Origin of the sequence: Paenibacillus sp. 11B (assembly GCF_030487755.1) — a bacterium.
Taxonomy (GTDB): Bacteria; Bacillota; Bacilli; order Paenibacillales; family Paenibacillaceae; genus Paenibacillus; species Paenibacillus vandeheii.
On sequence record NZ_JAUKNS010000011.1, the window covers coordinates 1 to 57,671 of the forward strand.

Annotated in this window: 54 protein-coding genes, 1 pseudogene and 1 riboswitch; of the genes and pseudogenes, 15 read left to right on the plus strand and 40 right to left on the minus strand. The window is 47.1% G+C overall.

The window, feature by feature from the left end; genetic code table 11:
• Positions 1-134: 134 nt before the first annotated feature.
• The 4 genes and pseudogenes from Q0V21_RS31310 to Q0V21_RS31325 form a co-directional block, all read right to left on the minus strand.
• Positions 135-686 carry a VanZ family protein gene (locus Q0V21_RS31310; RefSeq protein ID WP_079348885.1) on the minus strand — a complete coding sequence of 184 codons (552 nt, stop codon included), beginning with the start codon at positions 684-686 and terminating at the stop codon, positions 135-137.
• 230 nt (positions 687-916) lie between these two features.
• Positions 917-1,577, minus strand: a pseudogene (locus Q0V21_RS31315) (M15 family metallopeptidase); the annotation flags it as partial.
• A gap of 99 nt (positions 1,578-1,676) precedes the next feature.
• On the minus strand, positions 1,677-2,765 hold the full coding sequence (locus tag Q0V21_RS31320; RefSeq protein WP_301882369.1) for a HAMP domain-containing sensor histidine kinase: 1,089 nt from the start codon (positions 2,763-2,765) through the stop codon (positions 1,677-1,679).
• A complete protein-coding gene (locus Q0V21_RS31325) occupies positions 2,758-3,453 on the minus strand; it encodes a response regulator transcription factor (protein WP_024633012.1) in 696 nt (231 codons plus the stop codon). Before Q0V21_RS31325 ends, Q0V21_RS31320 begins: the two co-directional genes overlap by 8 nt.
• Positions 3,454-3,536: 83 nt before the next feature.
• Between Q0V21_RS31325 and Q0V21_RS31330 the strand changes: the two genes are divergently transcribed.
• The 5 genes from Q0V21_RS31330 (at position 3,537) to Q0V21_RS32960 (ending at position 7,443) form a co-directional block, all read left to right on the plus strand.
• Positions 3,537-4,487, plus strand: a complete 951-nt coding sequence (locus Q0V21_RS31330; RefSeq protein ID WP_301882370.1) for a helix-turn-helix transcriptional regulator — start codon at positions 3,537-3,539, stop codon at positions 4,485-4,487.
• A 72-nt stretch (positions 4,488-4,559) separates the two neighbouring features.
• On the plus strand, positions 4,560-5,378 hold the full coding sequence (locus Q0V21_RS31335; RefSeq protein ID WP_301882371.1) for a zinc ribbon domain-containing protein: 819 nt from the start codon (positions 4,560-4,562) through the stop codon (positions 5,376-5,378).
• Positions 5,379-5,928: 550 nt separating this feature from the next.
• On the plus strand, positions 5,929-6,096 hold the full coding sequence (locus Q0V21_RS31340; protein ID WP_179132768.1) for a hypothetical protein: 168 nt from the start codon (positions 5,929-5,931) through the stop codon (positions 6,094-6,096).
• A gap of 201 nt (positions 6,097-6,297) precedes the next feature.
• Positions 6,298-6,990, plus strand: coding sequence for an aspartate/glutamate racemase family protein (locus Q0V21_RS31345; RefSeq protein ID WP_301882373.1), 693 nt, complete (start codon positions 6,298-6,300; stop codon positions 6,988-6,990).
• A gap of 393 nt (positions 6,991-7,383) precedes the next feature.
• The gene (locus tag Q0V21_RS32960; RefSeq protein WP_367620559.1) at positions 7,384-7,443 is read left to right on the plus strand and encodes a putative holin-like toxin; all 60 of its coding nucleotides are present in this window, start codon (positions 7,384-7,386) and stop codon (positions 7,441-7,443) included.
• A gap of 212 nt (positions 7,444-7,655) precedes the next feature.
• On the opposite strand, the gene thiC is transcribed toward Q0V21_RS32960, so the two are convergent.
• Both thiC and Q0V21_RS31355 read right to left on the minus strand, forming a co-directional pair.
• On the minus strand, positions 7,656-9,440 hold the full coding sequence (thiC, locus tag Q0V21_RS31350) for a phosphomethylpyrimidine synthase ThiC (protein ID WP_301882490.1): 1,785 nt from the start codon (positions 9,438-9,440) through the stop codon (positions 7,656-7,658).
• A gap of 367 nt (positions 9,441-9,807) precedes the next feature.
• Positions 9,808-9,921: riboswitch (TPP riboswitch) on the minus strand.
• A gap of 118 nt (positions 9,922-10,039) precedes the next feature.
• A complete protein-coding gene (locus Q0V21_RS31355; protein ID WP_024633007.1) occupies positions 10,040-10,783 on the minus strand; it encodes an IclR family transcriptional regulator in 744 nt (247 codons plus the stop codon).
• 358 nt (positions 10,784-11,141) lie between these two features.
• On the opposite strand from Q0V21_RS31355, the gene Q0V21_RS31360 reads away from it, so the two are divergent.
• The gene (locus Q0V21_RS31360; protein ID WP_079348878.1) at positions 11,142-12,170 is read left to right on the plus strand and encodes an alpha/beta hydrolase; all 1,029 of its coding nucleotides are present in this window, start codon (positions 11,142-11,144) and stop codon (positions 12,168-12,170) included.
• 201 nt (positions 12,171-12,371) lie between these two features.
• Positions 12,372-13,694 (plus strand): Fe-Mn family superoxide dismutase, encoded by a 1,323-nt coding sequence (locus Q0V21_RS31365; protein ID WP_301882374.1) that lies wholly within the window; start codon positions 12,372-12,374, stop codon positions 13,692-13,694.
• 190 nt (positions 13,695-13,884) lie between these two features.
• Here the strand turns inward: Q0V21_RS31365 and Q0V21_RS31370 are convergent, their stop codons facing one another.
• The 8 genes from Q0V21_RS31370 to Q0V21_RS31405 all read right to left on the minus strand — a co-directional run bounded on the left by Q0V21_RS31370 (position 13,885) and on the right by Q0V21_RS31405 (position 21,116).
• Complete coding sequence (locus tag Q0V21_RS31370) at positions 13,885-14,109, minus strand: hypothetical protein (RefSeq protein ID WP_024633003.1); 225 nt, start codon at positions 14,107-14,109, stop codon at positions 13,885-13,887.
• Between the two features lie 70 nt (positions 14,110-14,179).
• Positions 14,180-15,034, minus strand: a complete 855-nt coding sequence (locus Q0V21_RS31375) for a lipoate--protein ligase family protein (RefSeq protein ID WP_301882376.1) — start codon at positions 15,032-15,034, stop codon at positions 14,180-14,182.
• 259 nt (positions 15,035-15,293) lie between these two features.
• A complete protein-coding gene (gene folE, locus Q0V21_RS31380) occupies positions 15,294-15,887 on the minus strand; it encodes a GTP cyclohydrolase I FolE (RefSeq protein WP_024633001.1) in 594 nt (197 codons plus the stop codon).
• A gap of 176 nt (positions 15,888-16,063) precedes the next feature.
• Complete coding sequence (locus Q0V21_RS31385) at positions 16,064-16,327, minus strand: YneF family protein (protein ID WP_024633000.1); 264 nt, start codon at positions 16,325-16,327, stop codon at positions 16,064-16,066.
• Positions 16,328-16,550: 223 nt separating this feature from the next.
• Positions 16,551-17,582 carry an HD-GYP domain-containing protein gene (locus Q0V21_RS31390; RefSeq protein WP_301882377.1) on the minus strand — a complete coding sequence of 344 codons (1,032 nt, stop codon included), beginning with the start codon at positions 17,580-17,582 and terminating at the stop codon, positions 16,551-16,553.
• Between the two features lie 15 nt (positions 17,583-17,597).
• A complete protein-coding gene (gene queG / locus Q0V21_RS31395) occupies positions 17,598-19,487 on the minus strand; it encodes a tRNA epoxyqueuosine(34) reductase QueG (protein ID WP_079348874.1) in 1,890 nt (629 codons plus the stop codon).
• 178 nt (positions 19,488-19,665) lie between these two features.
• Complete coding sequence (lepB, locus tag Q0V21_RS31400; RefSeq protein ID WP_024632997.1) at positions 19,666-20,271, minus strand: signal peptidase I; 606 nt, start codon at positions 20,269-20,271, stop codon at positions 19,666-19,668.
• A gap of 419 nt (positions 20,272-20,690) precedes the next feature.
• The gene (locus Q0V21_RS31405; RefSeq protein WP_024632996.1) at positions 20,691-21,116 is read right to left on the minus strand and encodes a GNAT family N-acetyltransferase; all 426 of its coding nucleotides are present in this window, start codon (positions 21,114-21,116) and stop codon (positions 20,691-20,693) included.
• A 538-nt stretch (positions 21,117-21,654) separates the two neighbouring features.
• Between Q0V21_RS31405 and Q0V21_RS31410 the strand changes: the two genes are divergently transcribed.
• Positions 21,655-22,266: a superoxide dismutase gene (locus Q0V21_RS31410; RefSeq protein ID WP_024632995.1), complete on the plus strand. Its 612-nt coding sequence runs from the start codon at positions 21,655-21,657 to the stop codon at positions 22,264-22,266.
• Between the two features lie 116 nt (positions 22,267-22,382).
• On the opposite strand, the gene mutY is transcribed toward Q0V21_RS31410, so the two are convergent.
• Positions 22,383-23,735 (minus strand): A/G-specific adenine glycosylase, encoded by a 1,353-nt coding sequence (gene mutY / locus Q0V21_RS31415; RefSeq protein WP_301882383.1) that lies wholly within the window; start codon positions 23,733-23,735, stop codon positions 22,383-22,385.
• Positions 23,736-23,795: 60 nt separating this feature from the next.
• The gene (gene acpS, locus Q0V21_RS31420; protein ID WP_285080317.1) at positions 23,796-24,215 is read right to left on the minus strand and encodes a holo-ACP synthase; all 420 of its coding nucleotides are present in this window, start codon (positions 24,213-24,215) and stop codon (positions 23,796-23,798) included.
• 187 nt (positions 24,216-24,402) lie between these two features.
• Here acpS and Q0V21_RS31425 point away from each other — a divergent pair, with 187 nt between their 5' ends.
• Complete coding sequence (locus tag Q0V21_RS31425; RefSeq protein WP_301882386.1) at positions 24,403-25,218, plus strand: alpha/beta hydrolase family protein; 816 nt, start codon at positions 24,403-24,405, stop codon at positions 25,216-25,218.
• Positions 25,219-25,313: 95 nt separating this feature from the next.
• On the opposite strand, the gene nadE is transcribed toward Q0V21_RS31425, so the two are convergent.
• The 3 genes from nadE to Q0V21_RS31440 form a co-directional block, all read right to left on the minus strand.
• Positions 25,314-26,123 (minus strand): ammonia-dependent NAD(+) synthetase, encoded by an 810-nt coding sequence (gene nadE / locus Q0V21_RS31430; RefSeq protein ID WP_024632991.1) that lies wholly within the window; start codon positions 26,121-26,123, stop codon positions 25,314-25,316.
• Positions 26,124-26,261: 138 nt separating this feature from the next.
• Positions 26,262-26,696, minus strand: coding sequence for a BrxA/BrxB family bacilliredoxin (locus Q0V21_RS31435; RefSeq protein WP_053779648.1), 435 nt, complete (start codon positions 26,694-26,696; stop codon positions 26,262-26,264).
• A 169-nt stretch (positions 26,697-26,865) separates the two neighbouring features.
• The gene (locus Q0V21_RS31440; RefSeq protein WP_301882387.1) at positions 26,866-28,551 is read right to left on the minus strand and encodes a two-component system sensor histidine kinase NtrB; all 1,686 of its coding nucleotides are present in this window, start codon (positions 28,549-28,551) and stop codon (positions 26,866-26,868) included.
• A gap of 196 nt (positions 28,552-28,747) precedes the next feature.
• Here Q0V21_RS31440 and Q0V21_RS31445 point away from each other — a divergent pair, with 196 nt between their 5' ends.
• Entirely contained in the window at positions 28,748-30,016 is a 1,269-nt protein-coding gene (locus Q0V21_RS31445; RefSeq protein WP_079348868.1) for a BaiN/RdsA family NAD(P)/FAD-dependent oxidoreductase, read from the plus strand.
• Positions 30,017-30,204: 188 nt separating this feature from the next.
• Here Q0V21_RS31445 and Q0V21_RS31450 read toward each other — a convergent pair whose 3' ends face one another.
• The 6 genes from Q0V21_RS31450 to Q0V21_RS31475 all read right to left on the minus strand — a co-directional run bounded on the left by Q0V21_RS31450 (position 30,205) and on the right by Q0V21_RS31475 (position 35,431).
• Positions 30,205-30,588 (minus strand): hypothetical protein, encoded by a 384-nt coding sequence (locus Q0V21_RS31450; RefSeq protein ID WP_079348867.1) that lies wholly within the window; start codon positions 30,586-30,588, stop codon positions 30,205-30,207.
• Positions 30,589-30,702: 114 nt separating this feature from the next.
• Positions 30,703-31,953 carry an ABC transporter permease gene (locus Q0V21_RS31455; protein ID WP_301882390.1) on the minus strand — a complete coding sequence of 417 codons (1,251 nt, stop codon included), beginning with the start codon at positions 31,951-31,953 and terminating at the stop codon, positions 30,703-30,705.
• 18 nt (positions 31,954-31,971) lie between these two features.
• Positions 31,972-32,703 (minus strand): ABC transporter ATP-binding protein, encoded by a 732-nt coding sequence (locus tag Q0V21_RS31460; RefSeq protein ID WP_079348865.1) that lies wholly within the window; start codon positions 32,701-32,703, stop codon positions 31,972-31,974.
• 356 nt (positions 32,704-33,059) lie between these two features.
• On the minus strand, positions 33,060-33,476 hold the full coding sequence (locus Q0V21_RS31465) for a type II toxin-antitoxin system death-on-curing family toxin (protein ID WP_301882392.1): 417 nt from the start codon (positions 33,474-33,476) through the stop codon (positions 33,060-33,062).
• On the minus strand, positions 33,473-33,736 hold the full coding sequence (locus tag Q0V21_RS31470) for an AbrB/MazE/SpoVT family DNA-binding domain-containing protein (RefSeq protein WP_079348863.1): 264 nt from the start codon (positions 33,734-33,736) through the stop codon (positions 33,473-33,475). The genes Q0V21_RS31465 and Q0V21_RS31470 overlap by 4 nt, the downstream gene beginning before the upstream one ends.
• Positions 33,737-34,111: 375 nt before the next feature.
• Positions 34,112-35,431 (minus strand): MFS transporter, encoded by a 1,320-nt coding sequence (locus Q0V21_RS31475; protein WP_301882394.1) that lies wholly within the window; start codon positions 35,429-35,431, stop codon positions 34,112-34,114.
• Positions 35,432-35,901: 470 nt separating this feature from the next.
• On the opposite strand from Q0V21_RS31475, the gene Q0V21_RS31480 reads away from it, so the two are divergent.
• Complete coding sequence (locus tag Q0V21_RS31480; RefSeq protein WP_024632985.1) at positions 35,902-36,363, plus strand: MarR family winged helix-turn-helix transcriptional regulator; 462 nt, start codon at positions 35,902-35,904, stop codon at positions 36,361-36,363.
• Positions 36,364-36,443: 80 nt separating this feature from the next.
• Here Q0V21_RS31480 and Q0V21_RS31485 read toward each other — a convergent pair whose 3' ends face one another.
• From Q0V21_RS31485 to ltrA, 5 genes are all read right to left on the minus strand, one after another.
• Positions 36,444-36,629, minus strand: coding sequence for a hypothetical protein (locus Q0V21_RS31485; protein ID WP_024632984.1), 186 nt, complete (start codon positions 36,627-36,629; stop codon positions 36,444-36,446).
• Between the two features lie 31 nt (positions 36,630-36,660).
• The gene (locus tag Q0V21_RS31490; protein WP_079348861.1) at positions 36,661-37,146 is read right to left on the minus strand and encodes a hypothetical protein; all 486 of its coding nucleotides are present in this window, start codon (positions 37,144-37,146) and stop codon (positions 36,661-36,663) included.
• A 119-nt stretch (positions 37,147-37,265) separates the two neighbouring features.
• Positions 37,266-38,774 carry an MDR family MFS transporter gene (locus Q0V21_RS31495; RefSeq protein ID WP_301882491.1) on the minus strand — a complete coding sequence of 503 codons (1,509 nt, stop codon included), beginning with the start codon at positions 38,772-38,774 and terminating at the stop codon, positions 37,266-37,268.
• A 34-nt stretch (positions 38,775-38,808) separates the two neighbouring features.
• Positions 38,809-39,381 carry a GNAT family N-acetyltransferase gene (locus Q0V21_RS31500; RefSeq protein WP_301882396.1) on the minus strand — a complete coding sequence of 191 codons (573 nt, stop codon included), beginning with the start codon at positions 39,379-39,381 and terminating at the stop codon, positions 38,809-38,811.
• Between the two features lie 200 nt (positions 39,382-39,581).
• The gene (gene ltrA / locus Q0V21_RS31505; protein WP_301882399.1) at positions 39,582-40,874 is read right to left on the minus strand and encodes a group II intron reverse transcriptase/maturase; all 1,293 of its coding nucleotides are present in this window, start codon (positions 40,872-40,874) and stop codon (positions 39,582-39,584) included.
• Between the two features lie 366 nt (positions 40,875-41,240).
• Between ltrA and Q0V21_RS31510 the strand changes: the two genes are divergently transcribed.
• Positions 41,241-41,462, plus strand: a complete 222-nt coding sequence (locus Q0V21_RS31510) for a hypothetical protein (RefSeq protein ID WP_301882400.1) — start codon at positions 41,241-41,243, stop codon at positions 41,460-41,462.
• A gap of 45 nt (positions 41,463-41,507) precedes the next feature.
• Here the strand turns inward: Q0V21_RS31510 and Q0V21_RS31515 are convergent, their stop codons facing one another.
• Positions 41,508-41,804 carry a hypothetical protein gene (locus Q0V21_RS31515; RefSeq protein ID WP_024632980.1) on the minus strand — a complete coding sequence of 99 codons (297 nt, stop codon included), beginning with the start codon at positions 41,802-41,804 and terminating at the stop codon, positions 41,508-41,510.
• A gap of 186 nt (positions 41,805-41,990) precedes the next feature.
• Here Q0V21_RS31515 and Q0V21_RS31520 point away from each other — a divergent pair, with 186 nt between their 5' ends.
• Complete coding sequence (locus tag Q0V21_RS31520) at positions 41,991-42,479, plus strand: GAF domain-containing protein (RefSeq protein ID WP_079348860.1); 489 nt, start codon at positions 41,991-41,993, stop codon at positions 42,477-42,479.
• A 159-nt stretch (positions 42,480-42,638) separates the two neighbouring features.
• Here Q0V21_RS31520 and Q0V21_RS31525 read toward each other — a convergent pair whose 3' ends face one another.
• The 7 genes from Q0V21_RS31525 to Q0V21_RS31555 all read right to left on the minus strand — a co-directional run bounded on the left by Q0V21_RS31525 (position 42,639) and on the right by Q0V21_RS31555 (position 50,655).
• Positions 42,639-43,454 (minus strand): MerR family transcriptional regulator, encoded by an 816-nt coding sequence (locus Q0V21_RS31525; protein WP_301882404.1) that lies wholly within the window; start codon positions 43,452-43,454, stop codon positions 42,639-42,641.
• Between the two features lie 360 nt (positions 43,455-43,814).
• Positions 43,815-45,239 (minus strand): aldehyde dehydrogenase family protein, encoded by a 1,425-nt coding sequence (locus Q0V21_RS31530; RefSeq protein WP_301882406.1) that lies wholly within the window; start codon positions 45,237-45,239, stop codon positions 43,815-43,817.
• An 86-nt stretch (positions 45,240-45,325) separates the two neighbouring features.
• Complete coding sequence (locus tag Q0V21_RS31535; RefSeq protein ID WP_079348857.1) at positions 45,326-45,748, minus strand: universal stress protein; 423 nt, start codon at positions 45,746-45,748, stop codon at positions 45,326-45,328.
• An 18-nt stretch (positions 45,749-45,766) separates the two neighbouring features.
• Positions 45,767-46,987, minus strand: a complete 1,221-nt coding sequence (locus Q0V21_RS31540; protein ID WP_024632975.1) for an MFS transporter — start codon at positions 46,985-46,987, stop codon at positions 45,767-45,769.
• Between the two features lie 141 nt (positions 46,988-47,128).
• Positions 47,129-47,569, minus strand: a complete 441-nt coding sequence (locus Q0V21_RS31545) for a helix-turn-helix domain-containing protein (protein ID WP_301882409.1) — start codon at positions 47,567-47,569, stop codon at positions 47,129-47,131.
• 244 nt (positions 47,570-47,813) lie between these two features.
• Positions 47,814-48,173 (minus strand): SdpI family protein, encoded by a 360-nt coding sequence (locus tag Q0V21_RS31550; RefSeq protein ID WP_285080285.1) that lies wholly within the window; start codon positions 48,171-48,173, stop codon positions 47,814-47,816.
• Between the two features lie 100 nt (positions 48,174-48,273).
• Positions 48,274-50,655 (minus strand): heavy metal translocating P-type ATPase, encoded by a 2,382-nt coding sequence (locus tag Q0V21_RS31555; RefSeq protein ID WP_301882410.1) that lies wholly within the window; start codon positions 50,653-50,655, stop codon positions 48,274-48,276.
• Between the two features lie 259 nt (positions 50,656-50,914).
• Between Q0V21_RS31555 and Q0V21_RS31560 the strand changes: the two genes are divergently transcribed.
• Positions 50,915-51,286, plus strand: coding sequence for an ArsR/SmtB family transcription factor (locus tag Q0V21_RS31560; protein ID WP_024632971.1), 372 nt, complete (start codon positions 50,915-50,917; stop codon positions 51,284-51,286).
• 142 nt (positions 51,287-51,428) lie between these two features.
• On the opposite strand, the gene Q0V21_RS31565 is transcribed toward Q0V21_RS31560, so the two are convergent.
• Together Q0V21_RS31565 and Q0V21_RS31570 are read right to left on the minus strand one after the other, a co-directional pair.
• Positions 51,429-52,589: an AI-2E family transporter gene (locus Q0V21_RS31565; protein WP_301882412.1), complete on the minus strand. Its 1,161-nt coding sequence runs from the start codon at positions 52,587-52,589 to the stop codon at positions 51,429-51,431.
• Positions 52,590-54,148: 1,559 nt separating this feature from the next.
• Entirely contained in the window at positions 54,149-55,006 is an 858-nt protein-coding gene (locus tag Q0V21_RS31570; RefSeq protein WP_301882414.1) for a hypothetical protein, read from the minus strand.
• Positions 55,007-56,153: 1,147 nt separating this feature from the next.
• Here Q0V21_RS31570 and Q0V21_RS31575 point away from each other — a divergent pair.
• The gene (locus Q0V21_RS31575; protein WP_301882416.1) at positions 56,154-56,723 is read left to right on the plus strand and encodes a hypothetical protein; all 570 of its coding nucleotides are present in this window, start codon (positions 56,154-56,156) and stop codon (positions 56,721-56,723) included.
• Positions 56,724-57,671: the final 948 nt, after the last annotated feature.

Consider the following 57,671-nt stretch of genomic DNA (forward strand, 5'->3'; position numbering starts at 1 on the left):
CGTGCGTTCTGCACGGTGACGGGGAGCTTTTTTTTATAGAATGAATAGGGGCATGCTCATGCTTGATGCCAACTTGCCTTTAATGTCCAATGTAATGTGAAGCTTGATCCAGGGATTGCGTGTACGCCCCCTCCTTACACGCGACTCTGATTGGAATTATACTCTTTTCTCGCGGTGCCAGCCGCTCCACCTACAATTATGCGTTTCAGACCGATAAGCATCGTATACAGGACATAACCAATCACCCCACCAAAGGTATTCAGCATAAGATCATCCACGTCGAATATGCCCATACCCGTCAATAGCTGTGTCACTTCAAAAGCAAAACTTAAGAGCAAGGAAAGTACAAGCACCTTTGCCCCTGACAACAGCTTGTTACCCATCAGCACTGGAATGAAGATACCCAGCGGGATAAAGGCCATGATATTACCGAGCAGGTGAATTGCCGTACCCGGACGATGTAACGATAAGCTATGCCAGTCTCTTGAAATTTCCTGAAATGGCGTCAGGTTAACGGTACGCGTATGAATCAGATCCGGCTGTTGCGCGAACGTCATAAGTTGAACTCTAACGACGTTCCAATCCATCGTATGTCCCTTGAAAAGAATCAGCTTGGTCAACAGATACAGATAGATGATGAATGCCGCCACCCAAACGATCTTCATATTGAACTCTTTAGGTTTCATAATGAACCTCCGTGTATATCTTGTTGTTTATTCCTCTACTGTCACGACAACTCCGTTCATGTTGTCTCCCGATATCTCATATTGACCGTGTTCAGGTACGTTAATGCTCTTCTCTTTGGATGCATCGTAATAACGCACATGATAGTGCTTGTCCCCGACTTCAGCGGAAATGCTCTTTTTCTGTTGCAGCAGCTCCAAATACTGCTCCAGCACCAGGTGATTATGATACATGATGGCACTGTGCGGCAGTCCCACATACCTAAAATGCCAAGGTTCATATTGAATGCCAGTGATGTGCACTTTATCCTTCGGGTAACGTAAAATGAATCCGTATTGCCATGCATTCTTCTCCAGCCAAGCTCCTTCTGGCGCTTCACTCATGGCAGCCAGGGTAGAGCCGATATCCATGGACAAGCCCAGATTATGTTCACTGTGACCCGCAGGAAGCGCATAGTCCGAACCCTTTTCCTCGTAAAGCTGCTCCTGTTTCGTAAAGTCTCGATAACCACTGCTGATGATGAAGTAACGCACGTCATCTTTCGAGGCAGCTTCAATCATCTTCTCGAACGCTTGCGCTACGTACTTTGACAACATGATATTGTGATCCAGCAAGCCGTATCCACGAACCAGATCTTGTTGTTCAGCCAAATTCACAATGTCCGTTCTAATACCCTCCGCATGAACAGGATACTCCGAATTGACGAGCAGTAAATTCCCTTTATGTACTTGATTCTTCATATCCACGTTAATGGTTTTGGTATATCCCGCCCGATTTTCAGCCGTATTCTGAATTTGCAGATTCGCTTCTTCCTTCTGCTCAAACAATGCAGGTGACTTGGAAAAAATATATCCCAGTACAATGATACATATCAAAAATCCCCACTTCTTCATCCCTTGTTCCTCCTTTACCTCGTATTATCAAGGATAGAGAAAACTAGTTAAAAAAAAGCAGGGCAATTCTAAAGTTTTTCTTAAATTCGGCATATAACTTCAATCCAGCGCAGGTAACCGAACTTCAAATACGGTCCGTACGACATCACTTTGGGCTGAAATGTTCCCATCATGCTGCTCCACAATATTTTTGGCGATAAAAAGTCCTAGACCTGTTCCACCTTCCTGAGGTGTCCGCGCCCGATCCCCGGTATAGTACATATCGAAAATATGAGGCAGATCATCTGGATGTATATGACCACCATAGTTCATGATCTGAATGATAACCTGTCCTGCATCACGATGCCCATGAATATCCACATAAAGACCATCCGTACCGTGACGTGCCGCATTGATTAACAGGTTCTCAAACACGCGTGCAAGCACCTCACCATCGCCGGAGATGGTTAATTCGGAATCGATGTGCAGTCGGGTGACCAGGTGGTTCTTTTCAAAAACGGGGTACAGCTCTTCGTTCATCTGCCTCAGCAGCTCGCTAAGATCAAGTCTCTTTTTCTCAATTGGCAACATGCCATAGTTCATTCGTGTAATCTCAAACAAATCATCAATCAGTTTCTCAAGCCGCTGGGATTTGGTAAAAGCAATCGCTGTAAAGTGTCTGACCTGCTCTTCCGTCAGCTGATCATCCTTCATCAACAGATCCAGATAACCCAATACTGACGTTAGGGGCGTACGCAAATCATGCGCCAGGTTTACTACCAGTTGGTCCCTGCTGCTCTCCGCAAAATCTCCCCGTTCTACCGCTTCCTTCAGCTTCAGATTTGCCAGATTGATATCCTCTGCAATTGCCCCCAGCTCGTCCTTCGTCGAAATCTGCACACGGTGCTGGAAATCTCCACTCGCGAGTTGCCGGATACCTGTGGAGATATTTTTGAAATAGGTAACGTATGGCTTCGTAAACCAGAAGAAAAATAGTATAGCAAGCGGTATGAACAGGATAAGGAAAAAGTAAATATCCCCTATGCTTTTCATAAAGTGACGAAATTCGGCTAACTGATCTTCCGCACGCACTCCGGTGTAATAGTATTGCATCAGTTTATATACCCCAAAGGTAATCGCGCCAGATGCCAGCATGCTTAGACCAAGCAACAGAATCATGGTTGTTCGAAAACTTCTGCGTTTATTCATTGAATGTGTACCCCACACCCCAGATCGTTTTGATAAACTTGTTCTTGTCTACATCTTCCCCCAGCTTCTTGCGCAGGGTCCGAATATGAACCATCACGGTATTGCCGCTCTCATAATAAGCCTCTCCCCACACTTGTTCAAAGATGCTCTCTGCACTGAACACCTGTTTGGGATGATTTGCGAGCAGATACAGAATGTCAAACTCCTTCGGTGTTAATTCGATGGGCTTGCCATAAAGGGTGACGCTATGCTGATCTGGCGAGATAATGAGGCCGCCTTTCTCCAGAATGGAACGCTGGATCGGTACAGACTGGCTGAATTGAAGTGAACGACGCAGCTGGGAATTGACCCGGGCGACCAGTTCCATCGGGTTAAATGGCTTGGTCATGTAATCGTCTGCGCCCATCACGAGCCCAGTGATTTTATCCATATCCGAGGTTTTGGCGCTTAGAAAAATAATAGGCAGGTGATACTGCTCTCGAATTTTGCGGGTTACCTCATATCCATCCATACCAGGCATCATAATATCCAAAATAGCCAAATCGATCGTTTGTGTCTGAACGGCTTGAACCGCCGCTTTCCCATCGAATGCCTTGATGATGTGATATCCTTCTTTTTGCAAGTGCAATGCAACCAGATCAGCGATCTCAACTTCATCATCTGCGATCAAAATCGTAATACGTTTCATTGCTTATTCCACTCCTATATGTGATGCTCAACAATATAACATATCTGAATCCAACTTATAAATGATTGAAGGGAATCCAATATATGAAACTGGACCGTTTATTAGCCATTGTCGTGCTGTTGATCAATCGTGGCCGGGTGCAGGCCAAGGATTTGGCGGATACGTTTGAGGTGTCCATTCGTACCATCTACCGGGATATAGATACGCTGGGTCAGGCGGGTATTCCTGTCGTCACCTATCAGGGTGCAAGCGGTGGTATTGGCCTTGCAGAAGGTTACCGGCTTGACCGAAATGTGCTGACCGACAAAGATCTGGCCTCCATTGTCACTGCGCTGCGCAGTGTCTCCACCTCCCATACGAATGTGGCACGAGACCTGTTGATGGAGAAACTCAGCAGTATCGTGCCTGAAGCAAAAAATGAAGATTTCCAGGCCAATACCAGCCGCTTTATTGTAGATTATTCGATGTGGACGCATCCCGAAGCGCTGCAAATCAAGCTCCAGCTCATTGAACAGGGCATGGATCAACTGCGGCCCATTACATTTACCTATTGCAGTGCCGAAGGTACCCAGACCCATAGAACGACCGATCCGCATACCCTTGTGCTCAAAAAGCATTCCTGGTACCTCTATGCGTTCTGTCACGAACGCAACGAGTTCCGTATGTTCAAGCTGGTCCGCATGCGAGACGTCGCTCTTGCCCAAGGAAACTTCGAACGCAAGCCGGTTAACCTGCAGGACAGACCCTGGCAGCAGGATTGGGCAACCCCGGATAACAAGGTGCCTCTGACCCTCAGATTCCATGCGCGTATCCGTCACATCGCAGTGGAATGGTTTGGCATAGAGAGCGTCATCCCGGATGATGAGGGCTATTATATCAGCCAGGTCGCATTTCCGGAGGACAACTGGCTGTACGGGTTCATTCTTGGATTTGGCGCAGATGTCGAAGTACTGGAGCCACTGCATATTCGAGAAGAGATTCGTAGAATTGCCGAACAAATTGTGCAAAATTATAATGCCCCGCCTCGAACCTGACAGACAGGTGTCCAGTTCCTCCCGTTATACTTCTATTATATTCAAGCTTTACATAACGAGGAGGAATCGATTATGAACGTCACCGTATGCCAGAGCTGTGGAATGCCACTCACTACGCCTGCCCAATTCGGAACAGAAACGGATAGTACTACAACCCGCGAATACTGTATTTATTGTTATAAAGAAGGCAAGTTTGAGCAGCCCGATATTACGCTGGAAGGCATGATTGAAATGTGCACCGCCATCCTGAGCCAAGAAGGTATGGACGAGGAGTCAGCAAGGTCAATGCTGCGCAACCAACTTCCTTTTTTGAAAAGATGGCATGCAGCTGGTATTGAACGGAACGTGGCATTTCCAGCAGAACATTCGAATGGGTCCGATGGGCTTAATCAAGTAACGCGCGACAATATGCTCTCCACAGAGCCCATTCGGTATGTCACACTGCCAGGAAAACGCCTTGCGGGTGTGTCCGCCAGAACAACCAACGCCATTGAGATGAGTGGCAAAGGCTGCATTCAGGGACTTTGGAACAGCTACTTCGCTTCAGATCATCAACCCGCCCCTGAAGCGGCACGCTATGGCTGTTACGCTGACTATACGGATGGCATACATGGAGAATACACCATACTGGTGGGACATGAAGTGGGCCCGGATGAATCGTTGCCTGAGGGAGTGGATACCGTTGAGCTGCCGCCTGCAACATATGCGGTGTTCACCTCCAGAAAGGGCCCGATGGCCGAAGTCGTGGGTGAAGCCTGGGGTGCGGTGTGGGCCTGGAAGAAACAGGGGGAACGCACGTTTACCGGAGATTTCGAATTGTATGATGAGCGAAGTCTCGATCCTGAGAACGTACAAGTAGACCTGTATATTGCTGTTCGCCGCGAAAAATAAGAAGAAAAGTGATCATGATCATTTCTTAATCCGAATTGGACTGTTTATATCTGTATCTGTATCTCAGCAATGAAATTCCGCTCATGGATTTATGCAAAATGCTGTTAGGCTGCCAGGTTTTCCTGGCGGCTTTTTGAATTTTCCCTTTTGTCTATCCGTCGAAAATTGCCCTAATATGCACCCGACAACCGACCATGGTACCAAGTTAGCTAGCTTATGTCGTACCTATACAACCAGACTATATGTCTTAATTTCGACACAATTGGCAATCCCAAAACTGGGTCTATTCACTTAACAATCGCTTCTATCCTCCCATACGAAACCTCACATATTCGGTCCTTTCCTCCTGAATTTCTTTAAAAACGTTTACATCTCCTCAATACGGGGTAAAATCACTACAACCCAATTGGAATTACACCTTAATTTGCCTGTTTCGTCTAACAAGTCACATATACCTATTTGCGTAACAGAGACGATAACCTGTTGGAATACATAAGCTATTTAATAATCACATATGCATATTCGAAAATGCATTAAAGGAGGAACCAAGATGATCCGCATGCCTATTCAGCAAATGATCCCGTACCACCACCAATATCCGCGCAACACGGCGACCGTTGCTCCTAAAAAGGAGAATGAGAACACTCAAGGTCTATCCTTTCATGAAATTTTGCAGCAAAAAATGGCTAAAAAGAACGCCTCCCCTTCTTTGCGATAAATGAAATGATGAGCAAAATGAAAATTGCTTGCTTGGCTGCACCGTTCTCTGCGAAGTTGTGGATGAACGGTTATTCGCGTTTTCGCTTTAATTTGTTGTTACATCAGCATTTTACATATGTACAGTCTATGGTCACATCCCTATAATGGGTTAAATATCTACGGCAGTTTAGTGAGACAACATCCATTTCAGGGGGCAAATATGATGATGACTATCGGCTGTTTTCACGCTCACTATTCCAACATTGCACTGATTGAAGAAGCACTCGCTCCTTATGAAGTTGAACTAGTTCATTATGTCGATCCGGGTCTGGATCGCCTCAAACATGATGCTGATTTCACCGAGGCAGTTACGCGTGAGAAAGTATCAAAGACGCTGCAATGGATCGCGCACTGCCATGCAGATGCCATCCTCGTCACCTGTACCCTGTTTGCAGCCGTACTTGAGCAAGAGGCACAGCATGTTCCTGTCCCAGTGGTTGGTATTGATGATCCATTACTTCAGGAATTGAAGCGAGTACCGGGGAGATACATATTGGCGTTTACCAACCCTGCGACGATTGAAGGAACGATGGCACGGGTGAATCAGGCTTTGCAGCAGGATGATGAGAATGGACAGCGAAAAGGGATTGATGCTGTAGAGACTGAATCGGTATTGATACCGGGTACATTCGAGTTAATCATGCGAGGCGATAAGGAAGGTTATCTTGCAGCGGTGAGTGCTGGATTGCAGCAGATTGCTGAGCAGTCCCCGGGAAGCAAGGTAGTAGCCTCTCAACTGTCCATGGCTCCCGCAGCAGCGCGAGTTACAGCAGATACAGGTTTGGCGATCTATAGCCCGTTGGCTTCGCTAGCGGCTTATTTGGAGAAGAAGTTGAGCATAGTTCGGCGTTAATGTTGAGCGGTGAGCGGTAAGTGTTTTTTGAGCGGTGCGTCGATATTTGAAACTGATTTTCCAGCTCTGCTTATATCGGTAACGCCACGCCTAAGATGAATCAGTGATGCGACATCTCATCTGAAGAACTTGTTCCAGAAGTTCTCTTGCTCTAGATTGGAGCAAAAGCTCTAACGAACCCAGCGCGTCTTATTATCAGAATTATCGTGATCTGCTAAGTTTAACGAACCTGAGCCACCTTAATGGGGTCAAGACATGCGATTTCCAGTACAGCAGGACTTGCATTTCAAGAAATAACGTCTCTATGATTCGTTAAATCGCAGACCTGTGGAAATTACGGCAAATAGCGTGTGCTCGGTTCGTTAGGGGCTGAGCTACTCTTTCAACGATGTAATCGTGTTCGCAATGTTAATTATTGCGCTCCTCACATACATCGACCGTAAAAAGAAGTGACCCGCCACAGGTTGACGGCCTGACGGGTCACTTCGTCTGAACTATGCAGCACTTGGAGGAAGCCATGGAGGAATACCCACCGCAAATGCTGTGCAGGAGCAGCCATTGGCCTGCGAACACCACATACCGGGTTAAAGCCGCTCTTCTCCACGATCACGGAGAGGAACGGCATTTCACTATATCAGGCTGCCCAGATTGCGTTGTAACAACGCTTAGGAGCGTGTCCGGTATTCCTCTGCCTTTTCCTGCATGCCCGCAGCCACAGCCTCATTCTCGGACAATCCTTTGTCCGCGGCAAAAGCACGAATATCCTGCGTAATCCGCATGCTGCAAAATTTCGGCCCGCACATGGAGCAGAAATGGGCTTCCTTGGCCCCTTCGGCCGGCAGCGTCTCATCATGGTAGGATAGCGCACGTTCCGGGTCCAGCGACAGGTTGAACTGATCCCGCCAGCGGAACTCGAACCGTGCTTTGGATAACGCATCGTCCCGTCGCTGGGCACGCGGATGACCTTTCGCCAGATCGGCAGCATGTGCAGCAATCTTGTAGGCGATAACCCCTTCCCGCACGTCATCCTTATTGGGCAGGCCCAGATGTTCTTTTGGCGTAACATAACAGAGCATCGACGTACCGAACCAACCGATCATCGCTGCCCCAATCGCCGAGGTAATATGGTCATATCCCGGTGCAATATCGGTCGTCAGCGGTCCCAAAGTATAGAACGGCGCTTCCTTGCAAATCTCCATTTGCAGATCGACATTCTCCTTGATCTTGTGCATCGGCACATGTCCCGGACCTTCGATCATCACCTGCACATCATGCTTCCAGGCGATTTGTGTCAGTTCACCAAGCGTAGCCAGTTCCGCCATCTGGGCTTCGTCATTAGCATCGTAGATGCTTCCTGGGCGCAGCCCGTCTCCAAGAGAGAACGCCACGTCATACCTTTTCATAATCTCGCAGATTTCTTCAAAATGGGTATACAGAAAATTCTCCTGATGATGCGCAAGGCACCATGCTGCCATGATGGACCCGCCCCGTGACACAATGCCTGTCATGCGCTTGGCGGTCATCGGGATATAACGCAGCAGCACGCCTGCATGGATCGTAAAGTAATCCACGCCCTGCTCTGCCTGCTCAATGAGCGTGTCACGATACAACTCCCAGGTCAGTGCTTCGGCTTCACCATTGACCTTCTCCAGCGCCTGATAGAGCGGCACCGTTCCGATCGGTACCGGAGAATTGCGGATGATCCATTCCCGAGTCGTATGAATGTCCTTGCCTGTGGAAAGATCCATCACCGTATCTGACCCCCAGCGTACCGCCCAAGTCATCTTCTCCACCTCTTCCTCGATAGAGGACGATACGGCAGAGTTTCCGATGTTCGCATTAATCTTCACATGAAAATGACGCCCGATCAGCATCGGCTCACTCTCCGGGTGATTGATGTTCGACGGAAGGATCGCCCTGCCACTCGCCAGCTCCTGTCGAACAAACTCCGGCTCCACGCCTTCACGAATGGCTGCGAACTCCATCTCCGGCGTGATGATTCCCTGTCGTGCATAATGCATCTGGGTCACGCTGCGCCCAGCTATTCCTCGCAAGGGTTGACCACGCAACCCTGGATACTCCTCGGCTCCAGCTCGCTTCCATCCTGGCTTCAGACCGTTATCTTCCGGCTTTACCGTCCGTCCCCGGTAAGCTTCAACATCTTCACGCTCCGTAATCCATCGCGTACGCAGCGCTGGCAGACCTGCGCGGATATCGGCATGAAATCCGGGATCGGTCATCGGCCCGCTCGTATCATAGACACGCAGCGGTTCGTTATGCTCCACTCCTTGGGGAGTATTCGTGTCATGAAGGGCAATTTCACGCTCCGGTACAGCAATGTCCGGTCGAGAGCCATAAATGTAAACTTTGCGGCTGCCCGGGAAGGGCTGAACCCGTCCGGTCGCCCCTTTTTCTTTTGCCAACTGCTGATCCTGCTCGTCCTGTCCCATCGTTCTGTTCCCTTTACTCATCGCTCTTGTCTCCTCCTCATTGGTGATCGTCTGGATTAAAATGCTTGCGCACTTGTCCCGAATCATCCACAACATAGATAAAGAAAGAGCGACCATACGACAGAAAGCAGGGACATCACATTTAGTAATACGTAGGCAGTGAATGCAAATGAACTCTATCCCAGAAGCTTGGCAGATGCTCCCCGGTACTTTGCCCAAAAGCAGTTCTGGCAGCTTCTTCCGCCTGTTTACTATATAAAAAAAGCCGGTTCCCAAGGGAACCGGCTTATGTCCATCACCAATAACGCACCTTATAAAGGCTCCATAGCGGAGCCCATCCATAGGTCACATCATGTGGTGTTCGTGGTCGTATCGCCGATTACTTCCCTACGCTGGTATGATCCAGATCAGGTGCAAAGGGTCCGGAATCTCATGCGATTCCGTCTCAGTCCGGACAATTCGGACTCCCCCAGTAACGTTAACAAGTTGCAGCATTTAAGCCGCAAATGCATATTCAATTATGCTGGCCCCGTTAGGCCGTCCATTACAGAGTAGCGCAACCGAATCATAAAAACAACCTTTATATTCAGAAAATAAAATCAGGATAACATGAGTCCCATCTGTGTAGCAGCCTCCTTCAGCACAGGTGCGTATTCATGCAACGTCTCCTGGGAAAGGCGACTAACAGGCCCGGATACCGACAAGGCAGCAGCGATGTTGCCTTTCCGATCCAGGATGGGGACAGATACTGCCGCAGCTCCCGGTTCACGTTCCTCATAACTTGTTGCGTAGCCATATTCCAGAATGTCTTTCATCTGTGCCAAATATACTTTGGGATCGATAAATACCGGCCATTCCGGTCCATTCATCAGATCTTCACGGTCTTCCTCGGTGGCAAAAGCCATGAGCACTTTGCTGGACGCTCCAACGGATAGCGGAAGTCTGACTCCCACCGGAGCCACCCGGCGAATCGCCTGATCACTCTGCACAGCTTGAATCCGAATCCGCTCACTGCCATCACGCAGATATAAGCTTACGGTTTCGCCCAGTCGATCCCTCAGCCGCTCCATCGCAGGAAGGAGCAGAATGGCAGGATCATCGCTGCGAGACATATGGGCAGACAGCTCCCAGATGCGTATGCCGAGTCGATACTTCTCGGTGGCTGCATCCCGGATCACGAACCCTTTCTCCTCCAAAGTAGCCATCAGACGATGGACTGTACTTTTGTGCAGACCGATCTGAGTGGCAATTTCCGTGAGTCCCAGATCACTGCGCGTTGTAAAACACAATAATATATCCAGCGCCCGCTCTACAGCCCGGACGGTTAACTTTCGGTCTTCCATGGCATATTGCCCTCCTCATGTTTCATCACATGAAACTTGGTTACATAAATTATATGAGAAACGGTCTCATCTGTAAACTAAAAAGCGCCAATTGGAAGAGAGATAATTGTAAATATTTTCTTTTTATAAATCAAAATCCCCTGCAATTTGCACCCTAAGGAAATGTTAACCATATATCTTCAGAACTATATAACAATTGCGTAACAAATGGCTCCAATCAATTGACTTTGACTATATTGGAACATACGATAAAGATATATTAAATTAAGATTTTGCTTCATACGTAGTCAGAAAAATCGTTTATCCGCTCTGTTCGTCTCGTTGTTATCTTCATTTGATTTTTAAAGGAGGGGCAATCATGTATCCGACATCCCAGAGCGAAGCCCCGCTGCAAACGAAAGTGTCAGATCTGCCTTCTTCGTTATCACCGAGGCTGATCCGGTTCAAACATATTGTCGTGGCGCTGTTGCTCTCCGTTGTATTTTTTCTGCTCTTTTGTTTCATTGCACTACACGGTTATATTGCTTGGGTATTATCCAATCCAACGGTAGCGCCTGTCTTCTCCAATCCCATGCAGGCCAAGAACATGAAGTATCAAGACATCACGTTTCCGGCAGCAGACGGCAGTCGAACAATGCAGGGTTGGTATATTCCGGCTGACGATAATGCAAACAAAACCATCATATTCAGCCATGGATATGGTGCGAATCGTGAAGAAACCTGGGTACCAATGTATGACCTTGCCCATTATGCCCATCAACTTGGCTTCAATGTGGTGATGTTCGATTACGGTTTCGCTTCCCAGGTGAACAAAGCTGTCGCTACAGGCGGCAAAGCCGAATCCCAGCAGCTGCTTGGCGCAATCCAGTTTGCGAAGCAGCGCGGAGCTCAGGAGCTTGTTGTATGGGGCTTCTCCATGGGTGCAGGTACAGCCCTCCAGACTGGGCTGATTACCAAAGATGTGGATGCGATGATTCTGGACAGCACGTTCCTGCTTGAGCCGGATACACTGTACCATAACATCCATAATCAGATTGATCTGCCGCGTCAACCTACGCTGCAGATTATGAATCTGCTGTTCCCCATTCTGAACGGGACCGGATTGCAGCAGATTCCGTATCAGGAAGTGAAAAAGGAAGATTATCCGTTCCCTATTTTCTTCATCCATGGTACCGAGGATGAGAAAGCTCCTTACCCGATTGCGGAGCTGCTCGCTGCCAACCAGACCAATCCGTATTCCGATGAATGGATTGTGGATGGTGCGCATCATGAGCTGATCTTCCGGGAGCATCCGAAGGAATACCTGCGTCGTGTCTCCACATTCCTGAGTCATGTAACGAAGACGAGCAGCGATGATGTGGAAAATACCAATGCCGGAGAATCGTGAAGATCCGGTAATTCAAGAGCTCCTATACGGGGCTCTTTTTTTTGTGTACATAGGACAACATGACTGGAGAATATACTTTTGGGACGTAATTAAAGACAGCTCTAGCTTGTATATTACAAAATTGAGCGAACCGGGGGGATCCAATTTTATTTTTACTGCTGGATCTAGATTTGAATCCATTTGAACGGAGGTTTACCACTTATGAATTGGTATGGATATGGACATCTGCTGCCTCTGCGGGTACTTGAAGAAGTTCGTTTCTGGAAAGAGCAAGAAAAGGAACATACGATTGTCATCAGTGCATTGATTCCTGATCTTGAACCCGCATATGTCCAATGGTTTGCAGAATGGGAAGCCATCTTTGAGAACAGCGAAAGAGTCGCGAATCAGCTGTTGAAGCAAATACTGCCGGGAACCCAGCCTCCTGCCCCCTACATCATTCGCTGTATTGAACAGCTCGTGGCTGCGGCCTGCGCACAATCGCGAGAGTTCATTAGACAGCTATATGTCCTCCTGGAGCAAAGCACTGTTGTTCAGTCTGTCCCACTTGCCAAATTGGTTATTTTACATTTCATTCGCGAATCCGAGTATTTCCTGGGGGTACTCGAAACGCTGAAACAACATGGAGCTATGCGAGATTCGGTGTCTGAATCAACTTTTTCACTGGAACATATCCTTCAAACCTCGGGGCAACCGGCTGATTCCAACGTACACATTGCATCAACGTCCGTATCTGGACAGTCCAATCGTGAAGCTGTAGAAAATCCGTCTTCGGCTGTGGGAAAAGTCAACACCCCTCATCCATCCGTACAGGCGCAGGCTTCAGCTGCTGTTCAGTCTCCCAATGCAAACGAAGAGGGCACACCCAACGCTAACACAGCGGTGGTCAAGGAGAAACCTGTGCCGATTGGCGGACACACACTGCCTCCCCTACCTTATGCCTACAATGCGCTGGAGCCGCATATTGACGAGATGACCATGCGCATACATCATGACAAGCACCATCAATCCTACGTCGATGGACTGAACACCGCAGAGAAAAAGCTGGCAGAATCGCGTAAAAAGAACAATTTCGAACTCATCAAACATTGGGAACGTGAACTCGCGTTTAATGGTGCAGGCCATTACCTGCATACGATCTTCTGGACGATCATGAATCCCAAAGGTGGAGGTAAGCCTTCCGGCATGCTCGCAGAACAGATCAAGCGGGATTTCGGCAGCTATGAGGCGTTCAAAAATCAATTCACCGAGGCTGCCAACAAGGTGGAGGGCAGCGGGTGGGCCATGCTGGTCTGGAGCCCACGGGCGCACAGATTGGAAATTTTGCAGGCGGAGAAACACCAGAATTTATCTCAGTCCGACATCGTGCCTCTCCTACCGCTGGATGTATGGGAACACGCCTACTATCTGAAACACCAGAATGAACGCAAAAAATATATCGAGGACTGGTGGCAGGTTGTTTATTGGCCAGCTGTGGCGGAACGCTACGAAACTGCGCGCAAGCTGTTATGGCCGCCGTATTAGGATTGTCGGGCTAAGCATAGTATCGGGGAGTGCTCTGGAGCGCATTGAATCCATGGTGCAATATGTTGATGTAAAAAAGAGATATCTCCAGCTTAAAGACTGAAAGATATCTCTTGGATCGCAAAAAAAAGCAAGCCTCTTGATTCAAGAAGACTTGCTTGTATTAGAATAATCTAGGAACCTCACGCCATTAAGAGGCGCAACCCTCACAGGCAACATAATTGTCGCCAACCTGTTTGCTAATCGCGATCAGATCGCCCAGCTTGATATCTTCCTCACCTGTAAATTCAAGATCAGCGATACGTGCAATGATCAGAGCAGCAGCTTCTTCTTTGCTTGTTGCCATTTGACTGAACTCAGACTTTTCGCCTGTGGAAATGACCTCATATAAATACGTATATCTTAATGTTTCCATGTAGACACTCTCCTTCCGAAATCACATCATATCATCTCTATTACCCAATTCCAAGTCCAAGCTTCTGAACCTAATCATAACGCAGCTTCATCTGCTCAGCCGTCCGTCTGACAGCTTCCTGATCCACGGTCAACACTCGGCTTGTCTCCGCCAGGGGAAAACGCTGACGCAGTGTGCGTACCAGCGAGGCTGTATACGCCGCAGTAGAAGGGACACCCGCCAGTTCCTGCAAACTCGCCATCGTTCCGGGCCGAACATCCGGATACCCTTCGTTGGCACCGTCTGCTGCGTCCTGATAGAACTGACGCACATCTGCTGCCAGTTGATCTCCTTGTCCCTCCACGATGATAAAGGCAGTAATAATATAAGCCTTGGCCTGTCTGCGCTGGGCAATACCACAGAATTTCAGTCCACCCACACTGACATCATAATCGCCAGGACAGAAAGCACCCTCGATCTCCCCCGTACGTGCCTGACTCGACCATGGTGTTAGCGATTCAGCGATCAATGAGGCCATCTCCCGGAAATCGTCGTGAATATTGATGGCACGTCCCGGGTTGGGCAGAATCAAAGACACGTTAACGACCCCTGGATTCAGGGGAACTGCTGCACCACCGGATGGACGAACACAGACCGCTGTGCCTTGGCTTCTCATGCGTTCCATAGCTTCTACGGCCTGTGGCAATCTCCTGTCTCGCAGTCCCGCTACAAAGGCATCTGGATGCCGCCAAATGTGAGCAACAGGCAACTGACCTTCTCCCACTCGGCGGCACATGACTTCTTCCCAGGCAAATGCTTCTAGTACACTGCTCCCGGGCCGCAGGAGCGGTGTCTCCCAAATTTGCAGACGCAATGATTGATCCAGTTGCAAATGCTGCTCTGCTCCCCGCGATCCGGGTTGATCTGAATTGGACGGTATACTCATATAAGATAGCCTCCGACTAAACTAATCTGGATGAACTGAAATAATTGGGTGATCCTTATGTATCTCCTTGTGTGAATGCAAAAGTAATATATAAATAAGCCGGTTCCCCAGGGAACACGGCTTATTTATGAAAGCTTCCATTGGCACAAGCATCTATTCTTCCATTTCAGTTCCAGCAAAATTGCCGAATGGAAACAACATAATTACACCAAAGGATTCAAATGCTTCTGGCTTGTCCAACGCGTGGAATGAGCCAATCTTAATCTTTCACCAGTGACAGGAACTCTGCACGCTGTGCCGGATTGTCACGGAAAGAACCTCGCACAGCAGACGTTACCGTCTTGCTGCCCGGCTTCTTCACGCCGCGGGAACACATGCACAAGTGCTCGCCTTCCACGACGACCATGACACCGTTCGGCTCTACCGCCTCAGTCAGAATATCGGCGATCTGTGAGGTAATGCGCTCCTGAACCTGCAGACGGCGGGTAACCGCCTCCACCAAACGGGCCATTTTGCTCAGTCCCACAATCTTGCCGCTCGGTACATATCCAATGTGCACCTTGCCGAAGAAAGGCGCCATATGGTGTTCACATTGGCTGTAATAGACAATGTCCTTCACAATGACCAGTTCTTCGTGATTCTCGTCAAACGTAACCCCAAGTACATCACGCGGGTCCACTTCATACCCGCCAAAAATCTCTTCATACATCCGGGTTACGCGTGCAGGCGTTTCCAGCAGCCCTTCACGCGTACTATCCTCACCGATCAATTTCAGGATCTGCTCAACGTGATACTCGATCTTCTCCCGATTGTCGGATACTTTTGAATTCAAATAATCTTTAACGCCAGCCACTGCCGAACGCCTCCTTTCGAACCACATGCTGTAAGCAACTATTCACTTCAGCATTATGCATAATTCGATTCTAACCACTCCCGGGTATAATATATAGATGAATAAACCATTTCGATCTATACATTCATGATTGGAAGTCGCTCTTTTGATTTATGCAAAATGCTCACTCACAGCTATTATTTTCGGCGGCCCGAGTTTTTACGCGCAGGATGTTGCCCCGGCTGAGGCATCTTCGCGCCAGGCTGCTGGTTCTTCATCATCTGCTGGGCGCGCTGCATTTGCTTGCCATTCAGGTTGTAACCCATTTGCTTCGCCATCTTCTGGAGCATGTCGGGATCACTTTGCATTTTCTCAAGCTGCTTCCGCAAGTAGTATACCCCAATGAAAAATCCTCCGACCAGACCAACAATCAATGTAATAATCGGTATTGCTATTGCCATCTCTTAGACACCTCTGTATGCAATCTAAAAAGCCTGATGATTCGTGTCAGCACATGATGTTGAACGCTCACGATGCAAACATGACACGTACCGGATTTCCTGAAAGTTATCATAGCATTTCCGCACGCCTTGAGCAAACGGATTTTCCAGCTAACTGCTGAATTTAACATCCAGGAAACAGATCGAAAATATTCAGTAAATCTCTCAGCAACATCCGTTTAAGTTACATCAGGACCGCCTCTATGAAAACGGTTGTATGCTGAGCCAAGTCCACTTCAATCACATCCAGATCATAACGTGTACTGCCTCGCGCAACCCGGATGACTGGCCTGCCGGGCAATCCCCGGTGCTGACGTACAATGACTCCGGTCTCCCTAGTAGACAATCGAACTGCTGTTCCATTCGGATAAACGGACACACTCCGGTTGAATTCGATCAGAATATCACGATCCAGCTTCGTGCCAGACATCGCCATCATTTCTTCGCAAGCCTCATGTGGCAGCATACTTCGACCCGAAAGGCCATTGATCAGATTATCATACGTGTTAGCTGCACTGACGATTCTGGCGAACAGATGAATGTCCTTTCCCTTGATACCTCTCGGCAGTCCTGTACCATCTACATGCTCATGATGCTGCAATGCCGTATGTGCCACAAGCAGATTGAACTCCCGTTTGGACTTGATCAACTCGAACCCTCTCCACGTGTGATGCAGAGAAGAATTCGCTGCTGAACCGCTGCCGGGTGGCCCCTCCACTTTGCCGATGTCATGCAATAGGGCTCCGACAGCCAGATCCTTGAGCTGCGCATAGTTAAGCCCCAGATTCAGACCAATGACAGAAGACAGCAAACATACATTCATGGCGTGAACATACTGTGCGTTATCTTTGGTCCGAATATCTGTGAGCTGGACAAGCAATTCACGCCCGTTCAAAACATCGTTCAACAATTTATCTATGCTGATGACGACCTTCTTCGGGCTCCAGTCCTTCCCGGAACGAATAGATTCAAGTGTGACACTCATTTCATTAATTACTGCCTTTTTCGTGGCTTCATCCAGAATATCTTCTGTATCCACATCTTTATACGCTTCATCCTGGATGTACAGCATGGTCACGCCAATACGCTTCAGCGTATTAACCATAAATACGGTAAGCTGGACTCCGGCAGACAGCAATACCGTGCCGTTGCCGGAATATATGGTTTTACCCAGAAACTCCCCCGCCTCCACGCTCTCCACGTTAACATACTTCATGAACGTCCCCCGCTCTTACGATTGCTGCTCCAATGTGAGCAATTGCTCTTTGGTTTGCAGACCGCCTACATAACCCACCAGGGTTCCGTCTTTACCGCTGATGCGGTGACAGGGAATCATAATCGGAATCGGATTTTTGCTAATCGCGTCCAGAACTGCTCGAACAGCTTTGGGCCTGCCGATGATTTCCGCAACCTGTTGGTGTGTTGAGGCCTCTCCATAAGATATATCGGACAGGACTTGCCATACTTGTAGCTGGAATGGTGTTCCAAACAAATCGAGCTTCAGTTCAAACGCTTTTCGTTCTCCTGCAAAATACTGCTTCAGCTGCTGTGCAGCTTCACTCAGCTTCTCTTCATTTTTCTCATATCGATATTCCCCAATCCAGGTACGGGCCCATTGTTGCAGATGCGCCTCGCGCACATGGAAAGCACCAAAATCAATGTGACACAGCCCCTTATCCGTAGCACAGAGCGTAAGTGTTCCGATCGGTGTCAGCACCTCATCGTAATATACGGGTGTACCATGCAGACCTGTTACGGCTGACGGTTTCCATGCTGCAGCTTCCGGTTTGGCAGGCTCCTTAGCCTGCCCGTTCTCCTGTTCGGGTGCCTCTTCCGTTACCTGATTTGGCTGCTGCCCATCCAATTGGTTAAGCTGATTATTCTGTTCCTTCTGATCCTCAGGCTTATTGTTGCTCGATTGCTCTGCCTGAGGCTTATCGGGTAAGGTCGCGGACGAACTCAGTCGTTCCTTGGCCTTCTGCAGCATGCTTAGCACGTTCCCATCTTGTTCGTTAGCGGCAGCTTCCCCAATAGCTCTCATTGCGTCTTCTCCTCCAATTCTGCTCAGCGCCCAGGCTGCAGTTCCCCGCAGCTCGGGACGCGGATCACGCTTCAGTACCTCCGTTAGTTTCGGTACAGCGGTTTTGTCTTTGAAATTGCCCAGGGCAATCACGGCGTTGCGCTGGATTGGCTTCTTGCCCCGCCAAGCGGCGGAGCTTTGGCCAAAGCGCTCTTTAAATTCACGGTTACCGATGTCGAGCAGCGGTATCAGCAAAGGTTTTACAATCTCCGGATCGGGATGAAACTCGGGATGGTGGTCCCAATTTTTACCCCGATTCTTCGGACAGACAATCTGACAGGTATCACAACCGTACAGGCGATTGCCAATTTTCAGCATAAATTCTTCATCAACGAAGCCTTTCGTCTGGGTCACAAACGATATACAGCGCTGTGCATTCAGCTGTCCTGGCCCCACCAATGCTCCTGTTGGACAAGCATCAATACACTTCGTACACTCACCACAATCCTCGGTCACCGGGTTATCTGGCTGAAACGGAATATTGGTTACCAGCTCCCCGAGAAAGATCCATGAACCGAATTTCGGCGATATAATGGCACAGTTCTTGGCACTGAATCCAATCCCCGCACGCTGGGAAACAGCCCGGTCCACCAATGCCCCGGTGTCTACCATACTTTCGATCATCGCTTCAGGTACGCGCTCACGTATAAAATGAACCAGCTTGTCCATCGCAGCACGCAGAACTTGGTGATAATCCTGCCCCCAGGCAGAACGTGCCAAAATACCACGGTAGGCGCCCGGCTCCGACTTCGGCGGATTGATCATCTTCGAAGGATAAGCCACGGCTATCGCAATGAGCGAAGCAGGCTCGCCGTCCTTCAACTCGGGACGCACCCTTTTCTCAATGTCAGGCTCCTCAAATCCGGATTCAAACCCTTTAGCCCGATGCTGCTCCAGAATAGACTTCAATGTCACGAAAGGCTCTGCCGAGGCAAACCCAATATCATCAATGCCCATCTCGGGAGCGGCTGCCTTAATCTCTTGTTTTAACTTCTCCCATACAGCTGCCGCATTTGCTGCTCCGGTCTGTGCACTCGTCATATCTATTCCCTCTCTTCTTCCAACGCTAATTCCGTAAATAGTGAACGCCCGCCTCAGGTGGGAGGACAGGCGCTGATTTCGATATACAAGTCGGACATACCGGAGCTAAAAGAAACCGAGTCTATATCGTTTAACGCAAAATGCAGCGCGAAGTTGTTGTCCTTGTCCTGCTAACATTTTACAGTTTTTTAATTTCCGAGAACGGCCAAAAAATAAATTCCGCCCTGCCTACAATTTCACTGGATGTAATGCTTCCAAACACACGACTATCCTTGCTCTTGCCCTCATGACGGTTATCTCCCATCACAAAGTAATGATCCGCTTCCAGCGTAATCGGTCCAAAATCAGGGTCCTGAACCTCCGTATCCGTGTACGTTTCGGCTTGCTGCTCCCCATTTACGAACAGATGGTGATCCCGCACTTCAACCGTATCCCCGGGAAGTCCAACAATCCGTTTGACCAGAAAATCTTTTTTCTCTACACCTTCACTTGGATCACGAAGCACAATGACATCCGATCGGGACGGTGTCCCAAAATCATATACAATTTTATTCACAAACAGACGGTCTCGCTCCACCAGCGTGGGCTGCATCGATTGACCTTTGACCATTGAGAGATTAAATACAAACAGGTTCAGCAGCATCATGATCACAAAAGCTATCACAATGGTTTTCACCCAGTCCCAAAGCTCTGCACCCCAGGATTTCCCCGGTTGATCAGGCACTCCTGGCCCGTTTCGTTCCTTGGAAGCCACATGCTCCGTTGAAAGGTTATTGGAGTTCAAAGAGACACCTCGTTTATCAATTTTGTTAGAAAAACGTCTATCGATGTACTTTCAAGAAAGAAAGACCGCATAGTGAATGTTTTTCTTAAAATATCAGGAAGCTCTTGCTCCGCGTTTATATGTTCTGATATTACCAAAATCGAGTGATCATAATCCTTTTAATTCTACTTCATTTGCAAGGGTGAAACAATTGGTTATGAGCACCAGCACCCCTAAAAGGGTGAATAACAACGCGAATCAAGTAGTTAAACTGGGCATTAAGTTAAATGTAATAGCGTTCAGAAGTGGCGAAAAAAGGGGAATAATCGGTGAATAACACCCATATAAATAGAAAGGCATATCCCTCACGTTGTTACACGCTGAAAGATACGCCTAATATGAAATGAAAATCTGTTATATTTCTTTATTAACCATACAAACTAAGCTTTGGACAAGATACTGAGTTTCTGGAAAGCGCTCATAATCTGATTGGCACCGTAACCCATTGCTTCATATAGAGGCATGGCTACTTTGTTGTGCTCATCACCCGCCACCCAAATTTGACTGACTTTACGCTGCTGGAACCGTTGTTCCATGGCCTCGACAAGTTTTTTGCCGACTCCGCGGCGACGATAGTCTGGATGGACCGCAATACGATAGATGCATCCCTGGTTGTGGTCAATCGTACCGATCAAAGCGCCGACGAGGTCTCCCTCTTCTTCCGCAACCATGATCAGGTCAGAATCCCATGACAATTGACGGGCAAACGGGCCCATCGTGTTCTCATAACACTCTTCCGATAGTGCAACCTGGAGAAGCTCTGTCATCTGGCTTGCATCACTCAACTGAAAGGAACGAACGTGCATGTCTTAAATCTCCCTTTTCGTTAGCTTAGATGAGGTTTTACAAAAAGGGGCTCCCCTTTTTACCAAAAACCCAATGTTCATATAATGACAAAAAACGAGAAAATACCGCTTCTTCGTCAATTAAACCATACTTTACGCCATAAAACACGCATTTTCTTTTGAAAGCGCTTAATTGTAACCGTTTACATCCGGATATTAAACTTTTCCTCTATTTCGATCTCCAAAATCACATAAATAGTTTCATAATGGGTAAAATATGTTTGTTATCTCTAACCCATAAATGGATTAACGTCTGGGGGGACTTAATAAACAAAAATGTTGCTTAATTAGCCCGGATGCGGTTTAATATTAGTGACAAGGGTATTATTACATATGTACCTGGGCAATTTGCATAAATCCTATGAGCGACTTTCATTCAACAAGATATAGATCGAAGTGATATTATTTCGTCTAAAACTTGTACCGGGAGCGCTTCGAATTGAATTATGCATAATGCTGACCTTAACAAAAATTCAAAAATCTCAGGAGGTATTTCACTATGACTTTTCAATTACCAGCACTTCCTTACGCTAACGACGCACTGGAACCACATATTGATGCGCAAACGATGGAAATCCACCACGATCGCCATCACAATACTTACGTAACGAACTTGAACGCAGCTCTGGAAAGCGCTCCTGAACTGCAAGGAAAAAGCTTGGAAGATCTGATTGCTAACCTTGACAGCGTACCTGAAGGTATCCGCACAGCGGTTCGCAACAATGGTGGCGGACACGCTAACCATAGCCTCTTCTGGGAAATCATCGGACCTAATGGCGGCGGCGCTCCTACTGGCGACATCGCAGCAGCAATCGATAGCGAACTGGGTGGCTTTGACAAATTCAAAGAAGATTTTGCAAAAGCAGCTACAACTCGTTTCGGTTCCGGCTGGGCCTGGCTCGTAGTTGGCAAAGATGGCAAATTGTCCATCACTAGCACACCTAACCAAGATAGCCCTCTCTTCGAAGGTCTGACTCCGGTTCTGGGTCTGGATGTATGGGAGCACGCTTACTACCTGAAATATCAAAACAAACGTCCTGACTACATCGGTGCTTTCTGGAATGTAATCAACTGGGATGAAGTAAACAAACGTTACGCTGCAGCGAAATAAGACTGCTGGCATAATAGAAGAGCCTGACTCGGTCAACGCGACCGGATCAGGCTCTTTTTTGTGTGCTTTTGTTTGCTTCACGTCAGTTCATTCAATGTACATATGGTACGCGCTCATTATTCATTAACACCGTCATAAGCCCCGGCAAAATAACTGCTGATCAGCTTCAGGAAGATGTTCGGGAATGCCATCTTATCCATATCTTCCGGACCAATCCAGCGGTAGGTCAGGTCATCGCCTTTGCCAGTCAGCGTAAGCTGAGCCTCATCTGCCGCTGGAGATTCATCCAACAGGTTCGCATCTTCCGATGGGTTGGAGAGCAGAGAAGTAATCGAACGGAACTGCTCCGAGTGAGTTGTTGCCAACTCAGACGCAGCAGACGCTGAGGATGAGTGATCGCTCGCAGCAGCCTGTGCGTCGTAGGCGGCTCTGGCTTCCGCAGCGATCAGCGGAAGCTCGTTACTCTGGTCCTGCTCGGTGCATTTGTACACCTGCAGGCTCCAGACAATATGGCTGAACACATGCTCCGCATGGGTAGCCAGCCCTTCCGGGCGGGCAGCGAAGCCTTCCGCCCACAGACTGCCGGCCAGCAAAGCCATGGCCGGCTCATCGGCCAGCGGCCCCGCCGCCTTGCCGGCTGCGGCGGGCGCCGCCAGCACATGCGGCAGCTCCCACATACGGGCCAATAGGCCCGTCGCTGGGCGCTGGCGCACAAGCACACGGCCGCGATGAGCACCGCGGCCCTCCACAATGGCGACCAGCCGCTGCTCAGGGCGCGGCGGCTTCGCCTTGGTCTTGACCGGCAGCGTGAGCTCCCGTCCGGCGATGCGGCCGGAACATTGCTCCATGACCGGGCAAGTCAGGCAGTGCGGCGCTTTGGGCGTACACACCAGCGCGCCAAGTTCCATCAGCGCCTGATTGAAATCACGCGCACGCCCTTCCGGAATGAGCTCTCCCGCGAGCTCTTCCATCAACACCCGGGTGCTGCCCTTCATAATATCCTCATCAATGAGGAAGTATCGGGACAGGACCCGCATCACATTGCCATCCACCGCTGGCTGCGGCTGGTTGAAGGCAATGCTGAGAATGGCCCCGGCTGTATACGGGCCCACGCCTTTTAACGCAAAGACTGCCTGCTTGTCCTGCGGCATCTCCCCGCCATGCAGCTCCATGACTTGTCTGGCAGCTGCCTGAAGATTACGGGCACGCGAATAATATCCGAGTCCTTCCCAATTTTTCAAAACATCTTCTTCCGGTGCCTCAGCCAAAGCCTGTACGGTCGGAAAATTCCCGATAAAACGGTTGAAATACGGGATCACCGTATCCACCCGAGTCTGTTGCAGCATAATTTCCGATACCCAAGTAAAATAGGGGTTGTTGTGGCGACGCCACGGCAAATCCCGTCGGTTGACCATATACCAATCCAGCAAATTCACACTGAAATGTCGTTTCTGTTCCAATAAACCCATATTCCCGTCCTCTCCTGTTACCGTGCTTACATGCTTAAATTCTTACACATTCCATCATGGTTACTGTTCAGATCCAGACAACGTCTTCTCCATCTGTTCCACAATAGCAAAGGCCGCAGCCAGCTCCGTCTGGTGTGTAATGCTCAAATGAATGTCATACTGTTGGCCGTATGGCAGTTGCAGTCGTTCCCATGCCTCAGCAGACAGCGTGGCAACGGGACGTCCTTTCTCATCAGGCAGTACTTCAATGTCGGTAAAACTCATCACGCTTCCAATGCCGCAGCCAAACGCCTTGGACACTGCTTCCTTTGCGGCGAAGCGGCCGGATACAAACTCGACCCTCCGTTTTCCCCGATGATCCGCAATCTCCCGCTCGGCATGTGTTAAAATTCGCTTCATAAACGCTTCCGCGTGGCGACCGGACATCAGCTTGCGCATGCGTCCAATCTCCAGCACGTCGTTTCCAATGCCATATATCATCAAAGCTTCACCCGCTTAATCATTTATGCTGTAAACGATCTCCATTCGGTCATATGATCCGTAACTTATCCGAACACGTATTCTATTGTAGCAGGAGGGGCGTACGGATGCGAGTACCTTCGTCCACATTACCATTTATGTTAAAATATGAATCGGGAATAGTATGAAAATTGAGGAGGAATAAGATATGTCCACAGCATTTGAACTGCCTGCTGGCGGGGATGCCGTCATTCGCGGAAATATATTCACTGCGCGGCAACCCGCTCAAGGAATCATGATCCTGGCTCACGGTTACAAAGGCTTCAAAGACTGGGGCATGTTCCCCTACGCTGCATCCCAGCTAAGCGAGAATCATCACGTCCTGACCTTCAATTTCTCTCACAACGGCGTTGGAGAAGATCTGGAGCAATTTTCTGAACTTGAAAAGTTTGCAGTCAATACGTACAGCCGGGAGCTTGCCGACCTGGCAACGCTGCTAGACTATGTGTCCACACAGCCAGAGCTTAACGAACTGCCGGTAATTCTGATTGGACATAGCCGCGGTGCAGGCGTATGCCTCGTGTACGCGCTGGATCATCCCGAGCAGATTGCGGGCGTTCTATCCTGGAACGGCGTAACTAACCTGGATCTTTTTACACCGGAGCAAAAAGAGGAAATGCGTACCTTTGGCCGCAGCCATGTCACGAACGGCCGAACAGGCCAGCAGATGCCACTGGATGTATCCATTCTGGAGGATTTGGACAAGCACAAGGACCGCTATGCCATCATTGATCGTTTGTCTGCCTCACCTCTACGTGTAGCACTTATTCAAGGAACAGAGGATGGCCAACGGCTGCGTGACGGCTCGGCCGCACTGGTTCAGGCTCGTCCGGATGTCCCGTGGTACCAGATCCCTGGAGGAAACCACACGTTTAATACGGTACATCCATTCAAAGAATCGACTCCACAGCTTGAGCAGGCGATCACCGAAACCCTTCGCCAGATCGAGGCCTGGAGTAAGTAGTTCCTGCATAACAAAAAGAGTCGCTGCCTTATGCAGTGACTCTTTGCTGTTTAGATGCTTGCATTGTCCATATCATGGTATGCTTGCCATCCATATTAGATGCCAGGAATGGCATTACGTTTGTGATGTGTACGCTTGTAAAATGCTTCAAGACGCTCCTGTGCAGCCGGATCGATCTGTTTGCCCTCCAGATAGTCACTGTTCGCTTCATACGAAATGCCCAGTTCATCTTCATCGGTCTGGCCTTCCCAGAGTCCTGCTGATGGAGCCTTGTCCAAAATGGCCTGTGGCACGTTCAAATACGCAGCCAGCTGACGCACCTGACGTTTGTTCAGGGTGCTCAGTGGTGTAATATCAACGGCGCCATCGCCCCATTTGGTGTAGAAACCAGTGATGGCCTCAGAAGCATGGTCTGTCCCGACAACCAACAGATTTTCCTCAAAGGAGAGAGCATATTGCATCACCATACGGGTTCTCGCTTTCACGTTCCCTTTGCCTTGGTGAGTCATGTGACGCGGGCTCCCCATGGATTTGAAACCTTGCTCCACTTCGAGTGCAATCTCGTTAACTGCATCTTCGATGTTTGTTTCCACAACATGCTTCAGGTCATAGGCTTTTGCCACAGCATAGCTATGGTCAATGTCCGACTGCTCACCGTAAGGCTGGAATACACCCAGTGTTTTGTATTCCTTGTTCTCCTCTGCTGTAAGCTCGTCCGTTGCTTTTTTGCAAAGCGCCGTAGCTACAGCGCTGTCAATCCCGCCACTGATCGCGATGAGCAATCCTTTGGAACCGGCATTTTTCACATACGTTTTGAGAAAGTCAACGCGCTTGCGCACTTCCTCTTCTTCATTAATGCTTGGTTTAACCTTCAATTCAGCGATGATCTGTTGTTGCAAACTCATCGTTCACACACCCCGTTTCTAAATTAATGAAATTTGATGTCCATTTTGAAAGGTCCGAATGGTTCAATAACCTTATTCGCTCAAAATGAAACGCCCCGGCATCGGTCATCCGAAAGGCGGGGCGTTTGCTTGAGCTAATTAACGGCAGTAACGGTCAAACACACTTGTGAGCTCAGCCGCGATTTCCTCTGCAGAACGGTCTTCCACTTGATGACGCTCAATAAAATGAACGAGTTCTCCGTCTTTCATCAAAGCGATGGAAGGTGAAGATGGAGGATACGGTGCAAAGTATTCACGTGCTTTTGCTGTAGCTTCCTTATCCTGACCGGCAAATACCGTGTACAGGTGGTCTGGTGTAATATCATGCTGAAGTGCTTGGGATACACCTGGACGGCATTGACCTGCGGCACATCCGCAGACCGAGTTAATAACAACCAGAGCGGTTCCTTTGGCATCCGGCAAACTTGCTTCAACCTCTTCTGGCGTACGCAGCTCCTGAATTCCCAAACGAGTCAAATCATCCCGCATCGGTTGAACCATATCTTTCATGTATTGATCAAATGACATAGACATTTCGGTTTCACTCCTTAAACATGTAGGTTCTATTATTTAAAAAATTAAATGCTTTTGTGCTATTCCTATTATACATCGCTAATCAATGAAAGCAAGGTTCAAAGACCGCCTGCGGAAAGGCTTCTTCTACAATATTATGTCTCAATCCTTGGCAAAACATGCTTGAAGTTCAGCGTTGGAATGCAACCTTGAACGTTGTACCCTGACCTTCCTCCGATTCGACGGTAATGGTTCCGTTATGTCGTTCAACAATGCTTAGACACATGGATAATCCCAGTCCGGTTCCTTTGGCTTTGGTCGTAAAAAAAGGTTCGAACAGCTTCTCCTTTTTCACTCTGGGTATACCCGGGCCTGTATCTCGTACACACAGCTCCACCGTGTCATCCACCAACCGGGTCTCCAGTGTAAGCACGCCTTTTTCATTCATGGCTTCCATCCCGTTGCGAGCCAGATTAAGTACCACTTGTTTGATTTCCTTTGAATTCAGATGTAGCTTGGGCACATCGTGAGCCAGCATAAATTCAATACTCTGACCTCGCAAATTTGCATCCGCCCATAACAAAGGACTTAGTTCATGAATGATATCATGCAGCTGAGATTCTTCTTTCTCGGCAATTCTATTCTGCGCCAATGATAGAAAATCATTAATAATGCTGTTTGCCCGATCAAGCTCTTCCAGCACGATCCGGTAATAGTGATCCAGGGATTCCGGGCTCTTTTCCTGCATTAATTGAAGAAAACCACGTACAACCGCCATTGGATTTCTTACCTCATGGGTAATACTTGCGGCCATTTGTCCGACAAGACTGAGTCGATCCACATTATCGAGCTCGCTTCGCAGCATTTCAAGCTCAGTAATGTCCTGAATGATCAACATGGCTCCTATAGCCTCTCTTGGTTCTGGGGATAATGCGTAAATAGGAACCGTCCGGGACTGGAACACGTTTGAGCCATAACGCACTGTCAGCCCACTCACTTCTCCATGAACAATGGCTTTGCGAATACTGTTCTCCATCTTGTCTGCCTGAGCTTGTTCGACAAACTGGCTAGCGGGTTGCCCAATCAAATCAGGTGTTGTTGTGCAGGGCAGTTGATCCCTCGCCGTTTGCTCCATGGTATCATTCACGAACTGCACGGTCCCCTCCCTATCTACGGTAGCTATGGATAAAGGAACAGCATTCAGAATTTGGTTAAGCTTTTCCGTTTCGGCTATGTATCGATGATGAACTTCGGACAAATGCTGCTCCAGCCCCCTGTGATGCTGCATCTGTTCAATCCAGAGCATACTAAGACTTCCGGCGAGGATTGCACCGATCGTGTATCCCAGAGTTGGCAATAGCCCATGTACTATTGAGAATGTTGTTTCAATGGATAGGATATATAGCAGACTGTCCACAACCAGCTCTGCCGTTATCAAGGCGATAACTGTTCCCATTTTGCGTGAACGTGTATAATGCTTGAATCGTTTGGCTGACAACCATACAATAGGATAGAGAAGAATGCCCGTTTGAAATAGAAATCCGTACAAATTATAGGGATGCGCAAAGAGAAAATAGAAGAGTATCTGGAGAAGAGACAGCGTTAGGCCTACGCGGGGCCTGCAATACAATATGACGAGCGTCAGGGGCACAATGCCCAAGGAGATGGGAACGGATACTGGGCTTCCATAGAGAGCAAAAAGCAGACACAGTAACATGCTCACCACACTGGTCGCGGCAAAACTGGTCAGTATCATCCTGTGATATCCTGCCTTGGCGACCGTTTGCTTGGAGAGCCCCAAGTGCAATAATGGAATCAGGAATACCGCAGCTCCTGCAAGCAGTATTTGTAAAAGAATGTCCTTCAACGCAACCACAATGCCATCTCCCTCCTCTGCCTGCACATTCCCTTATGTATTTCTGATTAAAACATAGGCGACAGTATATTACAATATATCCCTTAAGACTGCATAATAGAACTGCTAATACATTTGTATTGTTTCATAAACAGGCAGGAGTAGACAGCTTTTTCGGAAATCAGACAAAATCAATGAAAAAAGAGGGTAATAACGCATGTATGATGTCATTGTAATTGGTGGTGGATCTGCGGGCCTTATGGCCTGTGTTGCTGCTGCCGAGCATGGAGCCTCCGTGCTTCTGCTGGATAAAGGAGATCAACTCGGCCGCAAACTCGGGATCTCTGGTGGCGGTCGCTGCAATGTGACCAATGCCAAGGAGACGGATGAACTGATCCGGCATATTCCGGGCAATGGACGCTTTTTATATAGTTCATTTCAGAATCTGGACAATCAGGGAATTATGCGTTTTTTTGAAAATCTGGGTATTGCCCTGAAAGAGGAGGATAACGGGAGAATGTTCCCGGTAACCGATAAAGCCAAAACGGTGGTAGATGCGTTGGTAGGCAAGATCATTTCCCTTGGGGTTGAGATTCGCACCAAACAGCCGGTTAAGGAATTGATTCAGAACGGTCAACACGTGCAGGGCGTGAAGCTGGCATCTGGTACAACCGTGCTTGGACGCTCTGTTATTATCGCTACCGGGGGCAAATCGGTCCCCCAAACCGGCTCAACCGGGGATGGCTATCCTTGGGCTGAAGCGGCTGGCCATACGATTACGGAGCTATATCCGACGGAAGTGCCAATTGTGTCTGGTGAAAGCTGGATTCAATCCAAAGAATTGCAAGGCTTGTCCTTGCGGAATGTGGGGTTATCTGTTCTGGATGCCAAAGGCAAATCGGTTATCTCCCATCGCGGAGATATGATCTTCACCCATTTTGGCCTATCCGGGCCGATTGCGCTTCGTTGCAGCCAGTTTATTCGCAAAGTGCAGATGAAATCCGGACAACCACAGGTCACGATGAGTATTGATCTGTTCCCGGATCTGTCTGCCGGCGCTTTGGAAGCCCAGGTTCAGCAGGTGCTGGAGCAGGAATCCCGAAAGGCTGTCAAAAACATACTCAAAACATGGGTTCCTGAACGCATGATTCCATTGATGATGAAGCGTGCAGAGATCAGCGAAGACCTCACATTCCACCATTTTCCCAAAGGTATGTTAACTACGTTAGTGGGGTTGATGAAGGCTTTTACCTTCCGCGCAGACGGTACACGTTCTCTCAAGGAGGCCTTTGTAACTGGCGGGGGAATTCACTTAAAGGAGATATACCCAAAAACAATGGAATCCAAGCTGCTGCCGGGGCTATTCTTTTGCGGTGAAGTCCTGGATATTCATGGCTACACGGGAGGCTACAATATTACCGCTGCCTTCTCTACGGGGTATACGGCGGGTATGCATGCTGCAGAATATAAAAACAATCGCTCATAACATGAACCTACGATGTTGATGGACGGATTCACGTTCCACATCAGCTAAGGTCAATAAGAGTATTAAAAAAACCTCGAAATCCCACTATCGTGGGGTATCGAGGTTTTTATATGATATATGCCCATTCAAAATCCTTGTTACAAACACGTTTACATACTAAGACAAACAGCGGCATCACCCATATGTCTTTACGCCTTCACACTGCCCGAGAATCCATCGACTGAATCATCGAAGGTCGGATCATCATCCCGGTTATGCATCCCCTGTTCAGGATTGCTCCCTTGGCTTCCACTCGCATAACCTTCATGCCAATCTTCATTCACGAGATGAGCTGGAATAGATATATTCTGAAACTGATCCAATCCATCGGTTTCGGAAAGAAACACGGCACTTCCTCCGTGAGACTGTACGATTTCCACAGCAGACTGCGTATCCTGACGATCTGTAGGAATATACAATTCGAGCGGTCCTGACTGATATGGTTTATACCCCAGTTCCTCCAAAGTTGCTTGCGCAGCGAGCAGCGCTGCATGATCTGCGAAGTGCACCTGAAGTTCACTATCATCCATCATAATTTTTCCTCCTTGCGAGAGCTGATCTCTTATCTTCTAAAATGTTAAGATTCGTCTCCTCTAGCATGGTCAGTTATTTCATCGGATATGCTACTGCACAAGGAAGAATATCATTTAAGCAGATCGGATGTAACGAATCCAGCCTGTTACAGACAGGACGAACAGTCCAAATGCCACAGCAGCCGCAGCTGTAACGATACCTTCGAGCCAACCCAGCCAGGCTGCCCCCAGTGAATATCCCATTAGAATCCCGATCGGAACGAATAACATTCGGACCATGGTCGTCGCAGCTTGATTCAACGCCTCGGCATCGTAGGATACGAGCTGAACATAGTCGGAGGTTGCAAATACATCCCATGAACGATAAAAGAGCACGCTCAGCATAATAATTAATAATCCACACACAATCACATTGACCGGAAAAGGGGGCAAAGCAACGGCAGCGATGGACAGGCCACCAAGCTGCAAATACAGTTTCATGGTCGATGAGTTACGAAAGAATGCCTTGAATGCCGTCTCAGCTGTCCGATTAGAGATGGATCGATGACGCAGCAGCTTGCGCGGCTTGCGGAATATCACGGTCCGAGTGCGCGGCGCTTTGGGCTTGGTGATGGAGCGACTTAGTATAAGTGCTGTAAGCTTCAGTCTTTCCCGTAAATCCTCTCTCACATCGCCCTCAAAGGTCCCTTTCATCTCCAGCCTCATTCGGCCAACCATTATTAGTAGAAGGATTGCGGCCACGATGCCTGCAAGCAGTGTCCAGATCTGCCCATGCATCCAAAACGTTGCCCCAATCGTGATAATGCCCATTGCAATTGCGAGTGGAATCATGCGAATCCAGCGTCTCCAGCCGGTATACCGTACTTTTGTCATATGGAGCACAATTACCTGAAATGAAGCCACTGCGCCAAACCAAATCGATATAAGCGCGATATGGATAATTGACATGTCATACACACGGGACCATAGTGGTGCGGTCAACGCGGTAATTGCAATCATTTTGCCCAGATGCTGTATACAAGCCCGGTAGATCCCCTGTCTCATCAAGGTGCGCATCCACAGTGACCTCGACTTCAGGAATAACACATCCGCTTCTTCCACAAATATAATAATTCCGCCTGTGAGCATAACAATGTCGATTAGTCCTGTCAGTGTAGGCAGTGATAATCCGGTCGCCCATGAGGGAAGCGGTTTGGACCACAAGCTCATATACCATCCGCTAAGATACAACAGACCCGGAACAAGCAGATATACCCATACCGTCCAATCTACTACCAGTTTCAGGTTTTTCAACTGTTCATTGAAGTGCTCCTTGCGCCTGCGTTTATATAAACCAAGTGGTGTGTATGTTTGAAAGGTCTGCATCTCTTCTCCCCTTCCCGCTTAGGATGTCAGTGTGTCAAAACAATCGAATAATGAGGCTTCCGGCAAATCTGCGGCTGCACGGATTTCATCCAGCGTTCCTTCAGCAGCGGATTGCCCGGCATGGATGAGAATAAAACGATCACAGATTCGCTCAGCGGTATCCAGTACATGCGTTGACATAAGTACACCTGCACCACGGCGGCGCTCATCGTCCAGCAATTTCAGAAAATCCTTGGTTGCTCGCGGATCCAGTCCGATAAAAGGCTCGTCCACAATATATACATCCGGCGAGGACAAGAAGCCGATCATCAGCATCATTTTCTGCCGCATGCCCTTGGAGAAACTGGCCGGAAGATCATTGCGAACGTGGTCCATACCGAAACGAACCAGCAGTTCCTCCGCCCTGGCAACAAAGACATCTTCCTCCATCTCATAGGCGGCCGCGGCCAGGTCGAGATGTTCCCACAGGGTCATATATTCGTAAAAAACAGGCTGCTCCGGGATATAGGCATAGCGACCGTCTCCTCCAATGGTTACTTCATATTTTGCATGCTCAAGCAGGCCAAGCAATGTTTTGATGGTCGTGCTTTTGCCAGCCCCATTCGGTCCGATAATGCCTACCAATTCTCCATGAGCCACGTGTAATCGGATGTTTCTTATCGTGGATTGGCCTGCATCATATCCTGCTTCCGTAATATGTACGTCCAATATGGACTCCTGTGCGGGTATATCTTTGTTTTCGCTTTCCATATCATTCACTCCCTGTCCTGTCAGGTGCTTGTTCCGTTCTTTATTGTTATTGTAATCGAGTTCGTGAGGAATTGTTTGATCATTTTGAGCTTTTGTATTCTATATTAAATGGAACAAAGATATTTTACTCTTACCACTCCGATGCCAGAACAACCTTCCGATCGCTGTTATCCCCAGATTTTTTTGAATTCCCTTTTTCAAAGGGGAAAATCCGGGGATAAAGGCGAACGCTCCGCTTCTTCAGGTTATTTCTGTCCTCTCCGTTCTCGTGTAAATGTTTAGTTCAATTTATATAGATTATAAATTGGATTTAGATAGGAAATTAAAGAAAACAATAAATCATAGTAAGGAATGACCTATTGTTTCTTTTCTTCGTTTTTGGAAAAGCAGTATGTACGGATAGTCAAGACTACATCTTCAAAAGTATATTTGTGATTCACCATATCAACGGTAAAGTCCTCAGCCAAAGATTGTTCCATTTTGAGATGCAGATTGTTGTAACGCAGAAAGATAACTAATGCAGTAAAAGCAGTCCTTTTGTTAGCGTTATGGAAAGGATGATTTTGCCCCAAGGACTCAAACAAGGCTGCCGCTTTTTCATATATTGTTGAATACGCATCATTAGAAAAAGCGGAGGACCTGGGTCGCAGTACAGCAGATTCAAGCAGACCAGAATCCTTTACCCCGATCTGCTCCCCCGGACTGTAACGTTTTATCATGGCTACGTTGATAGCTATAACTTCTTGGACAGTCAAATATCGGATTTGGTTCATCTGTCTTTAAGACCTTTCAAAGCTTGGTCATATTCATCCATAACATCAGAGAGTGTATCCATAAAATCACTGCTGATTCCATTCGGTAAATTAACTTTTGTCGACTTTTTAATAACAATTTCTCCGTTGGACTGGTCTACCTCGATGTGAACCATATCTCCCTGCTCAAGTCCAAGTTTCTTTAAAGCATCTGTCATGGTCAGGCCCAAACTATTACCAAATTTAGTTACTTTTCGTTCCATCTCTGTCACCCTATTCATTCAATATCCCTCCTTAATTATATTATTCAACTGTTATAACAATTATACTAACACTTAATCAACTCTATATAAATTCGAAATTTAAAGTATCCTTGTTGCGTGTTCCAGTAAAACGTAAAAAAGCAGGGGTCCGGGGCCCCTGCTTCTTTATATTACAGTGAAAATCTCATATTACCGAGTTGACTCCACCACAGTTGAAGTTTCGCTTTCTGCATCTGCATTTACGTTCAGACTCAGATTCAGCGCTCCACGGCACGTTTACTCAAAAGTTTTTCATTCAAAAAGTTTAAATTTTAATGAAAATCCTGCCAATAATTTCCCCATCTCCTACCACAGGAATCAGAGTACTTGCAAACTTATTTCACTAACCTGTAATCATGAATTTGCTGCAAGACTCCCATCCATGTCCTTCTTTGTTTGCCTGCGAATCACTACATACAGCACACCCAGCAACGTCAGCAAAATGCCTGAACAGACAAAAGCCGGAATAACTCCGAACGAGGTCACCAGAAATCCGCCTACCACCGGACCCATGATGTTACTGGCCGTCATGATGCTGCCAACTGTTCCAAACACACGCCCCGTCATGGATTCAGGGGTTTGTTCCTGAAGTAGAATTTGGAACGGAACAATGGCAAATCCAACACCTACACCTGCCAAGGCAAATAACGATATCAGCAGCAAATTGGCGCCAAGCCCGGCATGCGGCCATACTCCTACGATCATTCCTACTGCACCAATGACAAGACCCATCAATGATGTTCCAAGCCCCATCTTGATGACATGCCCTGCCTTTTTCCACTTCTGAACACTCATCGCGGCAATTAACGTACCCACACCGCTGGCCGCCACGCACCATCCGAGCAGATCACTCGAAATACCGGGAAGCTGTCGAAATAAGACTACCGTCTGTGAATCCGCAAATTGCAGAAACAGCAGAGCTGAGGCAAGCAGGACTAGAGAGGTTCCCACCTGAGGCAGAGATGCGAGCATACGGATGCCCTCCATTGTATCTTTCAAAAACGTAGCTTTTTTACCTGCTTGAGCAGTACCTGCTGTCTCTTCCTTTACCTGTAATACGTTCTGATTTGCAGATTGGATCACCCGGGCTCCAGGAATCCATAGCAAAATAATGCCGGAGATCAGAAAGGACGCGGAATCCAATGCAAAACACCAGGTGATCCCAAAAGCGGCAACCAACAGCCCGCCAAGGGCCGGACCAACAATTTTGGACATCTGTTCAATCACCGAGCTGATGGACATCGCCTGCCCCAATTGCTCCTGCGGTACAATCTCCTTCAGCTTGCCGTTCTTGGCCGGTGAGAACACCACATCGAACAAAGACTTGAGAATAAGTAATACATACACATGCCAGAGTTGGTCGGCAAAAATAAGCCCGCCAACGATCACAATTCGCGCACCATCAGCAACGATCATCAGCCACTTCCGATTAACCCGGTCCGCCAGCGCCCCTGCAAATGGACCCGTAAGCAAGACAGGCAATGCTGCACACAGTGTGGTAAACGTAATCTCCCACGGCGTGGCATTCCAGCGAATGCCCACCAGTGTAAGGATTGCCAGCAGATGCAGCCAGTCTCCAAGATTGGAGATGGCCTGCGCAGCCATCAACGTTATGAAGGACCGATTGTGCTTCAGGGGTCTTCGTTCCTGCATTGTTACTCCACTTATCATCATTCTTCTCCTCCGCCCTCAACCCAATCATGATATGAATTCATTATAAAGGGCAGGCTGTGCCCCCACCTCCTGCCAGAGACGGAGAAGAAGCGGTGTCTTCAGGATGATTTTTCCAGAACTTATTGAACTAAACATTTACACGAGAACGGAGAGGACAGAAATAACCTGAATAAGCGCAACGTTCGCCTTTATCCCCGGATTTTGCCCTTTAAAAAGGGAATTCAAAAAATCTGGGGATAACAGCGATCGGAAGGTTGTTCTGTCAGCGCAGTGACAAGTGTAAATATTCAATCGTTCAATTTATATAGACAAAAAATGATTAAATTTTAATTGCTAAAAATGCAAATCTTGTGACATATCGCATGTTTTTCACACAAACAGACGCTTACAATAAAAACATGGCGACCCTCTGAATCGTCAACTGTCAGTTCATTATCAATTTCAAACTAATCTGAAAAGGCGGGATCAGCATGCTGGAATTACAGGAAATCGGAACCGAACGTTCTCTTCATCTGTACCGCACCTTGGCCCAGACATTTAAGAGCGTGAATGAACACGCTGTATCCGGAAGCAAAGTGCATGGCTTCAACCCCACCGCTTACGGGGTGCTCGAAGTGTTATATATGAAAGGAGCACAGCCCATTCAACAAGTCGGTGCACAGCTTCTGCTGCAAAGCGGGAATGTCACTTATGTCATTGACAAGCTGGAGCAAAAAGGACTTTTGCATCGCAAACACTGTCCACAGGACAGACGCATCATTTTTGTAGAACTGACCGAGGAAGGCCAGCGTACCATGGATGAAATCTACCCAGGCTATGCACACAAAATTGATCGTGCTGTCAGCGGACTGAGCGAGGATGACAAAACATTGCTGTCTGAGCTGTTGGAAAGGCTTGCACTCGGTGCAGATCGTTTATCCGCAAACGGCTAGGACCAGCCCCTATCACCTGATCCAAATTAAAAATAACCGGTTCGCCTAAATAGGCGGCACCGGTTATTCGTATGTGTTAATCAAAGGTACAGAATCCACATCAACACCGTGAGGGCTGCGACGACCAATCCACCTGCAATCAGCAAATCGACAACGTATCTGGAAAGATCTGAGCGACTGTGCCCCTCAATCTCCCTCTGAGTCTCTTCGTACTTGCGTTTGGCTTCGTCTTCCTTCGACGAATTCAGATTATTGGGAAACATCATCCTCACCTCTACTCCCAATGAGATATCTATATTATTTTGTGTTGGTTTGCCTCTGATTACGGGCTTTATTCACTATCCATCCCAGACCGGATTGCCACAACAAAAAAACAAAGGTTGTTATTACTACGTATTGATAAGGGCCGACATACTGGAAGGCATCCATTTTGAACACAAAGATGGAGAACAACAGTGCACTGCCTATACCCAAAAGAAAATAAGTTCCGATTACAGATATCACCCTTGTTACAGGTCCATTCAATCTCAAGGAAGCAAGCACATTGTCCGCAAATAATGATAAAGGCAGGATCAGAAACAGAAGAACAGCTACATTGATAAGAATGCTTATGATCAATGTATACCAGAAAGGATAGTAATATGTATGTTCAGCTCGTTCAGCTAAGGGAACATATTGCATGAGTTCGACAACCATAGGAAGCGAAATACATGTTAGAAGGGCTGCCAGCGACTTGATTGAAAATGGCACAAACCAGTACGATTGCTGCGATTGTTTTCTCATCTTAACTCGCCTCCCATTCTATTACTGAACATTACAGAAAATCCCTTCTAGAAAATAATAAACAAAAAAGCAGCCAAGAAACAGCTGCCTTGATTCAAGAATTATTCTTTTTACTTTGTTTACTTCCCTGAAGCTTGCGCTTGCGGCGGAGCATCTGCATCTTCGGGAACGATTAGCCGTTTGCGCAAGGCCAGTGTCGTCACCCACGAGATAATGGCAATGACAAACATGATAACGAACAATGAGTGCAGACTTCCTTCCAGCACGTTACGCAAAAGTGACCATTTTTCATCCGACAGGGCAGCTTCCGTATGCGGGGCAAGCAGTTGATTCAGGTCCCCATCCGAGATCCCCGCCTCCGCCAGATGCTGCTCGCTCGACAACGTTGATATTCGATAGTTCAACCAAGTGCCGAAGGCTGCTGCACCAATGGTTTGTCCTAGCGTACGCATGAAGGTATGTAACGCCGTGGACGATCCACGCTCCTTATATCCGACCGAAGACTGCGAAATAATTGTGAATATCGTAAAAGCAAACCCGAAGCCGAGTCCATATATAAAGGTCAGAATAAACAGTACGGACTGGGGCGACGTCCCACCGACCAGGAAGAGTCCTCCCGAGCCTATGGCGATCCCGGTTAATCCAATCACTGCCGTTAAGCGTGATCCAATCTTCATTAACAGACGGCCCGCAAGAACGCTGCCGATCAGCCAGCCGACTGACATGGGTGCAAGCAACAATCCCGATTCAGTCGCATTACCGCCCCGAACCCCCTGCACCCAAAGTGGCAAATAACTGGTTAGGCCAATCATCAGGGTACTAGTCAACAGTCCGGCGATATTCGCCACCCGGATGTCCCGAATACGGAACAGATGGAGAGGAACCATCGGGGCCTGAGCTCTCTTTTCCACTACAAAAAATAAAATCATGAACAAGATAGCCACAATGCTCAATCCCACAATAACAGGAGAACTCCAGGCGTAATACTGTCCACCCGCCGACAATACAAAGAGCAATGCGGTGATACCGACGGTAAAGGTCAACGCACCCATGTAGTCAATTTTTGCGGTACGCGGAGACATTTCTTCCTTCAAATAACGAAATACAAACCACATTGCCAGCAGTCCGAATGGCAAATTGAATCCAAAGATCCACTGCCATCCCAGATTGTCTACAAAATAACCGCCCAGCAGCGGTCCTGCCAGAGAGGATATGCCCCACACGGAGCTGATCCAGCCCTGTATTTTGCCTCGTTCTTCAATCCGATAGATGTCACCGATAATCGTAAACGTAACAGGCACAACTGCACCTGCACCAATCCCTTGAATCGCACGATAAATAATCAGCTGCTCCATGTTCTGCGAAAGGCAGCAAAGAAGCGAGCCTAGTAAAAATAAGGCACAACCAATCAGGAATACCGGCTTTCGTCCGTATATATCACTGATTTTGCCGAAAATCGGCGTGCTGACAGCCATCGTTAACAGATAAGCAGTGAAGATCCAGCTTAGCAGCTGTACACTACCCAGTTCACTGACAATGGTTGGCCCTGCCGGACCAATTACGGTACCTTCAATGGCCGACAAAAAAGTCGCCAACAGCAACCCCGCCAAGATGAAGCTGCGATTCAAACCTCCTGTTGTATTCACACAAACCCTTCTCTCTTTAATTCTCTCTCTTGCGCAAAAACTCATCGTATAGCAGGGAATACATCACCATATCCTTATATCCGGTAGACGTATGCTGCACCTGACGCAGCAGTCCTTCCCGCGTGAAGCCGTGGTTCGTCAGAAACTCACCCGAAGCGAGGTTACGCGGATCAACCAGCGCTTCAATTCGATTGAGACCCATCGTCTCATACCCAAACGGCAGCATAACCGAAAATGCTTCCGTCATATAACCGTAACGCCAGTAATCGCGCCCCAGTTCGTAACCGATCTCACCCCGAAATGCGCCTTCAAGCTGCCAAGTATTATATCCGCAGCTTCCGATAAGCCGGCCCGTTTCCTTGAGTTCAATCCCCCAGCGAATCGCCTCCTCTTCTCCTGCCATATGATTCAGCAGCCCAATCATATCCGCAGCCTCACTTGTCCCAATCATGGGCGCCAAATTCATATAACGTGTCACTTCCCGGTCAGACCAGCAAGCGAACATCTGGGCCGCATCCCGGCGGCGCATTTTGCGCAAACGCAGCCGTCCTGTCTCTAGTTCGGGAATTCTCCCTTTGCATTTATACATGAAAAGACACTCCGATCCGATCCATCTCCACAGACCATAAGATTCAATAGCCATCTAACCATAACCTGCACCGAATGGCAACTGTTCAGTCATCGTACTAGAGTAAAAGGCTGGGCAAAACCCAGCCCCTCCTCATCAAACCGTACGTGAGGTTTTCCCTCATACGGCTTTCCGATGTTCGTCATTCATGGGCATGCAAATTACAACAGCGTTTTTAGTCCATATTGGCCGGCGATATATTTAACCTCAGATACTGAACCCATCCATTTTCTGCGTTGTCTCTTCTTCGCGTACCACCGTGTTAACCGTTGCAAAATATACCAGTCCAGCTTAGCTAGTCTCTTTTGGCTGTAGTTCGTGTAGTAATAATTTCTCCACCCTTGAATCTTCGGATTGAGCCATTTCACATGTTCCGCGAACGATCTGGATCGCATACTCGGTGGAGACAGTCGCTCTTTAACGACTCCACGAATACGTTCTTCCGCCTTTTTGGTTAGCCATTGCTGCGTGGTATAATATACCTTCCCTTGCGAAGTTTCTGCTTTCGTTTTTCGGTGGTGCATTCCTAAGAAGTCGAATCCCTCGTCTCCTGTCCATAGACCTACAATGCGAGTTTTGGTCGGGTGCAGGGTTAGCTCCAGACGTTCCATAATTTTGCCTATGAGTTCATACGCATGCTCGGCGTCCTTTTTGGTTTTACAGATTACTACAAAGTCGTCTGCATACCTTGTCAGTTCTCCCAGACCTCTTCCATGTTTCTCCCATAGTCGGTCAAAATAGTTCAGATAGATATTCGCCAGAAGCGGTGAGATCACACCACCTTGCGGCGTTCCTAAATCGGAGCGCCTTACGTTTCCTTCTTCCATCACTCCCGCCTGAAGCCACTTCCGTATTAATTTCAGTATCCGCCTGTCGTTGATGCGCATCTGCACCAATTTCATCAGCTTCTCTTGATTAATGTTATCGAAGTAACCTTGGATATCGACGTCGACTACCCAATTCCCTTTGCGGTTGCAAGCTTTCCGAATTCGTTCCAGCGCTCCTTTCGCACTTCGTTTCGGGCGAAATCCAAAGGATACGTCCTCAAAATCCGCTTCAAAGATGGGTTCAATCACGAGTTTCGTTGCCATCTGTATGACTCGGTCGCGCACGGTGGGTATGCCCAGCGGTCTTTGCTTCCCATCTTTCTTTGGGATATAGTGCCGCCGTACAGGCTGCGGATGGTAGTTGCCTTCTTTCAACGCTCGTTCGCAGTCCTTGAGGAAGTTCATTTCTCCTTGTTCCTCCACATCTGCCAGCGTTATGGCATCTACACCTGCCGCTCCCTTGTTCGCTTTCACTCGTCTCCAGGCTTCGTACAAGACATCCCACCGGTAGACTTTGTCGTACAAGGCATGGAATTTACGCTTGCTGTTCTCCTTGGCCACATGACCTAGCTTATCTTGGAGTTGTTGAACTTTTTCCTTTGGTGTTGTTAGCCGATTGGCATTCACTCACTCGTACCTCCTCCAAAAGCATAAACAACGCAGGGCTCCTTCCCTCCCCAAGGTTATGTTGTCCTTGGGTTCTTCGGTACTATGAGCCCCTCGGACTCCCTTCCCACAGACGTTTCACTTCGTCTTTTGGACTTATAGAGTGTCTCTTTACGAATTCCTAAAAAAAAAAAATCCGAGTGGGGGAGGGTCTCCCCAGTTCACTGCATGATCTTTCAAGCCATGCCACTCCCTCTACGCCGGAAGGTTCTTCACTGTTGTTCCAAGTTCTACACAGCTTCCTTGGCCTTCGTCTATGTGATCGAGACTCGACACCTTCTTTTCCCCCTTGCAGGGCCTTTTTGACGACGCGGCAGGATTCACTTTATGTTGCGGCCTGGCTTGTTGCTCGCCCTGTCTCTGACAGGTACTTTTGTCGATGCGCTTTTGCACACGGATTTCGCCATATGCAAGCATCCTAGCTACCAAGGTGGCTTGGCCCCTCCTTGGGTTGGACTTTCACCAACAAGATCATGCGTGCCTCTGGGCACGCATCACGTCAAAAAACCGGGCGCTTCCGCTCCCGGTCTTGTTGTACGTATCGATTAACTCAAGTTTGCATGAAATTTCGGGAGACTTTGACCCAAGGTAGATTTAGGCAGTAGACGTCTTCTTGCCCGTCGCCAGCAATTCCTCACTAACCCGGCCAAGTACAGCTGTGATTTCCTTAAACTCCTCAATGCCAGTCCCGGTAAGACTCCATTGATCTCCATGGGCGGTCAGGAAGTTCTCTTGCGTCAGATGCTCAAGCTCCTGCTTGATCTCCCGCTCACCAACGCGATATCCCCGTTCTTCCAATAGAGGCAATGCGTCGCTAACGGTTAAATCCTGATTTTGGGCCAAATATAGAAGATGAATTCGTACAAAAAGATTCTGTACCTCTGCATGCATAAGCCAAGCTCCTTCCCGGGTTGTAGCCCGCCGTGGTTGCTAAGTAATTACCCCACGCAGGAAGATGAGAAACAGGAGGAATTTTCAGGCAAGACCTGCCTTTTCCGAAATCCTCCGCTTGACTAACCGCATACTCTGCACTATCTTGAAAATAAGTACCATTTTTGCTCGGGAGGGTGATTCATCATGTTTCAAGCTGTTTCTTATGAAGGAACACGAAGCGAGCAGCAAACCGCCGTCCTGGGACAGTTAAGCGCTCTGATCCGCGATGAACCTAGCGACATTGCTAATCTGGCAAACGCTGCGGCGTTGCTCAATGTATTTATGACCGATACCAATTGGGTCGGATTCTACCTGTATGATGGAAAAGAACTTGTACTCGGTCCATTCCAGGGACTGCCTGCCTGCATCCGTATTCCACTGGGACGCGGTGTATGCGGCACTTCTGCTTCGGAACGACGTACGATTGTCGTTGAAGATGTTCATGCCTTTCCAGGCCATATCGCCTGTGATGCCGCATCGAACAGTGAAATCGTAGTACCTATTATCAAAAACGGCGAATTGTACGGGGTGCTCGACATCGATAGCCCGCTCAAGAACCGTTTTGACGATGAAGACCGCATCTTCCTGGAAAAGGCGGTAAGCCTGATTACAGAGCAGCTGGAATTATCCTAACTGCCTGAAGGGACATGTTCATTAAGCAGATGAAGCATTCATCAGCTTTACGATGATGTGCAATAACAAAGAGCGCACTCCTCACTAGAGGAGCTGCGCTCTTTGTTATGATTATTTTCTTCACACCCATGTTCTGCTCGCCCATGATACTTTATGCATCTAGGATAAATCCTGTTCCGCCTTAATCATCATCCCGTCTCGCAAAAACTCGGCCAGCTTGGGGTGATAGCCATCATACATCTGGCGAAAATTTTTGTGCTCGACATACAGATTGCCCAGATCACGGTAAATCTCGGCCGTTGGTGTGTAATAATCCTTGATCCATTCGAGATGTCTGCCAATAATTTGTTGTACCTCCAAGCTGCCGGGGGTTAACCCCTCCTCAATGGCACCCTGCAAGTCCAAATGAATCCGGTCAAGCTTCGCTTGCGAATCGAGAAAATCTTCCTTTGACTTCATCTCCTGGCCCTCGGGCATGGTGGATTGCTCCAAGGAATGGACGCCTTGCTTCTGAGCGGCTTTGGTCTGCTTCTGTTCGTAATAATCATGCTTTGCCGCATGATCAGAGGTCGTTTCATTTAAAAGCCTGTGACGTCCTTTATTCGAAAAGCCTGCGTACAGTTCATCCTCATCCAGTTCCTGCTCTCCTCGTAAATAGGAAATGGTTTTGTCCAGTGTCTGGATCATCCTGTGAAGATGAAGAGCCTTCTCCAGCATCTCGATCCGATGCTGCTGCATAATACGGATCATGTCCCGGGGAGTATCCCTGAGCATGGGGGCGATTTCTTCCTCCTCCATGCCTACTTCTTTACAGAACAGTATCTGCTGCAGCCTTAGCAATTCCGGCTTCTCATAGTAGATATCATCATCTTGACCCACGAAGGCAGGATTCAGCAGACCTGTCTCTGCGTATTGTCCCAATTCATTAAGACTTACACCGGACATTCCGGATACATCAACCATGGAATATGCCACTTGAATACACCTCCTGTCTGGCCTGTATGCTCAGGCTTGCTCATTCTGCATTTTATTTGAATTTTGAGTGAGAGATTATAAAACGTTCGACAATCTGTACCCGAGTAATCCGTTCATTTCTCTGGATAAATACACAATACTTCGTTGATATGAACGGCATGTAATTGATAGATTCGCGGTATGATAAGTATTTATACCCTTCTCATCAAATGTGAACCCGGGGTCAGTGAAGAAAAGCTATGTATTTTTTACGTTAAGGACTGAATGTTAAAAAGCTAAAAAATCCTGCACCCGCTAATTCGGGCACAGGATCACCTTGTTCTATTTCATCTCGAATATCCGCTCATTTATAGGTCGATCTTAATTCTTGTTAAACATGACAAACTTCAATTCCGTCATTTCCTCCACGGCATATTTGACACCTTCACGCCCCATCCCGCTCTGCTTCACACCGCCATAAGGCATATGGTCCACACGGAATGTCGGAATATCATTAATCATTACGCCACCAGCTTCGATGTGGTCAGCAGCATGCAATGCGGTATGAATATCATTGGTGAATACACCTGCCTGAAGGCCATAGATGGAATCATTCACATGCTCAATCCCTTCTTCAACCGAATCCACTTTATTAATGACAACGATCGGCGCGAATACCTCCTGACAAGACACCTTGGCATCACGCGGAACGTTAACAAGCACCGTTGGACGCAGTACGCCTCCCTCGGCTTCGCCGCCTGCTGCAACCTCAGCACCTGCCTGCTTGGCCTCATTAATCCATTCGAGCGTACGTTGTACGTCTTTGGATGTGATGAGTGCAGAGACAACGGTATCCGGGTTCAGCGGGTCTCCTACCACGACTTGTTTCGCCTCTTCAGCAAAACGGCGAATGAACTCATCCGCGACCGCGCTGTGCACATAAATCCGCTGCAATGAGATACATACCTGACCTTGGTAAGTAAAAGCCCCAGTCACACATCTCGTTACCACCTTGTCCAAATGGGCATCCGCGTCTATAATGACGGCCGCATTTGACCCTAGCTCCAATGTCACCCGTTTCAGTCCGGCTTTGCTGCGAATGCTTGTGCCTACAGCGGGGCTGCCTGTGAATGTAATATGAGCCACATCAGGATGCTCTACAAGCACATCACCAATCGTTTTGCCTTCACCGCTCACCACATTCAATGCCCCATCGGGTAATCCGGCTTCCTGAAGCAGATTGGCGATGTAATAGGAAGACAGCGGCGTCTGCTCCGCAGGCTTCAGTACAATCGTATTGCCTGCTGCCAGCGCCGGTCCTACTTTGTGAGCCACCAGGTTCATCGGAAAATTAAACGGCGTAATGGCTCCGACAACGCCCAAGGGCTGCCGCATTGTGTATCCTATGCGTCCTTCTCCGCCTTTGGCTGCATCCATAGGAACCGTCTCCCCAGTGAGTCGCTTGGCTTCCTCTGCGGCGAAACGATACGTTTCCACTGTACGATCAACTTCAGCGAGCGCCGCAGTAATCGGCTTCGCTGCCTCCAGTGCAATAATGCGTGCCGCTTCTTCCTTCCGTTCTTCCAGCAGGACAGACAGCTTGTAAAGAATGTCTGCACGCTGATGGGCAGGCATTCTGCGCATCTCTTTGCGAGCCTGAACTGCGGCGGCAATCGCTGCTTCTACTTCCTCAGCTGACGCCGAGGATACTTCTGCCAGTGTTTCTCCAGAGTACGGTGCCTGAAGTGTTATATAATCTACTGATTCGGTGGGCTTGCCCCCGATGAACAGATGTTGTTTTTTCATCGCTGCATCCTCCATTCATGTTTTCCGCAGAGTATTCCCATACCTATTTATACACCACTTTGGCATCATCAACACAAGTCATACCTCTAATTGACAGTCATCACCGGACATTCTGCATGTTTCAAGACGCCGTGACTGACACTGCCCACCACGATTTCGGCGAGCATGCTTTTCCCCGCTGTTCCCATCACAATAAGATCACAGTTTCTATCCTTTGCTGCCCGGCATATCTCATTCACGGGATCACCGGCAATCAGCAAAGTTTCATAATGAACAGAACGAGCACCTATCAATTCATTAACGGGTTGTATGATATGCTGACCTTCTTCAGCGATCCGCGCTTCCAGATCCACGCCAAGTGCGGGCTCATTCAGCGAGATCGAAGGATTGACATGAACAATAATCAACGTAGCCGGCTCTTTCAAACTTTCTGCCAGAACAACCGCTTGCTCCAAAGCCTTGTGTGCATGCTCCGACCCATCGACAGCAACCAATATTCGTTTCAGCATTTTCCATTCCTCCTGTTCTTAATGATGCGTAATGGCAGCATCGATATCGCGCAGATGTCTGCGGCGTACCAGAAGCACAACGACCCCGATCAGAACCATCAATGCGCCAAAATAAAACGGTGTCTCCGGCAGGAACCACTCGGATAACTTACCAGCAAGCCATGGTGCCAACGCACCGCCAAGGAACCGGACAAAGCTGTAGGCAGCCGATGCCACAGAACGTTCCACGGGTGCAGCTTCCATGACTGCCGTTGTAATTAACGTGTTGTTGATCCCAAGGAAAATCCCGGCAACGATAACAGCTACGATAACGGTTGTGGATGATCCCATCACCGTACCTACCGCCATCACCAGCAAATCAATTGCGAACAGGGTCAGCATAACGCTCATGGAAGGAACCGATCCGAATCGGCGTTGCAGTCTAGGTGCGACAAATACAGACGTGATCGCCAGCATCAGACCCCAACCGAAGAATACATAACCGAGTCCGTGCTCATCCAGATTCATGACATAAGGTGAATAAGCCATCAAGGTAAAGAAACCAAAGTTATACAGGAAGGCGGTAATCGCCAATGTTTTTAGTGAAGGATAACCCAGAGCCTTGAACGGATCGGACAAGGAGCTGCGTGTTTTGGGTTTGGCTATCTTGGGCAGCATAAACGTAATACTGATAAAAGCAATCGCCATCAGAACAGCTACACCATAGAACGGGCCACGCCACGAGATAGAACCCAGTTCACCACCGAGCAATGGACCAACGGCAATCCCCAGACCAAGCGCTGCTTCGTACAAAATAATGGCTTTGGCTGTCCCCGAAGTGGACAATCCCACGATAGCGGATAATGCGGTTGCGATGAACAGGGCATTCCCCAGTCCCCAACCACCACGGTAACCGACCAGTGCACCTACGGTATCAGATGTCCCGCCCAGGAACGAGAAAACAATGATTAGCAAAATCCCGCTGAGCAGTGTCCACTTCACACCAATCCGGCTGGATACAACACCCGTAATGAGCATGGCAACCCCGGTAACCGCGTTATAACTTGTAAATAATAAAGATACCTGGCTTTTGGAAGCATGCAGCTGATCTGCAATCGCAGGCAGAATCGGGTCAACCAATCCTAGTCCCATAAAGGAGATAATACAGGCGAAGGCTACTGCCCATACCGCTCTGGGTTGGGACAGCAGGCCTCCACGGGATGACGGTAATTCGTCAGGTAACGAGGGTTCTCTTTTCATACATCATTCCTCCTGATTCATGATTTATGTTGTGAAATAAATTGTGAAAACAATGAAATTCTTGTCTTCATTTTCAGAAATATGGGAAAGAAAACGGCACAAAGGACACCGGATCTCCCGGTGCTTATCGTGGAATATGAATTATGTGTCATTCTCATGCCCTTCTAATCGTCGAATGCCGTTCTGAACCCGTTCACGCAATTCCTCAAGTTCCTTCTGCACGGCATGAATGCTCTGAAGTTTCTGCTCAATCAGCTCCAGCTGGTCGTCCAGCGTCGTTTCCATCTTGGTGAGCTTCTCGATCCGTTCTTTTACTTCCGTGGTCTGCTGGTAGTCAAAACGCTGTTCGTTCAGCGCATCCGCCGTTGCCACATAGGTATGTAGCTCCTGAAGTGAGAATCCCAGCACTTCCTTCGCCCGGACCACCTTTTTCAGATAATCGATATCTTCTCGGGTGTATAATCGTGTGCCACCATCCGTCCGCTGAGGTGAAGGCATAACACCAATCTCTTCGTAATACCGAATGGTACGCTTGGTCAAACCACATTCCTTGGCTACGTCATCGATTTTATATAAACTCATTTCCTTCACCTCACTTTCATTATATGTCTATAATGTTATATACATAATTATATATATCATTAACGTTAACGTCAACGTTAGATTTTCGACCGGAATATGTAGTATGTCTCAAACATCGACTGAATATCTCAATAAAAGATTTCCAATATGTTGTTAAATGTAGTTATTATTCTCTGCCTCTATAAGACGCAAAAAAGATCCGCTCTCACGGATCTTTCATTCAGGTCGAATTCACATCATACTTCTAAGCGCCTTGCTTCTTCTGTCCCTGCTGCTGAACACGCTGCATTTCCTTCAAGCGACCTTCAACCTTGGTAAACAGCCGTACCGTATAGAACACGACAGCGAAAAGACTCAGAACCAATGCTTGTACATCGGTAAACCAGAAACCAAGAATACCAAACACCGTAATAATGACACCAAACTGCATCATCAGATTGGCGCTGTATCGTTGTGCTTCTTCCCACAATTCCGGGTTACTCATCGCGCGTGGGGTACGGTATCCATATATGCCATTGATTCTTTTAGGCGGTTTTTTGTAAACCATTAACCCCAATACGAAATAACACACGCCGCATATCAAACCAACAATTGCTCCAGCCACAATGTCCTCCCCTAACTCCATTCAAAATACACAACAGTTATTAAAACAAAAAAACGGCTCTACGTATATACGAAGAGCCGCCCGGATCGTTTCGTAAAACTTAGATGTCCTTCACCCGCAGTACACGCATGGCGTTCAGGACAGCCAGCACGGTCACCCCTACATCAGAGAATACCGCTTCCCACATGGTGGCAATTCCGAACACACCCAGCAGCAGGAAGATCGCTTTGACACCCAATGCAAAACCGATATTTTGCCAGACAATGGTTCGTGTCCGTTTTGCAATCCGGATCGCACTCGCCAGTCTGGATGGTTCATCCGTCATGATGACCACGTCTGCCGCTTCAATAGCAGCATCCGAACCGAGTCCGCCCATCGCTACACCTACATCGGCTCGCGCCAAGACGGGCGTATCGTTAATGCCATCACCGACAAACACCATTTTCTCTTTTGGTGATTTGGAAGCTTCAAGCCGCTCTAACTGCTCGACTTTATGCTGTGGCAGCAGCTCTGCGTATACTTCATCGACACCCAGTTCACGCCCTACAGCCTCACCAACAGCCTTGGCATCCCCTGTCAACATCACTGTTTTGCGGATGCCCAGCTTCTTGAGCGCCTGAATAGCTGCCGCCGCATCGTCCTTCACCTCATCGGCAATGATCAGATGGCCCACATACGAACCTGATTCGGCAACGTGCACCACTGTGCCCACGGATTGTGGAGTCGTGTAGGAGATGCCTGCCTGTTCCATTAATTTGGCGTTACCAGCAAGCACTTCACGTCCATCTACACTGACCTTGATGCCATGTCCGGCTACCTCATCGTAATCGTCCACACCTTGTGTACGGATATCTTTTGCCCAAGCTGCACGAATGGATTCAGCAATCGGATGATTGGAATGGGCTTCGGCAATCGCAGCAAGCTCCATCAATTCTTCTTCCGTGCGCCCACCTTCAGGACGAATCGCTGTTACTTTGAAAACACCTTTGGTTAGTGTACCCGTTTTATCAAAAACAACGACTTTGACATCGTTCAGTGCTTCAAGGTAGTTACTTCCTTTGATGAGTATACCGTTACGTGAGGCAGCTCCGATGCCACCGAAAAAACCAAGCGGAATGGAGACGACCAGCGCACACGGACAAGAGATTACGAGGAACACCAGTGCACGATAGATCCAATCGGCGAATGTTGCACCACTAAGCACCAGCGGCGGAACGAGCGCAATCAATGCAGCCAAAATAACAACAACCGGCGTGTAATAACGGGCGAATTTGCTAATAAAATGTTCCGTTTTGGCTTTGCGGCTGCTTGCATTCTGCACCAGGTCCAGAATTTTGGATACCGTGGATTCACCAAAGGTTTTCGTTACTTCAATGGTCAACATCCCGTTTTTGTTCACGAACCCACTCAGCACATCACTGCCGGGCTCCAGTTCCCGAGGCACCGACTCACCCGTCAGAGCGGACGTATCTACCATGGAACGACCTGCCTTAACGATCCCGTCCAGAGGCACCCGCTCGCCCGCTTTGACCACGATGCGATCTCCAATGCGCACTTCTTCCGGAGAAACCCGCTTGGTCTCTTCTCCCGTACCGATCAGCATATTGGCATAGTCCGGGCGAATATCCATAAGGGACTGAATCGACTTCCTTGAGCGATTAACCGCCATTCCCTGAAACAGCTCACCGAGCTGATAGAAGAGCATGACCGCAACACCTTCGGGGTATTGACCAATGGCAAAAGCACCAATGGTGGCGACGGACATGAGGAAGTATTCATCGAATACCTGACCGCGAATAATGTTTTTGAACGCCTGGAGGACGATATCTCCCCCTGCAATCAGATAAGCAACAACATAGAGTGCAAGCTGCGCCCATCCTTCCAGCGGAGACCAGATCGCCGCTGCCAGCAGAATGGAGCCTGCCGCCAGACGTGCCAGCAGCACCTTCGTCTGCCCAGCGCCATGTTCATGCGAGTGTCCGGCGTGCGCGTCATGATCGTGACCGTCTGCATGTTCGTGATCGTGACCGGCATGACTTCCATGATCATGCGCGTGCCCTTGGACGCTGTGTTGATGGGCGTGGTCATGTGCATGATCATGGTCATGGGAATGACCAGCATGATCTTGACCACTCGGCGTGTGCTCATGCGTGTGGGCTCCGCTGCCTGCGTGTGCGTGCACATTGCCGTTGGCGCGGTTTATTGAATCGGCAGCAGCACGACTGCCTTGTGATGATTTATTTTTTTCCGAAATACGAATATGCGGCTCCAACCGAAGAACTTTGCGCTTCGCTTCTTCCACCACCTGCTCATCCATATCGGATGTGGTGTGCATGGATAAGGTTTTAGTTACAAAATTAACCGAGCAATCGGAAATACCTTTAATTTTTTTGACGCCATTCTCAATCTTCAATGCGCAGTTCGCGCAATCCAATCCATCCAGCAGCAGTTCCCTTTTCACCTGTTCCTGTCCGGTTCCCATGTGAACTCTCCCCTTTGCAGTACGTAAAACAAAGTTATCCGTAATTTTTTTGATCTTACAATCAATATATGAGCAATCATTCATATGTTTTGTTAACCCTATTATATGCACGCTTAAACATGAGTGTCAACAATTCCAGTTGATTTTTCATACAGAATATGCTAATAGTAATCATTTCGCTTTAGACGTTTTTTGGATATAATAGGCTTATCGAAGAACATTTGATCAAAGGTTGAGTTCATATAGGTGGTGATAGGAAATGGAACAACCGGTTAAAGCTCCTGCCGAATGCGACGCGGCCTGCTCTGGAACAGAGGCTGACGTGCAGACCCTTCGTGCTTCTCTCATGGATCGCGAGACCTCTTCCGAGATGGCCGATTGGTTCAAGGCTTTCAGCGACCCGACACGACTTCGTATTATTGATGCGCTGTTGCAGAAAGAATTATGTGTGCACGATCTGACGGTGCTGCTCGATATGGGACAGTCGGCCATTTCGCACCAGCTGCGGTCGCTCCGCAACATGCGGATCGTCAAGCGGCGCAAAGAGGGCAAGACCGTGTATTATTCTTTGGATGATGCACACATTGAGCAGATCTTCCTGCAAACGCTCCAGCATATTAAACATGGCTAGGCATTAGCTAAACCTGTTCAACCAACAGAACCCCCGCCTGTCGGCTATTAGCCGATGGACGGGGGTTCTGTTGTATAAGGGCACCGTTTTGGCAGAAAAAGAAGTGTATTATGGGGGTTCAGCTTAGGCTTGCCCACTCCGGTTACAATAGATTGTTATTTTTCGGATCATACAGGCCGGATCGTTCCTTGAACCAGTTGAAGATATGTGACACACATACTTTCAGCACCGCGTATCCCGGAACAGCCAGCAGAATGCCCACCACACCGAACAGATTGCCTGAAGTCAGAATGACAAAGATAATCGTGATCGGGTGAATCTTGAGCGTTTTGCCCATAATCTGAGGTGAGATGAATTTACCCTCAATTAATTGCACAATGGTCCACACGGCTACCATCTTCAGCAGCATGACCGGGGAAGTGACCAGAGCTACGATCAACGCAGGCGTAATCGCGATTGCAGGTCCCAGGTACGGAACGACACTTGTGAACGATGCGATAATCGCAAGAATCAGCGCATAGTCCAGACCAATAATCATATAACCGATGTAGAGCAAAATACCGATGCAGAAGCTGACGATAATCTGTCCGCGAATGAACGAACTAATCTGGTGATTGATATCTTCCAGCACATGCATTGCACCCGTACGGCTCTTGATTGGCAGGAATGACAGAATTTTCGCTGGAAGCTTCTTGCCGTCTTTCAGCAGATAGAACAGGATAAACGGAACCGTTACTATGGACAGCACCGTCTCGGTGAACGCTCCAAGGAATCCGCCCAATCGGGTCCAGGTCGAGTTCAGAATCTCAGTAGCTTTCTGGGAGATCGTGCCCCACCAGTCCTGAGAATTCAGATTCACTGTCTCCTGAAACTGACCGAACAGCTTGCTGCCCGTAAGTTCCTCAAACTGATGCTTTACCGTCTCACTGTACGTTGGGAAATTTTCGATCAGCCCCGTAATTTGGTTACGCACGACCGGAATGACTGCCAGTACGACGACTGTCAGGATACCTCCGATGGCGAGATACAAGATTAGAATGGACCATCCTCGCTTGATCTTCCACTTTTCCATGACATCCACAATCGGATTCAGCAGGTAATAGAGAATACCCGACAGAATAATCGGCAGCACAATCGTCTTGATCAGCACCGCAAGCGGGTGCAAAACAAAGGATACCTTGGTCAGAACCATCACGTTCAGTCCTACCAGCAGCAGAATTAACAGAAAAAGGACAAACTTGTTATTCAGAAAAAATCGCTTAAACCGATCCGGCCAAATGCGGGGTTGCTCAGGTTGCTCCATAGGCGTGTCTTCCTCTCTTATGTATCCTTTATCAAAGCATAAGCTGTAAACCAGCATGTTTCTTCACTGCACATAAAGTAGCTTGTACAAGCCAACATATGTATAACACATGGAGTTTATACGTACGGCTCTGTTTAACCGTTTCAAATTAGAGCGGTAAGATCATTTTACCCTAAAAAGATCCTTATGCCCCATAGGTCAAGTTGGGTTATCCTGTATATCTTTATAGACTCTCTTCTATTTTTCAAGTAACTTCTATTCTGCAAGGGCGATCGAGATAATTGATAGTATACTTGAATCATAATATCTCCACTCTCTATATGAGTTGATATGAATTACTTGAAGGCCTTCCAGTAACCGAGGTTCTTCTTTATGGTTCTGCTAGATGGAAATCTCGTATCGTTTCTTGCCTTCAGCCTACCTTCCCGATAAATATCATACTGAATCACTGTAAAATCCGAACCGAAGTGGCTTGCAGCTTCCCTTAATGCATCAACACAATTTTTAGGTGAATATAATCGGTTATTCATCTTATTGATTTCATGTACTAGCGTTCTTTGCTCCTTCCTTTCTATTAATTGTTCTCTCGGCTCGTTCGTTACACTCTTTGGGGTTTTTGCTAATATGCGTAAAACAGATGTATTTAGACTTGCCTTACCTTTCAAGAAATCCATAACATGAACATTGGTTTGTGATTTACCACTTTATCTAAGCCGATGATTAAGCTATATATTAGCTCATTGCTTGTGCCTACTAACTGAGTGAGATGATCTGATAATTCTATTGAGTTGTCGTGAAGTAATTTTGCAGTTGATAGATGATCTATTATTACATCAACAGTATTCATAATTCCCATCCTTCGCATTGATCTTGATCTTTACAAAAAAAAAGCACCTCGCACAGACAGAAAAAAATTCTGAATGTACGAGGTGCTTCCTCGCTTAATTTTGTATGTAATTTTGTACTATCATTGTATGAAAATCACGGGCAAGTGTAAAATCGTCAACTCTTGTTTGTACGACCTGTTATCCCCATGAAAAAATCCCCTCCAGCAGACAACATGTAAGTCCATCTTAATAGATGTCTCTTTTTCGTTGTATACCATAAGGGGTGTTACCATAACTCAAGCTCTTTTTGATTGATTCGTAAAAACAAAGGCGATTTTTTAGAAGGACTAGCAATGTTAAGCAGAAGAGTAATGTACTTTTTATTCAAGATTAATGTCATTATTTTGACTGCGGCATTCCGAAATTGGCTAAACTCTAATGTTTTTAAGTGTTTTCAACAAATCTCTACAATTTAAATAATAGTAATAAACAAACTATCCAAATATTCAAGGTGAAACCAAGGCTTATTATAACTCGATGCGATGTTTTAGTTTTTGTTTTTCGATTTTCATCTGTTAATAATTTTAATAACAAGTAGATACTAATGAATGATAATACTGGAACAACTGTAAAAATAAAATAAGCCATAATATCAATCATTTATCACAACTCACTCTCTAGTGAAATCAGGTATAGTCATGATTATATCATACCTATACCTGATATTTAAGATTACATATCTTTGTGATACCAGTTTAGTGTTCGAGCGTCTGCATTGGATTCAGATACTCCAGCTGTTGTACTAAAAGTAACTGCTGGCGTTTTGGCAACATTCACTTCTCCAGTCAAATTCCACTCTTTATGAAAATACTTAGCTTCAAATGCAGTTACTTCTAATCTTCCTGATTTATCATGCTCTCTATACAGTTGGAAACCCGACCAACCCTTATGGCGATTGACTATATATCTGGCTCCATTTTGTGAGAATTCACTGATTAGGTTTACCTCATAACCTATACCAGCTCCTGGTGGGGCTTTTAATTGGCCGCTTTGTTGAGTGCCGGCAGTTTCAGCGTAAAGGGTGGAGCCACTAGCACTGTGATAATACCCAAATGCTTTATAATTATACTTTGAAGAACCAGATACTAGGTTCCAGTCATCAGTCCATGCAATACCATATTGATCTGAAGAAGTGAAAATAGGGTCGTAATTCCAATCCCAGTTATAATTTACCGCTATTTTGGCAGTTCCAGGAGTAGTTGATGGTATACGACTAAAAGATGTTATGTGAGTAAAATTAGAGAGACTCATAGGTGTTATTGAATCTTCATTAGATGGAGAATTGTCCGTTAAAGTGTCATAAGTAACCTTATGCGAAATATATGTCGCTTGTGCAGCATAAAGTTCCATTTTTTGCTCTTCTTCATAAGCATCGATAAGTTCTTGAGGATAACCGGCATTTATTAGATACTGATCCAATTCCGATGTGGATACTGCAGAATCTGCACTTGCTGCACTTGCTACACTAGAAAATAAAGAAATTATTAATGTAATGGCAAGAATAAATTTAATTGGCTTACTTCTTTTCATAGACTTCCATCCTCTCGAAATTGTTAGAACACTAAAAGTAAACTTTTATTCCTCCTTCCTATATTTTTATTATATTTTACATTTCATATAATACAGTGTGTTTAATGTCAAAGTAAGGGGAATTTTGTAAGTTCTTATTTTTTTTGAAAAATAATAAACTGATAATCTCCATATCGGGATCGTGCAGTTATTCTAATTGTCTCGAAAAGCATGCTTATTGGAATATACGAAAAACACTAATTTGGATACCCGTTCCTCTTCCGGACTATTCCCCAAAATCCCCATTTATACAAGAACTGCAAATGAAATAATCTTTAAAGTAGACAAGGCCCTCCGTAGAGGAACAAAACATACACTCAGATGTTCTATTTTTCCTTAAAATCAGGCGTGAATCATCAGCAAAATATTCAAGCGGATCGACAAGCTAGTTTTTTTTCCTAAGTACCCAATCCTCTAGTTGAAGGAAGCCTCATCCATATTATCTTTGAAGCAACTTTTTGGAATCCAAATCGATTCCTCTGTAGTAATGTGCTTTTCAAAGACCATATTTCTGTTTAGGAAGTTGCTGCAGCTGGATGATAATTGTAGCAAGACTGCATTATCAGTCTCCTTCTTGATGGATATGCTTGTTTCATACTTTGTTATAAATAGGAGTTTTTTAGAAAAAAGCTTCCAATGTATTTAGTACGACGACCAACATAAAACGGACCTCTTCTATCTCAGGAAGAGGTCTGCGTTTATTGATTACTTTTATCTAATTATTGTTGTTTTCTACATAAAAGGTACCCTATTAAATAGGAAAGAGCAAAGCCACATAAGCTTATAAACATATAATCAAGCCAAGTTTGGTTTTGAGTAAATATGTATTGTAGTAGGCCCAGAGGAGTAGCGGCCACAGCGTTCACATTTCACATATAACAATATGTAACTTTCCCGGTGATCTGCAGCCCCTCCATCCGAGCACAGGTCTCATGCTGTCATTCAGTATCTTTTTGCTGGGGAACTGGCCTATGATGGTTTTGCTACTCGATGTCTGAGAGCTATGTTAATCTGACAATTAATAACTTAAATCCAACCTTTTGCGTGAAATCCAGTGATAGATCTTTAGACGGCATTCAATTTGATAATATCGGGGTGAGGAAAAGACGTGTCAGAAAATATAGAAAAAATAATTATGGGTGACAGTAAGGAAAAAAAGAGAACAGCAAACAGCTCTTTCAATCGTGTAAAACGTGGCAAAGGCGGCATGGTCACTGCTTTTAACTTGATGAGCAGATCAGAGCAGAAGGAATACGCGAAAACAAACGATGGCCCAAATTATAATGTTTATGGGGAGGTTGTTCCAGTAGCTTATCTTTCGCAATTACCTCAAGAAATACGCCTGAAAAGCTGGGCTAAGTGGAATGAACTATTCTTTTTGGAAGACATCATGAAAGTATGGTCCGTTCAGACTTCGGATGAACTTAATGATATCTTAAAACAACTTGAAATACCCGAAAAAGAACTGCTTGAAGATGAGAATAAGGTAAATCAGACACCGGACTTCCAGATCAGGGAATCTTCTTTAGTGTTGTCCTTAAATGATCTCATAGCAGATGATAGTAACTCAGCTTTTATCTATGATTTCTCAGGGGTATATGAAGCAGCGCAAGTAATTTCTCAATTAGAGTCCATAACGAAAGAACTTAAGAAACACCAGAATAAATTATATATCTGAACCACATCTTCGAAATCGTTCTGAGTTACTTCGTTAAGGTAACACCTCAAAGTTTCTATTGTTCTTACCTCCTATTTTAATCACTAGTTTTACTACCTTGTTTTTTTATTGAGTTTGATGAGTTAACGTGTTTTTGTATTCTATGTATCTAATATTATTGTATTCTATAATAAACATTGAGCTAACCTGCCCGTTAGTTGAATGAAATAACGGACAAAATAACGGATTAGATACACACCTAATCGGCAATAGGAACAAGTTCTTGTCCCTTAACTAACATTTCCCACCACTCATTCATTATTTTTGTATAACTCAAAAACAACAAATTAACGATAACAAAGCATCACAAAGTACGATCTTGGCATATGTTTTCATCCTCCAAAAGAAGATTCATCATTTTCCCCCTTTCTTTGCTAAAGTGCTTATTGGCTAGCTTGTTTTATTCATTTCGAGTGTTGAAGCTTATTTGCTCAAAACAGACTCACAAATCATACCTAGATATTTATCTAATAGGAAATGGGAACAAGTTCTTGTCCAATACGGCAATCGGTACAAGTTCTTGTCCTCAGCAGCTAGTTTCAGTCCGATATTTCGCTTTTTTAATACCTAGACACCGGTGTAGATATATGCCTATTCGGCAATAGGAACATAATACGGTAATGGGTTCAAGTTCTTGTCTCTAAGAATGACAAATCAGCATAAAGTACGATGTCTGTATATGTTCCCCTCCCTTTGATCTAAAAACCACTGTCAGTTGTTCCATAACAATGTAAACATTTTCATGAATTATGGTACTTAATGAGGTTTTAAGTGCATGTACCTAATGTTTAGATGCACATCTAATCGGAAATCGGACTATGTTCTTGTCCTTGGCTCGGGACACGAACTTGTACCGATAACATAAAAAAGCCGCTAAATTAGCGACTTCAATGGGACTATGTCCTTGTC

What these genes read in the sequence shown, in the direction of transcription:
- Q0V21_RS31310 (WP_079348885.1), bottom strand. Translation starts at nt 686, where the DNA reads ATGAAACCTAAAGAGTTCAATATGAAGATCGTTTGGGTGGCGGCATTC.
- Q0V21_RS31320 (WP_301882369.1), bottom strand. Translation starts at nt 2,765, where the DNA reads ATGAATAAACGCAGAAGTTTTCGAACAACCATGATTCTGTTGCTTGGT.
- Q0V21_RS31325 (WP_024633012.1), bottom strand. Translation starts at nt 3,453, where the DNA reads ATGAAACGTATTACGATTTTGATCGCAGATGATGAAGTTGAGATCGCT.
- Q0V21_RS31330 (WP_301882370.1), top strand. Translation starts at nt 3,537, where the DNA reads ATGAAACTGGACCGTTTATTAGCCATTGTCGTGCTGTTGATCAATCGT.
- Q0V21_RS31335 (WP_301882371.1), top strand. Translation starts at nt 4,560, where the DNA reads ATGAACGTCACCGTATGCCAGAGCTGTGGAATGCCACTCACTACGCCT.
- Q0V21_RS31340 (WP_179132768.1), top strand. Translation starts at nt 5,929, where the DNA reads ATGATCCGCATGCCTATTCAGCAAATGATCCCGTACCACCACCAATAT.
- Q0V21_RS31345 (WP_301882373.1), top strand. Translation starts at nt 6,298, where the DNA reads ATGATGATGACTATCGGCTGTTTTCACGCTCACTATTCCAACATTGCA.
- thiC (WP_301882490.1), bottom strand. Translation starts at nt 9,440, where the DNA reads ATGGGACAGGACGAGCAGGATCAGCAGTTGGCAAAAGAAAAAGGGGCG.
- Q0V21_RS31355 (WP_024633007.1), bottom strand. Translation starts at nt 10,783, where the DNA reads ATGGAAGACCGAAAGTTAACCGTCCGGGCTGTAGAGCGGGCGCTGGAT.
- Q0V21_RS31360 (WP_079348878.1), top strand. Translation starts at nt 11,142, where the DNA reads ATGTATCCGACATCCCAGAGCGAAGCCCCGCTGCAAACGAAAGTGTCA.
- Q0V21_RS31365 (WP_301882374.1), top strand. Translation starts at nt 12,372, where the DNA reads ATGAATTGGTATGGATATGGACATCTGCTGCCTCTGCGGGTACTTGAA.
- Q0V21_RS31370 (WP_024633003.1), bottom strand. Translation starts at nt 14,109, where the DNA reads ATGGAAACATTAAGATATACGTATTTATATGAGGTCATTTCCACAGGC.
- Q0V21_RS31375 (WP_301882376.1), bottom strand. Translation starts at nt 15,034, where the DNA reads ATGAGTATACCGTCCAATTCAGATCAACCCGGATCGCGGGGAGCAGAG.
- Q0V21_RS31385 (WP_024633000.1), bottom strand. Translation starts at nt 16,327, where the DNA reads ATGGCAATAGCAATACCGATTATTACATTGATTGTTGGTCTGGTCGGA.
- Q0V21_RS31390 (WP_301882377.1), bottom strand. Translation starts at nt 17,582, where the DNA reads ATGAAGTATGTTAACGTGGAGAGCGTGGAGGCGGGGGAGTTTCTGGGT.
- queG (WP_079348874.1), bottom strand. Translation starts at nt 19,487, where the DNA reads ATGACGAGTGCACAGACCGGAGCAGCAAATGCGGCAGCTGTATGGGAG.
- Q0V21_RS31405 (WP_024632996.1), bottom strand. Translation starts at nt 21,116, where the DNA reads ATGCACGTTCGTTCCTTTCAGTTGAGTGATGCAAGCCAGATGACAGAG.
- Q0V21_RS31410 (WP_024632995.1), top strand. Translation starts at nt 21,655, where the DNA reads ATGACTTTTCAATTACCAGCACTTCCTTACGCTAACGACGCACTGGAA.
- mutY (WP_301882383.1), bottom strand. Translation starts at nt 23,735, where the DNA reads ATGGGTTTATTGGAACAGAAACGACATTTCAGTGTGAATTTGCTGGAT.
- acpS (WP_285080317.1), bottom strand. Translation starts at nt 24,215, where the DNA reads ATGATATATGGCATTGGAAACGACGTGCTGGAGATTGGACGCATGCGC.
- Q0V21_RS31425 (WP_301882386.1), top strand. Translation starts at nt 24,403, where the DNA reads ATGTCCACAGCATTTGAACTGCCTGCTGGCGGGGATGCCGTCATTCGC.
- nadE (WP_024632991.1), bottom strand. Translation starts at nt 26,123, where the DNA reads ATGAGTTTGCAACAACAGATCATCGCTGAATTGAAGGTTAAACCAAGC.
- Q0V21_RS31435 (WP_053779648.1), bottom strand. Translation starts at nt 26,696, where the DNA reads ATGTCTATGTCATTTGATCAATACATGAAAGATATGGTTCAACCGATG.
- Q0V21_RS31445 (WP_079348868.1), top strand. Translation starts at nt 28,748, where the DNA reads ATGTATGATGTCATTGTAATTGGTGGTGGATCTGCGGGCCTTATGGCC.
- Q0V21_RS31450 (WP_079348867.1), bottom strand. Translation starts at nt 30,588, where the DNA reads ATGATGGATGATAGTGAACTTCAGGTGCACTTCGCAGATCATGCAGCG.
- Q0V21_RS31455 (WP_301882390.1), bottom strand. Translation starts at nt 31,953, where the DNA reads ATGCAGACCTTTCAAACATACACACCACTTGGTTTATATAAACGCAGG.
- Q0V21_RS31460 (WP_079348865.1), bottom strand. Translation starts at nt 32,703, where the DNA reads ATGGAAAGCGAAAACAAAGATATACCCGCACAGGAGTCCATATTGGAC.
- Q0V21_RS31465 (WP_301882392.1), bottom strand. Translation starts at nt 33,476, where the DNA reads ATGAACCAAATCCGATATTTGACTGTCCAAGAAGTTATAGCTATCAAC.
- Q0V21_RS31470 (WP_079348863.1), bottom strand. Translation starts at nt 33,736, where the DNA reads ATGAATAGGGTGACAGAGATGGAACGAAAAGTAACTAAATTTGGTAAT.
- Q0V21_RS31475 (WP_301882394.1), bottom strand. Translation starts at nt 35,431, where the DNA reads ATGATGATAAGTGGAGTAACAATGCAGGAACGAAGACCCCTGAAGCAC.
- Q0V21_RS31480 (WP_024632985.1), top strand. Translation starts at nt 35,902, where the DNA reads ATGCTGGAATTACAGGAAATCGGAACCGAACGTTCTCTTCATCTGTAC.
- Q0V21_RS31485 (WP_024632984.1), bottom strand. Translation starts at nt 36,629, where the DNA reads ATGATGTTTCCCAATAATCTGAATTCGTCGAAGGAAGACGAAGCCAAA.
- Q0V21_RS31490 (WP_079348861.1), bottom strand. Translation starts at nt 37,146, where the DNA reads ATGAGAAAACAATCGCAGCAATCGTACTGGTTTGTGCCATTTTCAATC.
- Q0V21_RS31500 (WP_301882396.1), bottom strand. Translation starts at nt 39,381, where the DNA reads ATGTATAAATGCAAAGGGAGAATTCCCGAACTAGAGACAGGACGGCTG.
- Q0V21_RS31510 (WP_301882400.1), top strand. Translation starts at nt 41,241, where the DNA reads ATGTTGCGGCCTGGCTTGTTGCTCGCCCTGTCTCTGACAGGTACTTTT.
- Q0V21_RS31515 (WP_024632980.1), bottom strand. Translation starts at nt 41,804, where the DNA reads ATGCATGCAGAGGTACAGAATCTTTTTGTACGAATTCATCTTCTATAT.
- Q0V21_RS31520 (WP_079348860.1), top strand. Translation starts at nt 41,991, where the DNA reads ATGTTTCAAGCTGTTTCTTATGAAGGAACACGAAGCGAGCAGCAAACC.
- Q0V21_RS31530 (WP_301882406.1), bottom strand. Translation starts at nt 45,239, where the DNA reads ATGAAAAAACAACATCTGTTCATCGGGGGCAAGCCCACCGAATCAGTA.
- Q0V21_RS31535 (WP_079348857.1), bottom strand. Translation starts at nt 45,748, where the DNA reads ATGCTGAAACGAATATTGGTTGCTGTCGATGGGTCGGAGCATGCACAC.
- Q0V21_RS31540 (WP_024632975.1), bottom strand. Translation starts at nt 46,987, where the DNA reads ATGAAAAGAGAACCCTCGTTACCTGACGAATTACCGTCATCCCGTGGA.
- Q0V21_RS31545 (WP_301882409.1), bottom strand. Translation starts at nt 47,569, where the DNA reads ATGAGTTTATATAAAATCGATGACGTAGCCAAGGAATGTGGTTTGACC.
- Q0V21_RS31555 (WP_301882410.1), bottom strand. Translation starts at nt 50,655, where the DNA reads ATGGGAACCGGACAGGAACAGGTGAAAAGGGAACTGCTGCTGGATGGA.
- Q0V21_RS31560 (WP_024632971.1), top strand. Translation starts at nt 50,915, where the DNA reads ATGGAACAACCGGTTAAAGCTCCTGCCGAATGCGACGCGGCCTGCTCT.
- Q0V21_RS31565 (WP_301882412.1), bottom strand. Translation starts at nt 52,589, where the DNA reads ATGGAGCAACCTGAGCAACCCCGCATTTGGCCGGATCGGTTTAAGCGA.
- Q0V21_RS31570 (WP_301882414.1), bottom strand. Translation starts at nt 55,006, where the DNA reads ATGAAAAGAAGTAAGCCAATTAAATTTATTCTTGCCATTACATTAATA.